Below are 56,643 nucleotides of genomic sequence, written 5' to 3'. Positions count from 1 at the left end.
CTCGACGCGCGCAGGCGGCGCAACGCCGGTGCGCGTTGATGCGCTGACCACGCCGCGCGAAACTTTAAAGGCTGCGACGGCCTGGCGCAGCTGCTCTGCCTGATCCTCAAGCGCCCCGGCGGCGGCGGCGGATTCCTGCACCAGCGCGGCGTTCTGCTGCGTGACGCTGTCCATCTGCGACACCGCAAGGCTCACCTGCTCAATGCCGCGGCTCTGCTCATCAGACGCCGAGGCGATTTCGCCCATGATATCGGTCACGCGGGTCACCGCCTGCACAATCTCTTTCATGGTGTCGCCCGCTTCCTGCACCTGGCCGGAGCCGGTATCGACGCGGTTCACCGAATTCTCGATAAGCGCTTTGATCTCTTTCGCCGCGTTGGCGCTGCGGCTGGCGAGGGTACGCACTTCCCCCGCGACCACCGCGAAGCCGCGGCCCTGTTCACCGGCACGCGCCGCTTCTACCGCGGCATTCAGCGCGAGGATGTTGGTCTGGAAGGCGATGCTGTCGATTACGCTTGTGATGTGCGCAATCTGCTGCGAGCTTTCGGCGATGGATTTCATGGTCTGCACCACGTTATCCACCACACGTCCGCCTTTGTCTGCGGTCTCCGAGGCGTTTTTCGCCAGCTGCGAGGCCTGACGCGCGTTATCGCTGTTCTGCTTCACGGTGGCGGTCAGTTGTTCCATGCTGGCGGCGGTCTCTTCCAGCGACGCGGCCTGCTGCTCGGTGCGCGAAGAGAGATCGTTGCTGCCTGCGGAAATTTCACCCGCCCCGGTGTAGATAGATTCCGAACTGTCGCGTACCGCCGTGACGGTGCCCGCCAGCGCCTGCTGCATTTCCTGAAGCGACGCGGCAAGCTGGCCCATTTCGTTACGTCCTTCCACCGCAATCTGGCGCGTTAAATCGCCGCCTGCGATAGCACGGATATGTTCCATCGCCTCACGCAGCGGCCGCAGCAGCAGATGGCGTAAGCCCTGCCAGATAGTGGCAATCGCCAGCACGACGATGATAGCGATAACGCCGAGCGTCCAGAGCATGCCGGTAAAGCTCTGCTGGTTCTCCTCCGCGGCGGCCTGCAACAGCGTGGTGTTCTGCGCGCGCCACGTGGTGTAGACCTCTTCCATGTCGTCCTGGGCTTTCTGGGCGTCGAGGTTGCCATAAGCCTCGTAGTTATTCGCGCCGAGATAGCCGATGGACGCCTGAAGAATGTCATGCAGCGCCTGGTACTTTTCGGCAATCTGGCTGGCTGTCGCTTCATCCTGTCCGTTCAGGCGCGGCGAGCCTTTGTAGAGCACAAAGTGTTTCTCCGCTTTGGCAAGCGAGGTGGAGGCGGTCGCCAGCAGTTTGTTGATAGCCGCCAGCGACGCCGGATCGCGCTGGTTTTTCAGGAAGCGGATCGCCACACGGTTTACCGTCACGCGGGTTTTCACCAGCGTCTGAAAACTGTCGCCAAGCTGCTCCTGCTGAAAATTAAGTAAATTCGCATTCTGGAAATTATTTCTGTCATTATTGACTGCCGAATAAAAAAGGCTGCCGGTGACCATTTGCAACACCGTAAAGGTCAGCAGAATAATAATAATCCCGCTAACCACTTTTATATTTTTAATCATCGTTCATCATCCCCTGAACCAGGCGCTATTGTGTAGCTGTTATCGGAACGACGTGCGCAAACTTTATCCACCCCCCAAAAATATGCGAGCGGCGCCATGATTTAAAACAAAAAGATAAACACCCTGATTTTTTAGCCGATAGTAAAAGTATCCCTTTCACCCCGCGATGCGTTCCAGAACGTCCCTTTCCGGGTTTTAAGGAGGCACTATGAAAGAGCTCAACAGCTTCGGTCAGTACGTCGGCCCGCCCGTGGCGGAGTGGAAACCACGCGAATTACCACAGAAGAAAATGTTCGCCGGGCATTTTTGCCATCTTGAGCCTGTCAGCGTGCGCCACGCGCTGGCGCTGCATCACGCCTGGCACAGCATTGACGACACGCGCGACTGGACTTACCTGACCGACGAACGCCCGCCGACGCTGACCGCCAGTGAATATTATCTGCGTCGCCTGGAAGCCGCGACGGACGTCTGGTATTTCACGGTACTGGAAAATATCAGCGGGCAGCCTACCGGCACGCTGTGCCTGATGAATGTCGATAAAACGCACGGCGTGATTGAAATCGGCAATGTGAACTGGTCGCCTTCCATGAAAAGAACCCATTATGGTACGGAGGCTATCTATTTATTACTGGCGTATGTGTTTGAAGAATTAAAATACCGGCGCTGCGAATGGAAAACCGATGAGCTGAATACGCCCGCCATTGAAGCCGCCCAGCGCCTCGGCTTTATTTATGAAGGGACATTTCGGGAATGCCAGGTCCGAAAAGGCCGCAACAGTAATGTGAACTGGTATTCCATTGTCGAAGCCGAATGGCCGCATCACGCTAAAGCGCTGCGCGCCTGGTTGCGCCCTGAGAACTTTAACGATCGTGGGCGCCAGATTAACCATCTGGAGGATTTTAAAGACAGGTAAGATACTACGTGAGACGCGATAAAACGGGCGGCGCTATTTTATTTAGCCATTGCGCCGCCATCAAATTATCACTTATTCGCAAGCCGCAATAAGCTTGCTGTTTTTATCATAGGTGACAGAGCATTTTTTAGCGGTTGCCGGAACAATCAAGTTCACCGTCTGCTTCGTATTCTTATACAGGCAGACAAAATAGAGCGAGGTTTTACTCTTTTTGGCCTCGTCCTGATAATCAGCCAGTGTCCAGACGGTATCGCGATCATTATCCGGCATCAGATCAACTAACGCTTCTGGTGGCCCGACAAACAAACTGGCATCGTCTAAAGCGTGGGTTTTATCCTGCGCCGTCGGGTATTGCGGGCATAGCGTCACGGTGGCCTGCGCGCCCGTCACGGATAAGAACAGTCCGGCGCTGAGTAAAAGGGCTTTACTCCACAACATAATAATTATCTCCATTGTTTTCCGCGCGGGGCGCTTTATGAAACCGGATGGTGCGTTTACTCACCGCGTGCGGCGTCGCTACGCGCTGGCCGTTGGGCAACGTTCGATGCGTCATCCATTGATCCAGAACCTGTATTCCCGACGCATCCTGCCCCAGGTAAATCGCGACATGAGAACTTCCGTCAGTATGATTGCCATATCGACCATTCGCATCGAATGTGGCTATCGCCGTACCGGGTGCAATCGTCATATTTCCCTTTACTAATTCACCCCGTTTCCACGCCACAGTACGCGGCATGTTCGCCGCTTTTTGCGTATATGCCACACACTGACCATTCCCCACAGACTGACCGACATACGCTGACGGCGTGCTTGCGATATAAGCCATTTTATTGATATCCCTATGGTTAAGTGGCGCCATTCTGCCTCTAATGTAAAGATATGCAAATAGAGGAGAGCGAGGCGATTTGCAATTAAGATAATTCCTAGCGAAGCGTGAATTTTTAACCTTTTATCAGCCGGTTATATTCATACAGGCGGGTCATAATGACAGCTTTTCTGAATGCTTATAGCACCCATTTTTGGTGGGGTGCTGGCGCAAGCGGCCCAGGCCTTATTCCGAAATGCAGCGTTATGGGCGATAACTCCCAGCCGCGTTTGTTTTTCACATTTGTCTTTCCCCCGGCCTCCTGATTTCTTTCGCTTTAAACCACACGGGCTTTGCCTTTTGTTTGCCTGCCAAAAAGACTCCGTTATCATGCACCCTGGGTATTCAGGAAAAGCGATGAGGCTGCGCGGTATGTAGCCCTGTTTTCCAGAAGACAGGCTGGCAACGTCCCCTTTAACCTGTATTCAGATACAGGATTTCATGAGCTGAAATGAGCCACAGTGAAATTCAATAATGAAAATTAACATCACTAACTCATTCATATTTAAGTAAATGGACATCAAAAACGATGAGCACAAGCGAAACCTTCGACGCCCACACGCCCATGATGCAGCAGTATCTGAAGCTCAAGGCGCAGCATCCTGACATTCTGCTGTTTTATCGCATGGGCGATTTTTACGAACTCTTTTATGACGATGCGAAACGCGCGTCGCAGTTGCTGGATATTTCGCTGACCAAACGCGGCGCCTCGGCGGGCGAGCCGATCCCGATGGCGGGCGTGCCGCACCACGCCGTGGAAAACTATCTGGCGAAGCTGGTTAACCTTGGCGAGTCGGTGGCTATCTGCGAGCAGATTGGCGATCCGGCCACCTCCAAAGGCCCGGTGGAGCGCAAAGTGGTGCGCATCGTCACGCCCGGCACTATCAGCGATGAAGCGCTGTTGCAGGAGCGTCAGGACAACCTGCTGGCCGCCATCTGGCAGGATGGCAAAGGCTTTGGCTACGCGACGCTGGATATCAGTTCCGGTCGTTTTCGCTTAACCGAGCCGCAGGACCGGGAAACCATGGCGGCGGAATTGCAGCGCACCAACCCGGCGGAGCTGCTGTATGCGGAAGATTTCGCCGAGATGGCGCTGATTGAAGGCCGTCGCGGCCTGCGCCGTCGCCCGCTCTGGGAGTTTGAGCTCGACACCGCGCGCCAGCAGCTTAACCTGCAATTCGGCACGCGCGATCTGGTGGGCTTTGGCGTTGAGAACGCGCCGCGCGGGCTGTGCGCCGCCGGTTGCCTGTTGCAGTATGTGAAAGATACGCAGCGCACCAGCCTGCCGCATATCCGCTCCATCACCATGGAGCGCCAGCAGGACGGCATCATTATGGATGCCGCCACGCGCCGCAATCTGGAGATCACCCAGAATCTGGCGGGCGGCGTCGAAAACACGCTGGCGTCAGTGCTGGACTGCACCGTTACGCCGATGGGCAGCCGCATGTTAAAACGCTGGCTGCATATGCCGGTGCGCGATGCCAGCGTGCTGCGCCACCGCCAGCAGGCCATCGCGGCGCTGATGGAATACAGCACCGACATCCAGCCCGTGCTGCGTCAGGTCGGCGATCTGGAACGTATTCTGGCGCGTCTGGCGCTGCGTACCGCCCGGCCGCGCGATCTGGCGCGGATGCGTCACGCCTTCCAGCAACTGCCGACGCTCAATACCTTACTTGCCGATATTGACGCCGGGTATGTGCAGACCCTGCGCGAACAGATGGGCGAATTTACTGAACTGAGAGATTTGCTGGAGCGCGCCATTATTGAAGCGCCGCCGGTGCTGGTGCGCGACGGCGGCGTGATTGCGCCAGGCTACCATGCAGAGCTCGACGAATGGCGGGCGCTGGCCGACGGCGCGACGGATTACCTAGACCGTCTGGAGATCCGTGAGCGCGAAAAGCTCGGCATCGACACGCTCAAAGTGGGCTTCAACGCGGTGCATGGCTACTTTATTCAGGTCAGCCGCGGGCAGAGCCATATGGTGCCGATTCACTACGTGCGCCGCCAGACGCTGAAAAACGCCGAGCGCTATATCATTCCTGAGCTCAAAGAATATGAAGACAAAGTGCTGACCTCCAAAGGCAAAGCGCTGGCGCTGGAAAAACAGCTCTATGACGAGCTGTTCGATCTGCTGCTGCCGCACCTGGCGGAACTGCAAAAAAGCGCCGCCGCGCTTGCCGAGCTGGACGTGCTGACGAACCTTGCCGAGCGCGCCGACACGCTGAACTACCACTGCCCGACGCTGACCGATAAACCGGGCGTTCGCCTGGTGGAAGGCCGTCACCCGGTGGTGGAGCGTGTGCTGAATGAGCCGTTTATCGCCAACCCGCTCTCACTCAGCCCGCAGCGCCGGATGTTGATCATTACCGGCCCGAACATGGGCGGTAAGAGTACTTATATGCGCCAGACGGCGCTGATTGTGCTGATGGCGTATATCGGCAGCTTCGTGCCCGCCGAACAGGCGGAAATCGGCCCGATCGATCGCATTTTTACCCGCGTGGGCGCCGCCGACGATCTGGCCTCCGGGCGTTCGACCTTTATGGTCGAGATGACCGAAACCGCCAATATTCTGCATAACGCCACCGAGCATAGCCTGGTGCTGATGGATGAGATCGGGCGCGGGACGTCAACCTATGACGGTCTGTCGCTCGCCTGGGCGTGCGCGGAGAGCCTCGCGAATCGTATTAAAGCGCTGACGCTGTTCGCCACGCACTACTTCGAGCTGACGCAGTTGCCGGAGAAGATGGAAGGCGTGGCTAACGTGCATCTGGATGCGATCGAACATGGCGATACGATCGCGTTTATGCACAGCGTTCAGGACGGTGCCGCCAGTAAGAGTTACGGCCTGGCTGTCGCGGCGCTGGCGGGCGTGCCGAAAGAGGTGATTAAGCGCGCGCGCCAGAAGCTGCGCGAGCTGGAGAGCCTTTCCGGTAACGCGGCGGCCACGCAGGTGGACGGCACGCAGATGTCGCTGCTGGTCGCCGCCGAAGAGACCAGTCCGGCGGTAGAGGCGCTGGAGAATCTCGACCCGGACTCGCTGTCGCCGCGTCAGGCGCTGGAGTGGATCTACCGGCTGAAGAGCCTGGTGTAAGCTACTGTGGTGGGTGCGCTTCGCTTACCCACCCTACGAAAATGTGGCGGGTGCGCTCCCCTTACTAACCCTACGAAAATGTGGCGGGTGCGCTCCGCTTACCCACCCTACGAAAATGTGGCGGGTGCGCTCCGCTTACCCGCCCTACGGAACAAAAGGCGATAAGATTATGTAGGGCGGGTAAGCGAAGCGCACCCGCCGTTCTACTTTTCGCACCCACCATTTAAACCTTCACCCGAAGGGTTAGCGTTTACCCTCCGCCAGCAGCGGCGGTACCGTCGGCACTTCCGGCGCGTTATCGATATCTGCCTGCGTCATCCGGAACGCCTCGGGGTAATGCTCGCGGCAGGTGCGGCGCAGCGGCTCGGTATCGCGCCAGGTGTACAGACAATGCTGGCACTGATATACCGTCCAGACGCCTTTCACCGGCGACGTCGCCATAATTTCGATGGTTTCATCGGCACAACGTGGACAAATCATCTCGTCTCCTTATTTATTACGGTTAGCCAGCATGGCGGTCAGCTTCTCAACCCACTGCGGGGTTTCCGGCAGGTCTTTCACCGGCTGGCTGTAATGGCCACGGTTATCCGGCGCGACCGGCGTCGTGGCGTCGATAATCAGTTTGTCGGTAATCCCCGCCGGGCTTGATCCAGGGTCGAGCTCCAGCACTGACATATTCGGCAACTGCACCAGATCGCCCGCCGGGTTCACTTTGGACGACAGCGCCCACATCACCTGCGGCAGATCGAACGGATCGACATCCTCATCCACCATAATCACCATCTTCACGTAGCCGAGCCCGTGCGGCGTCGTCATCGCGCGCAGGCCCACCGCGCGGGCGAAACCGCCGTAGCGTTTCTTGGTGGAGATAATCGCAAGCAGCCCGTGGGTGTACATCGCGTTTACCGCCTGCACTTCCGGGAACTCCGCTTTAAGCTGCTGGTAGAGCGGCACACAGGTCGCCGGCCCAATCAGGTAGTCGATTTCGGTCCACGGCATCCCGAGATAGAGCGATTCGAAAATCGGTTTGGTGCGATAAGAGACTTTATCGATACGCACGACGGTCATATTGCGCCCGCCCGAGTAGTGGCCGGTGAACTCGCCGAACGGCCCTTCTATCTCACGCTTGCGCCCTTCAATCACCCCTTCGAGGATCACCTCCGAGCCCCACGGCACGTCGAAACCGGTCAGCGGCGCGGTGGCTATCGGGTACGGGCTTTCGCGCAGCGCGCCCGCCATTTCATACTCTGACTGATCGTATTTCAGCGGCGTGGCGCCCATCAGCGTGATGATCGGATCGTTGCCAAGCGTAATCGCGACCGGCAAATCCTCGCCGCGCTCCTCGGCCTTATGCAGATGCAGCGCGATATCATGCATCGGCACCGGTTGCAGCCCGAGCTTACGCTTGCCTTTCACTTCCATCCGGTAGATGCCGACGTTCTGCTTGCCGAAATGATCGGGATCGAGCGGATCGCGCGAGACCACACACGCTTTATCGAGATAAAAACCGCCGTCGCCATCGTTTAAGCGAAACAGCGGCAGAATGTCGAACAGGTTGATCCCGTCGCCGTCGATGCTGTTTTCCGCCCACGGCGGATTATCGCGGCGCTCGGGCGCGACCGGGAAGGTATCCCAGCGGCGGATAAACTCCTCAATCTGCTGCTTTACCGGTGTGGCGGGCGGCAGACCAAGCGAAATCGCGTGGTTCGGCCAGGAGCCAATCGTGTTCATCGCCACCCGCGCGTCGGTGAAGCCGCGGATATTATCGAACCAGAGCGCGGGCGCGCCTTCGCCGATACGCCCGGTCGCGTTGGCGGCGGCCGCCAGATCCGGCTCCGCCTGCACTTCTTCGCTGATCTTCAGCAGTTGCCCCTGTTCTTCAAGCGCCTGCAAAAAGCTGCGCAGATCGTCAAACGCCATGCGTGTTTCCTCCTCGTGATGAATGGGTGTCGGCTTCTTTCGCAGGGTGCAGCCCCTGCCAGCGACGGGCGTTGCGGGCGTCGAGCCCGAACTGATCGAGCACGCGCGCGACGATATGGTTGATGATGTCGTCAAGCGACGCGGGATGGTTGTACCAGGCGGGCATGGGCGGCACGATGGCCACGCCCATCCTTGAGAGCGCCAGCAGGTTTTCCAGATGAATGGTGCTGAGCGGCGTTTCGCGCGGCACCAGCACCAGTTTGCGGTTTTCTTTCAAAACCACGTCAGCCGCGCGACCCACCAGCCCGTCGGCATAGCCCGCGCGAATACCCGCCAGGGTTTTCATGCTGCACGGAATAATCACCATGCCGTCGGTGCGAAACGATCCTGAGGAGATAGTCGCGGCCTGATCCGCCGGGCTATGCACGACATCGGCAAGCCCTGCGACATCCTGCCAGGAGAAAGGCGTTTCCAGTTCAATCGTGGTTTTCGCCCATTTCGACATCACCAGATGGGTTTCCACCCCGGGCATCGCTTTCAGCGCCTGTAACAACGCGACGCCAAGCGGCGCGCCGGTTGCGCCCGTCATTCCGACTATCAGTCTCATGCATTCCCTCATTATTGTTCGTGTACGAACATATGAAGTAAAAGTACGCCCGCCAGAGGGGATCTGGCAAGATCGTTCGTGTACAGTCACACTTTTTGTTAAAAAGCGCCGCGTTAGCTTTCAGCGCCGGAGCGGTTATTATGGTGAGGAGATCCTGATCCCGGAGAGCGTATGGCCGTTAACCAACAAGCCTTTCATCTGTTACGCCAGCTTTTTCAGCAGCATACGGCGCAATGGCAACTGGCGCTGCCTGAGCTGACCAAGCCGCAATACGCGGTGCTGCGATCGATAGCCGAAAACCCCGGCATTGAGCAGGTGGCGCTGACCGAAGCCGCCGTCAGCACTAAAGCGACGCTTGCCGAAATGCTGAGCCGGATGGAGAGCCGCGGCCTGGTGCGCCGTGAAAGCGCGCCGGAAGATAAGCGCCGCCGGTTTATTTACCTCACCCCGGAAGGCGAGGCGCTGCTGCGCGCCAGTATTCCGAAGGGCGACGCGGTGGATGAGGCGTTTTTAGGCAAGCTGAACGCCGAAGAGCGCGCGCTGTTCGCAACGCTTATCACGCGGATGATCGACAAACCGTAACGCTATTTCCCGGCGGCCGCCTGCGCTTCGCGGTCGCGCAGAAAATCAATAAACCCCCGCACCTTGCCGGAAACGTGGCGTGCGTCCGGATAGACCGCATAGACGCCCTGCGCGGGGAAACGATACGCCGGCAGCAAGCGCACCAGCTTGCCCTCTTCCAGCGCCGTGTTCACCAGCCACGCGGGCAGCAGCGCCACGCCGCAGCCCTCCAGCGCGAAGCTCATCAGCGCGCCGGCGCCGTCGGCTGCTATGGCGGGCGGGCGCGTTATCTCAAACCACAGCGTCTCATCGTTCGGGCCGGTAAGCGCCCAACGCAGCGGCGACGCCAGCCGGGTATGCACCAGCCACTCTGCCTGGCTGAGCGCCTCAGGCGTTGATATCGGGTGGCGTTCAAGCCACACGGGTGACGCGACAGGGAAAATATCGAAACGGGAAATCAGCGCCGCGCGGTAGGCGGAATCCTGCAACGTGCCGAGCCGGATAGCGACATCCACACGTTCAGAGATTAAATCGGCGTGCTGCGACGACGAGAAATGACGAATGCGCAGCGCCGGATGCGCCCGGCTGAAGGCGGCCAGCGCCGGGCCGACCACATGGCTTGCGTATTCCGGCGTGGTGGTTACACGCAGCTCGCCGCTAAACCCTTCATGGCTCGCCTGCACATCTTCCAGCAGTTCACCGGCGTTTCTCAGCAGTAGCAGACTGCGCTGGTACAAACGCTCGCCCGCGTCGGTCAGCGTCAGGCGGCGCGTCGAGCGCAGCAGCAGCGTCACGCCCAGTTCGCTTTCAAGCTGGCGGATATTAAAGCTGACTACGGCTTTCGTCTGCCCGAGGGCGGCAGCGGCGCCGGTAAAGCTTTTCGCGTCCACGACGGCGACAAACATGGCCAGCCGCGATAAATTCAGCATCTTCGTTGCGCCGATTGTCAAAAAAGGTTTGACAGTATATCAACCCAAACGCCGTTTTTCCTTTCATCGCGAGCGTTTACAGTGCCCCTCTTTCCCTGAGGGCGTGCCATGACCTACCGAAATAAAGTGACCCTGATTTACCTGCTGGGCTTTTTTCTCGATCTTATCAATATGTTTATCGCCGCGGTGGCCTTCCCGGCCATCGGCGAGGCGCTGCACGCGTCGGTATCGCAGCTTTCCTGGATTAGCAACGGCTACATTGCCGGGCTGACGGTGGTGATTCCGCTCAGCGCCTGGCTTACGCAGCGCCTCGGCGCGCGGCGTCTGTTTTTATTGTCGCTGGCGCTGTTCACGCTCGCGACTGCCGCCTGCGGCCAGGCGGCGTCACTGGAGTCGCTTATCTTCTGGCGCATCCTCCAGGGCGCGGGCGGTGGCGTGCTGATCCCCGTCGGGCAGGCGCTGGCCTGGCAGCTGTTTGCAAAACACGAGCGTGCCGGGCTCTCTTCCGCCGTGATGCTGACGGGCCTGCTGGCGCCCGCGCTTTCGCCGGTAGCAGGCGGGGTGATAGTACAGACGGCGGGCTGGCACTGGGTGTTCCTGGCGAGCCTGCCGCTCTCGCTGCTGGCGCTCGTCATGGCGTTCTGCTGGCTCAAACCCGATGCGCCAGCGCGCGATAAACGCCCGCTCGATATGCTGAGCGTTATCACTGGCGCAGGCGGCCTGCTGCTGGTGTTGTTCGGGCTGAACGGGCTTAGCGAAAACGCCGCGCCGTGGCTGGCGGCGGCAAGCCTGGCGTCAGGCATCGTCCTTATTGCCATTATGCTGCGACGCTGCCGTCTCCACCCTGCGCCGTTGCTGAAGGTGCATCTGCTGGGCGAGCCGCTGTTGCGCTTTTCCATGCTGGTTTATCAGTGCGTGCCCGGCATGTTTATTGGCGTTAACGTGGTCGGCATGTTCTGGCTACAGACCCTGGCGGGGCTTTCGCCCGCCGCCAGCGGCGCGCTGATGGTGCCGTGGTCGGTGGCGTCGTTTATGGCCATCTCTGCTACCGCCCGTCTGTTTAATCGCCTCGGCCCGCGGCCGTTAATTACCCTTGGCGGCCTGTTGCAGGCGAGCGGGATTATGCTGCTGACGCAGGCTGGCCCACAGAGCCCGTGGGCGCTGCTGGTCGGGGCATTTTTCCTGATGGGCGCAGGCGGCAGTTTATGCAGTAGTACGGCGCAGAGCAGCGCGTTCCTGCACACGGCCAACGCCGATATGCCTGATGCCAGCGCGCTGTGGAATATCAACCGCCAGCTCAGCTTCTGCTTTGGCGTCACGCTGGTGAGCCTCGCGCTGAATATGCTGCTGACGTGGCTTTCGCCCGTTGTTGCCTGGCAGATGACGTTTACCCTTGCGGCGGCGCTGACGCTGGTGCCGCTGATTTTCGCGTGGCGCTTGCCCCGTCAGGCTGCCACCCAGTCATTCGTAACAGAAAAGGAGAAGCGATGAACCGCTGGTTTACTGAAGTACTCGACGCCCATGTGGCGATTGAACGCTGGCTCGGCCAGCATGAGGGCGATGTTCAGGCATTGCTGGGCCGCTTTAGCCCGGACTATTCCATGATCCCGCTAAACGGCGCGCCGCTGGATATTCACGCCCTAAACGCATTCTTTACCGGCGCGGGCGGCAGCCGGCCGGGGCTGGTGATTGAAGTGGATGCGCTTTCGGTTATCGCCGAGTGGCCTGACGGCGCAGTGGTGGGGTATCGCGAAACGCAGCGAATAGCGCAGGAGAGCACGGTGCGCTGGTCGACTGTCGTGCTGGAACTTCATGAAGGAGAACCGCGCTGGCGTCACCTGCATGAAACGCGGCAGGCGTAAGGCGCAAAAGAAAAAGGCCAGTCAGATGACTGGCCCTTTTGACAGGAATGGTGATTATTCGCGGAACAGCGCTTCGATGTTCAGCCCCTGGCCCTGCAGAATTTCACGCAGACGGCGCAGGCCTTCAACCTGAATCTGGCGAACGCGTTCACGAGTCAGGCCGATTTCACGACCGACATCTTCAAGCGTTGCCGCTTCGTAACCGAGCAGACCGAAACGACGGGCCAGAACTTCACGCTGTTTGGCGTTCAGTTCGAACAGCCATTTGACGATGCTCTGTTTCATATCATCGTCTTGCGTGGTGTCTTCCGGACCGTTGTCTTTTTCATCGGCCAGGATGTCGAGCAGCGCTTTCTCTGAATCACCACCCAGCGGGGTGTCAACAGAGGTAATACGCTCGTTCAGGCGCAGCATACGGCTAACGTCATCAACTGGTTTATCCAGCTGTTCAGCAATCTCTTCCGCACTCGGTTCGTGGTCCAGTTTGTGGGACAGTTCACGAGCGGTACGCAGATAGACGTTAAGCTCTTTCACGATGTGAATCGGCAGGCGAATCGTACGGGTTTGGTTCATGATTGCCCGTTCGATGGTCTGACGAATCCACCAGGTTGCGTAAGTGGAGAAACGGAACCCGCGTTCCGGGTCAAATTTCTCAACAGCGCGGATAAGCCCCAGGTTGCCCTCTTCAATCAGATCCAGCAGCGCCAGACCACGATTGCTGTAACGACGGGCAATCTTTACCACCAGACGCAGGTTACTTTCGATCATGCGACGGCGGGAGGCAACATCACCACGCAGAGCGCGGCGTGCAAAATAAACTTCTTCTTCAGCAGTTAGCAGAGGTGAATAACCAATCTCGCCCAGATACAGCTGAGTTGCATCTAATACACGCTGTGTTGAACCCTGCGACAGCAGCTCTTCTTCAGCCAGGTCGTTATCACTGGGTTCCTCTTCTACCAAGGCTTTTTCGTCAAAAGCCTCTACTCCGTTCTCATCAAATTCCGCGTCTTCATTTAAGTCATGAACTTTCAGCGTATTCTGATTCATAAGGTGGCTCCTACCCGTGATCCCTGAGCAAAGCGCCTGAAGAAGCGCACTCTGCCAATTTATCGCTGCGGCAAATAGCGCAGCGGGTTTACGGATTTCCCCTTGTAACGAATTTCAAAATGCAAGCGTGTTGAACTGGTTCCGGAGCTACCCATGGTAGCGATTTTTTGCCCCGCCTTAACTTCTTGTTGTTCCCGGACCAGCATTGTGTCGTTATGGGCGTAGGCACTCAGGTAATCATCGTTGTGTTTGATGATAATAAGATTACCGTAACCGCGAAGCGCACTACCTGCATACACAACGCGTCCATCTGCGGTCGCGATGATTGACTGCCCTTTGCTGCCTGCGATATCGATCCCTTTGTTCCCCCCTTCAGCGGCGGAGAAGTTCTCGATAACGTTGCCTTCGGTCGGCCAGCGCCAGGTAGCGACAGGTGCGCTATTGGTCGTGCTGCTTACGGTCGGTTCTTGTGTGCTAACAACAGGTGCTGTGGAAGGAGCTACGACTGCCCCAGAGCTCACATTCCCAGGCAACATTTTGTTAGCACTCTGTTCACCTGAATCCTCAGAGTAAATAATTGTCGGTTTTGAAGCAACCACTGTGCTGGTATTTTGCGCAGGTTTTGAGACTATTCCTTGTGCGCTTGCATCAGCTTGCGTAATTGCATTGCCGCCTGTGATCGGCGTACCAGATGCGTTCCCGACCTGCAAGGTCTGGCCGACATTCAGGCCGTACGGGGCTTCGATATGGTTACGCTGGGCGAGATCGCGGAAATCGTTCCCGGTAATCCAGGCAATATAGAACAGCGTATCGCCGCGTTTCACGGTATAGGTGCTGCCGCCGGTATAGCTGCCTTTCGGAATATTCCCATACTTGCGATTGTAAACAATGCGGCCGTTTTGGGTCTGCACGGGCTGATCGGGGATGGCCTGCGCCTGACGCGGCTGGCTAATCTGCGGCTGAACTGGCGCGGGCTGGATCTGCGGCTGGCTGGCCTGCGTTGAGATATTCGATGGCGGCATGATCATCCCGCCGCCTGCGCCGGAACTGGCCCCTGTGCTGCTGGTGTTTGCGCTGCCGCCAACGGAACTGACGGGCGCCGGTGCGGAGGAGTTATTTGAATTACATGCCGCCAGACAAAGCGAAATCAGTGACAGCGCCGCGACACGGCGTGCTGTGAAGGTTGGGCTTCCCGCGCTCATTTATCCCCCTGGAATGGTTTACTTCTCTAATAAATACGATGACAACCGCTCTGGTCGGCGCCTGGCCGACGCGATTTTTGCTCACCATACGCCAAAAACGCGCTAAAAACTCAGGAAAAATTCCTGGTTTACGCCAGCTCCCCTTTCACCAGAGGAACAAAGCGCACGGCTTCTACGGTGTCGATAATAAACTCGCTCCCCCGCCGACGAACGCGCTTTAACACCTGCTGTTCGTCGCCCACGGGAAGAACCAGAATGCCGCCCTCGTCCAGCTGCGACAGTAAGGCTGTCGGGATTTCAGGCGGAGCGGCAGTCACAATAATAGCGTCAAATGGCGCGCGCGCTTGCCAGCCCTGCCAGCCATCACCGTGGCGGGTAGAAATATTGTGCAGATCGAGCTGCTTCAAACGCCGTCTGGCGTGCCATTGCAGGCTTTTAATGCGCTCGACGGAGCAGACGTGATGCACCAGATGGGCCAGAATCGCCGTCTGGTAGCCAGAGCCGGTGCCGATTTCCAGCACACGTGAGGCGGGCGTGAGCGTCAAAAGCTCCGTCATCCGCGCCACCATATAAGGCTGAGAAATAGTTTGCCCGGAACCGATAGGCAGCGCCACGTTCTCCCAGGCTTTGTGCTCAAACGCTTCATCGACAAACTTTTCACGCGGCACGCGCGAAAGAGCCTCAAGCACGCGTTCATCTTTGATGCCCTGAGCACGCAGTTGATTCAGAAGGGTCTGAACACGATTGTTTACCATTGCCCGTTCACTCCGGCGCTGGATAACCAGCGGGTCACCACATCCTGCGCGCTGTGCGCGGTTAAATCGACATGCAGCGGCGTGACGGAGACATAACCTTCGTCCACCGCAGCGAAATCGGTATCCGGACCGGCATCGAGCTTATCGCCCGGCGGGCCTATCCAGTAGAGCGTATTGCCGCGCGGATCGTCCTGCGGAATGACTTTATCCGCCGGATGACGGCTGCCGCAGCGGGTGACGCGAATGCCTTTGATTTCCTCAAGCGGCAGATCGGGCACGTTGATATTGAGAATGCGCCCGGTGCGCAGCGGCTCGCGGGCGAGCGCGCGTAACAGCGTGCAGGTCACGGCAGCGGCGGTCTCGTAATGCTGGTGGCCGTTGAGTGACACCGCCAGCGCCGGCAGCCCCAGATGACGGCCTTCCATCGCCGCCGCCACCGTGCCGGAATAGATCACGTCATCGCCAAGATTCGGCCCGGCGTTAATGCCGGAAACCACGACATCGGGGCGCGGGCGCATCAGCGCGTTAACGCCGAGGAATACGCAGTCGGTCGGCGTGCCCATCTGTACCGCGATGTCGCCGTTGGGGTAAGTGAACGTGCGAAGCGAAGATTCCAGCGTTAAGGAGTTAGACGCGCCGCTACGATTGCGGTCGGGAGCCACCACCTGAACCTCAGCGAATTCACGCAGCGCTTTCGCCAGCGCCTGAATACCCGGCGCGTGGATCCCATCATCATTACTCAGCAATATCCGCATAACGCGCGTGATCCTTTCCTGGTGTTAAACATGGAAGCGTAATTCCTTAAATCTCGTTCTGCTTTTTCTGTTTTATCTGCGCTGAAGCTGATTCAGGCAGAAGGCCGGATAGCCGCTCGCTGGCATTCTAACGCGCGATGCCGCTGTCCGGTAGGGTCGATTTTCGCAATATCATGTTGTTACATGAGCAGAAGCGATAATGTCCCGCGCTGCGCGTCATCAGTTATTAGTTCATTTTTGCCAGGAAAGCCAAACTGGCCATGCTCAGGGAAGAGAGAGTTTGAGCGTGTGTTTATCCGATCTTCCTGTTGCGGCGTTGTAAGCGCTATACCCGGGTCCCTATACTTTTTCGGGATAAGCCACAGGGAGGATGACATGATGAAGGGCAACCACGACGTGCTGGCTTTCTTTCGTAAGACATTGCCCACGCTTGCCGATCTCAGGCTTAACAGCATCCCTCTCGAACTCGATGATGCATTGCAGGAATATGCGGAGCCTGACGATCTGCTGGCAGCCATTAATCAGTACGATCAACATTTTCATGTCGATATGTCAGCAATGAACTGGGATCGCTACTTTCCGTGGGAAAAACCGTGGTTCTTTCGTCGATGGTTCACCCGTAAACCTGTCGTGCAGACGGCGAAACCGTTGACCGTACGCATGTTTGCGCAATCCGCTAAAGCCGGTCGATGGCTGTTTGACTGAGCATGGAGACAAAAAAACCGCCCTGGGGCGGTTTTTTTATGCGTCGCGAAAGCGTAAGCGCAATCGCCTGTTACTCGCTGATATCCGCGACATCGTCTGAGGTATTGAAAAGCTCTCTGATAACGCTGGTGGCGAAGCTGCCAGCGGGCAGCCAGAAGCTCACCTCAAGCGTCGCATTATCCTGCCACTGCCAGCGCATCTCACGCGGAAACAGTAATATGGCGCGTCTGGCGGCCTCGACCTTTTCACGGGTCAGCAGCGTCAGCAACTCGGTTTCGCTTTCAAGCGTCGCCTGCTCAAACGCCAGCGCCGCGCGCTGGGTGCCCCAGTCGCCGCTGCCGGGCAGCGCGGCGGTGATGAGCAGCTCGCCGTTATCCACACGGGCCTGTAAATCAGCAAGCTCCTCAGGAGTGGCGACAAACCAGCTGCCGCGCCCGGCGAGTTGCAGCGCGTCGCCGTCCATCACCTGACTGAAATCCGGCTGTTGCAGTCGTTCGCTGACCAGCGTGTTAAACATCAGGCTGCGCGCGGCGGAGAGCGCGAAGCTGCGTTTATTGCGCTCGCGCGGCGGCTGGCCGGTTTGCGCCCAGCGTTTCGCCTGGTAAATATTGCTGCCGCCAATCCCGAAACGCTGTGGGCCGAAATAGTTCGGCACGCCCTTCTCGCCAATCAGGCTCAGGCGCTGTTCGATGTCATCGCGGTGCGTGATATCGCGCAGCACCAGCGAGAAGCGGTTGCCTTTCAGCGCGCCCAGGCGCAGCTTGCGACGATGGCGGGCGAACTCCAGCACTTCGCAGCCCTCCAGCGTAAACGCGCGCATCGCGGGCATCTCTTTGCCCGGCAGGCGCGCGCACAGCCACTGCTCCGTTACCGCGTGTTTATCTTTCTGCCCCGCGAAGCTGACCTCACGCGCCGCGATGCCGAGAAACTTCGCCAGCGCATCCGCCACAAAGCGGGTGTTGCAGCCGGTTTTGCGAATGCGCACCAGCAGGTGTTCGCCGTCGCCGTCCGGCGCGAAGCCTAAATCCTCGACCACCTGAAAATCGCCCGGGCTGGCCTTCAGACGCCCCTGCCCTTGCGGCTGGCCGTGCAGCCAGCGCAGCGTGTTGAAATCACTCATGCGCCAGCCTTCATCAGCAGCGCCACCGCCTCGCAGGCGATGCCTTCGCCGCGCCCGGTAAAACCGAGTTTTTCCGTGGTGGTCGCTTTCACATTCACCTGCTCCATATGGCAGCCCAGATCTTCGGCGATAAACACGCGCATCTGGGGAATGTGCGGGGCCATTTTCGGCGCCTGGGCGATGATGGTGACATCGACGTTGCCAAGCGTGTAGCCCTTCGCCTGGATACGACGCCAGGCTTCGCGCAGCAGCTCGCGGCTGTCAGCGCCTTTAAAGGCCGGATCGGTATCCGGGAACAGTTTGCCGATATCGCCCAGCGCCGCGGCGCCAAGCAGCGCGTCGGTCAGCGCATGCAGCGCCACGTCGCCGTCGGAGTGCGCCAGCAGACCTTGCTCATAAGGAATACGGACGCCGCCAAGAATAATCGGGCCTGTGCCACCAAAAGCGTGTACATCAAAACCATGTCCGATACGCATTATGCCGTCTCCATAGGGGTTAACCGGGTAAGATAAAACGCCGCCAGAGCCAGATCCTCAGGGCGGGTGACTTTAATATTGTCCGCGCGACCGGCGACCAGCTCCGGGTGGAAACCGCAATGCTCCAGCGCCGAAGCTTCGTCGGTAATGGTCGCGCCTTCGGTGAGCGCGCGCGTCAGGCAGTCGCGCAGCAATTCCAGCGGGAACAGCTGCGGGGTGAGCGCGTGCCAGAGATTTTCGCGATCGACCGTATGCGCGATGGTATGTCTGCCCGGCTCCGCGCGCTTCATGGTGTCGCAGGCAGGCGACGCGAGAATGCCGCCCACCTGGCTGGTTTCCGTCAGGGCCAGCAGGCGTTCGAGATCCTGGGCGCCAAGACACGGACGCGCGGCGTCATGCACCAGCGCCCAGCGCGCGTCGCCCGCGGCCTGAAGCCCGGCCAGTACGGAGTCGGCCCGCTGCGCGCCTCCGCGCACCACCTGAATATCCGGATGGGCCGCGAGCGGCAGCCGGGCGAAGGTGGTGTCGGCGGGGCTTATTGCGATAATCACCCGGCTGATGCGCGGATGCTGCAACAGCGGGGCGACCGCGTGTTCGAGAATCGTCTGGTTCCCGATGGTGAGGTATTGTTTGGGACATTCCGTCTGCATACGGCTGCCGATTCCGGCCGCCGGCACCACGGCAATCACGTCCGCAAAGGAAGGCGCCATGTGTAAAACCCGCTTCTGGTTATCGATTATTTTGCGCAGGCCCACCGGCGCGCTTAGCGGCGTCCGGCACCAGACGATAGAAGGTTTCGCCCGGTTTGGTCATGCTTAATTCGTTGCGCGCGCGCTCTTCGATAGCTTCCTGACCGCCGTTGAGATCGTCAATTTCGGCGAAAAGCTGATCGTTACGCGCTTTGAGTTTGGCGTTCGTGGCCTGCTGTACCGCCACGTCGTCAGCTACGCGGGAATAGTCGTGGATGCCGTTTTTTCCAAACCACAGCGAATACTGTAGCCAGACCAGCAAAGCCAGCAATAGCAGCGTTAGTTTACCCATTCTGCCCCCTGAAAAACGGCTTCATCATCCCATAACTTCCCGCCGGACTCTACCCGGCTTGCTACGACGTGCAGGTTAAGAAATTAAACAGCGGCAGAATGTACCACAGAAAGCGCGCCGATGCGTATGCGCCTGTTGAGAGAGCGTGAAAATCGCGGAAGGTTAGCTCACCAGCCAGAGAAAGAGCAGCCCGAACATCAGCCCGACGCTTATCAGCGTGGCAAGCGTACTGTAGACCAGACGGCGCTCAAGCAGCGAAAAGACCGCCACGCCGACCAGCACGGCCACCGGCATCAGCGCCAGAAAAAACGGCCAGGTGTAGAGCATAAAAAAAAGCGTGTTAGAGCCGTAAAGCATAAACGGCGCGCCAAGCGCCAGCAGCCACGAAATAAAGCCCACCACGGCGCCAGGCCAGGCCCAGGTGGGTTCTTCGACGGCAGGCGCGTTATCCGCCTGGGTGACAATCATATTCGTGGTATTCCGCATCGCTTATCCTGTGACATGACGGGCCGGGAAAGGGTCTCCCGGCGCGGTCTCAGGATTTGATGATATCTTCGCGACGCAGCAGGTCTAATAATTGCGCCATCAAATTTGTTACCAATTGTTGGCCGTCGAGATGAATTTCCGGCGTCTTTGGTGCCTCATACACGGCATCAATACCGGTAAAGTTACGCAGTTCGCCCGCGCGGGCTTTTTTATACAGCCCTTTCGGATCGCGCGCTTCGCACACCGCCAGCGGCGTATCGACAAACACCTCGATAAAGCGCCCTTCACCCAGTTGATCGCGTACCATCTGACGCTCGGCGCGGTGCGGCGAGATAAACGCGGTCAGCACGACCAGGCCCGCGTCCACCATCAGTTTCGCCACCTCGCCGACGCGGCGGATGTTCTCTTTACGATCGTCATCGCTAAAGCCCAGATCGCTGCACAGGCCGTGGCGCACGTTGTCGCCATCAAGCAGGTAAGTGCTCACGCCAAGCTGATGCAGCGCCTCTTCCAGCGCCCCCGCGACGGTGGATTTTCCGGAGCCCGAAAGCCCCGTAAACCACAGCACCGCGCCGCGATGGCCGTGGAGCTGCTCGCGCTGCGCCGCGGTCACCGGGTGGGCGTGCCAGACGACGTTTTCGTCATGCTGCGCCATTATTTGCCTCCCAGCAGATCGCGCGCGCCCCAGTGCGGGAAGTGACGGCGAACCAGCTGATTCAGCTCCAGCTCAAACGCGCTGAACGCGGAAGGCTCCTGATACACATTCTGTTGCGGCTCGCGCACCATGCCCGCGCCGACCGTCACGTTAGAGAGACGATCGATAAAGATAAGCCCTCCGGTCACCGGGTTCTCCTGGTATTTATCCAGGTTCAGCGGCTCGTCGAAGGTCAGATCCACAAGGCCGATGCCGTTGAGCGGTAGGTTTTCCACCACGCGCTGGGTCAGGTTGTTGATATCGACCTGATACTGGATGTTGTCCACGCGCGCGCGGGTTTTCTTCCCGGCGATTTTAATGTCGTAGCTTTGGCCCGGCACCAGCGGCTGTTCAGCCATCCAGACCACGTCCACCGCGGCGCTTTGTACCGCCGCCAGCGTCTGGGTGGCGTCCACCAGCAGGTCGCCGCGGCTGATGTCGATTTCATCTTTCAGCACCAGCGTGACAGCTTCGCCCGCGCCCGCTTCCTCTAAATCGCCATCGAAGGTGACGATGCGCGCCACGCTCGATTCCACGCCGGATGGCAGCGCCTTCACGCGCTGGCCCACTTTCACCACGCCGCCCGCGACGGTGCCCGCGTAACCGCGGAAATCGAGATTCGGGCGGTTAACATACTGCACCGGGAAACGCAGCGGCTGTTCATCGACCACGCGCTGGATCTCAATATTCTCCAGCACTTCCAGCAGCGTCGGGCCGGTATACCACGGCATATTCTGGCTCTGCACCGCCACGTTATCGCCTTCCAGCGCCGACAGCGGCACAAAGCGGATATCCAGATTGCCCGGCAGCTGGCCCGCGAACGTCAGGTAATCCTGGCGAATGCGCTCAAACGTCTCTTCGCTGAAATCCACCAGATCCATTTTGTTGACGGCTACTACCAGATGCTTGATGCCCAGCAGCGTCGAGATAAAGCTGTGGCGGCGGGTCTGATCCAGCACGCCTTTACGGGCGTCCATCAGCAGGATCGCCAGATCGCAGGTCGAAGCGCCAGTCGCCATGTTACGGGTGTACTGCTCATGCCCTGGCGTGTCGGCGATAATAAATTTACGTTTTTCCGTGGAGAAATAACGGTACGCCACGTCGATGGTAATGCCCTGCTCGCGCTCGGCCTGTAAGCCGTCCACCAGCAGCGCGAGATCCAGCTTCTCGCCCTGGGTGCCATGACGTTTGCTGTCATTGTGCAGGGAAGAGAGCTGATCTTCATAAATCTGGCGGGTATCGTGGAGCAGGCGGCCAATCAGGGTGCTTTTCCCGTCATCCACGCTGCCGCAGGTCAGAAAGCGCAGCAGGCTCTTGTGCTGCTGGGCGTGCAGATAGGCTTCCACGCCGCCTTCGTTGGCGATCTGTTGTGCGATAGTGGTGTTCATGGCGGCTCCTTAGAAATAACCCTGACGTTTTTTAAGCTCCATTGAGCCTGCCTGGTCGCGGTCGATAACGCGCCCCTGGCGCTCGCTGGTGGTCGAAACCAGCATCTCTTCGATAATCTCCGGCAGCGTCTGCGCGTTCGATTCCACCGCACCGGTCAGCGGCCAGCAGCCCAGGGTACGGAAGCGCACCATGCGCGGTGTGATCTCTTCGCCCGGCTGTAAATCGATGCGATCGTCATCGATCATCATCAGCATGCCGTCGCGCTCCAGCACCGGACGCTCGGCGGCCAGATACAGCGGAACGATCTCGATATTTTCCAGGTAGATGTACTGCCAGATATCCAGCTCCGTCCAGTTGGAGAGCGGGAAGACGCGAATGCTTTCGCCTTTGTTGATCTGGCCGTTGTAGTTGTGCCACAGCTCCGGGCGCTGGTTTTTCGGGTCCCAGCGGTGGAAGCGGTCGCGGAAGGAGTAGATACGCTCTTTCGCGCGCGATTTCTCTTCATCGCGACGCGCGCCGCCGAAGGCCGCGTCAAAACCGTATTTGTTCAGCGCCTGCTTCAGCCCTTCGGTTTTCATAATGTCGGTGTGCTTGGCGCTCCCGTGGACGAACGGGTTAATGCCCATCGCCACGCCTTCCGGGTTTTTGTGCACCAGCAGTTCGCAGCCGTAGGCTTTGGCGGTACGGTCACGGAATTCGTACATTTCACGAAATTTCCAGCCGGTATCCACATGCAGCAGCGGGAACGGCAGCGTGCCGGGGTAAAACGCCTTGCGCGCCAGATGCAGCATGACGCTGGAGTCTTTGCCGATGGAGTACATCATCACCGGGTTGGCGAATTCCGCAGCCACTTCACGAATGATATGGATGCTTTCCGCCTCCAGTTGCCGCAGGTGAGTGAGTCGTTTTTGATCCATAACCTTTCCTTAAGCCAGATTCACCACGGAAGAACGAATCGCTTCCGCGTCGGTTGAATGTTGAAACCAGGCGAGCTGCTGGTGGAGCTGCACCACTTCGCCCACAACGAGCAGCGCGGGCATGGGCGCGTCTTTCGCAAGCGTACTAAGGGCGTCGAGCGTGCCGGTCAGCACGCGCTGGTCCTCGCGCGTGCCGCGGCTTATCACCGCGACCGGCGTCGTAGCGTCACGGCCGTGCGCGATAAGCTGCTGGCTTATCTCCGCCGCTTTCATGGTGCCCATATAGATGGCGAGCGTCTGACGGCTTTTCGCGAGCAGCGCCCAGTCGAACGGCTCGCTGTCCGGTTTATAGTGGCCGGTGACGAACACCGCGCTCTGGGCGTAATCACGGTGGGTCAGCGGAATGCCTGCGTAGGCCGTGGCGCCGCTGGCCGCCGTGACGCCGGGCACCACCTGAAACGGCACGCCCGCGGCTTTGGCCGCTTCCAGTTCTTCGCCGCCGCGCCCGAAAATAAACGGATCGCCGCCTTTCAGGCGCACCACGGTTTTGCCCTCGCGGGCGAAATCAATCAGCATCTGGTTGGTCTCATGCTGCGCCACCGCGTGCGCGCCCGCGCGTTTCCCCACACAGATGCGGTCGGCGTCGCGACGCACCAGATCCAGCACGCCGTCGCTCACCAGATGGTCGTAAAGCACGACATCCGCCTGCTGCATCACCTGCAAACCGCGCAGCGTCAATAGCCCGGCGTCGCCGGGGCCCGCGCCCACCAGAATGATTTCACCCTGCGGGCCTTGCGGCGCGTCCAGTTCGGCCTCCAGCACCGCTTCGGCGGCGCGGGTGTCGCCTGCGGCCATCAGACTCGCAAAGCGGCCGCGAAAGGCTTTTTCCCAGAAGCGACGGCGTCCGTCGGTCGTGGGAATACGCGCTTTAATACGATCGCGAAAACCGCCCGCGACCTCGGCCATCCGTCCGAGGCTTGCAGGAAGCAGAGATTCGATTTTCTCGCGCAGCAATCGCGCCAGCACCGGCGCGTTGCCGCTGGAGGAGATAGCGACGATAAGCGGCGAGCGGTCGACTATCGACGGGAAAATAAACGAGCACAGCGGCTGATCGTCCACCACGTTGACCAGGCGCTGACGGGCGTTAGCCTCATCAAAGACCCGGCGGTTGAGCGCCGCGTCGTTGGTCGCCGCGATAACCAGAAACACCGCGTCGAGCTGCGCAGGCTCAAACGACGGGGCCAGCCAGCGCAGCGCGCCTTCCTGCTCCAGCGCCGCCAGCTCCGGATGCAGTTTTTTCGCCACGACAGAGACGCAGGCGCCCGCGCGACGCAGCAGCGCGATTTTACGCAGCGCCACTTCGCCGCCGCCGACGACCAGCACCGGGCGTTGTTTCAGTTGAGCAAATAACGGGAGATATTCCACGGCGATACAACTCGCTAACAACAGGGGACCAGAGGGGACTATAGGGGGAGGCCGATCGCAGATGAAATTACGAATTGGCATTTATAGTTCCACAAAGGAATAAGGGCGCAGAAATGCAAATACCAAAAAGTGCTTAAGCCGTGAAATTTCGGGCGTTTAACGGTAAATCAAATTGTGTAACCGTCGTCACAGTTTCATACTAAGCACCACGATTTGATCGCGCTTTTTTGAGTAAGGACGTTCTATGTTTTCCGCATTGCGCCGCGGCACCCTGAGCCTGGCGCTGAGCGTATGCTTCACCCTGCCCGCTTTCTCGCAAACGCTTCACCCCGGCGCTATCGCCAGCGAGCAAACCCGTCACATCGCGACGTTATTTCCTGGCCGCATGACCGGCACGCCTTCAGAGATGCTCGCCGCAGACTATCTGCGCCAGCAGTTCGTGCGCCTCGGGTACCAGAGCGATATCCGCGCGTTTCACAGCCGCTATATCTATACCGCAGGGAATCATCGCACTAACTGGCAGAACGTGACCGGCAGCACCGTGATTGCGGCCCACGAGGGCGCATCGCCGCAGCAGATCGTCATCATGGCGCATCTGGACACGTATGCGCCCCAGAGCGACGCGGATGTCGATAACAATCTCGGCGGGCTGACGCTACAGGGCGTGGATGATAACGCGGCGGGCGTCGGCGTGATGCTGGAGCTGGCGGAGCGCCTGAAAGATGTGCCGACGCGCTACGGCGTGCGCTTTATCGCCACCAGCGGCGAGGAAGAAGGCGGCATGGGGGCGGAGAATCTGCTTAAACGCATGAGCGCGATAGAGAAAAAACAGACGCTGCTGGTGATTAATCTCAGCCATCTGGTGGCGGGCGACAAACTCGCGTTTACCAGCGGTAAAAGCACGCCTGCCGCGGTGCGCCAGCTCACACGCGACAGCGCGCTGAAGCTCGCGCGGCGCTTTGGCATTCCGGTGGCGGCCAGCAGCGAGTTGCCTGCGGATAATGACGCCGCCGCGTTTGATAAAGCAGGCATTCCGGTACTGTCGGTTTCCGCCGTCAATGACGCTGCCCGCCATCGCGGCCGCCACGCGCTCGCGCCCGTGGCGCACAATGCCCGCGAGGATAATCTGCAATATCTGGATCAGACGCTGCCAGGGCGCATCGATAAGCGCTGTCGCGACGTAATGCGCGTACTGCTGCCGCTGGTGAAAACGCTGGCGAAAGCGGAGAAGTAAAAAAGCGCGCCTCCGGGCGCGCTTTTTATTAGCCTTCGTGCAGGCCGCACTCGCGTTTAAGACCGAAGAATCGGGTCTCTTCTTCCGCCATGCCGGGCTCCCATTTGCGGGTGGTATGGGTATCACCCACCGAGAGATAGCCTTCGTCCCACAGCGGATGGTATTTCAGCCCATGCTTCTGGAGGTACTGATAGACCGTGCGGTTGTCCCAGTCGATAATCGGCAGGATTTTAAAGACGCCGCGCTGCACGCCCAGTACCGGCAGATTCGCGCGGCTGCCGGACTGATCGCGGCGCAGCCCCGCAAACCAGGTTTGCGCGTTAAGTTCTTTCAGCGCGCGGTTCATCGGCTCGACTTTATTGATGTCGTTGTATTTCTCAATCCCCTCAACGCCCTGCTCCCACAGCTTGCCGTAGCGCGCTTCCTGCCAGGCCGGGCTTTGTTCGGCGCGGTAGATTTTCAGGTTCAGGTTGAGCTTTTCGGTGAGCTCGTCGATAAAGCGGTAGGTTTCCGGGAAGAGATAGCCGGTATCGGTGAGGATCACCGGAATATCCGGGCGCTGCTGCGTGACCAGATGCAGGCAGACCGCCGCCTGAATGCCGAAACTTGAGGAGAGCACAAACTCGCCCGGCAGGTTTTCCAGCGCCCAGCTGACGCGGGCTTCGGCGCTTAACGCCTCAAGCTGCGCGTTGGTGTCGGCGAGCGCGTCGGCGCGGGCCTCTTTTTCCAGTGCGTTCAGCGCATGTAGATCGAGTACGGACATGTGAACCTCGCTTGCATGAATGTGATACCGGTGCGGCGGTGACGCGCCAGGCAATGGCGAACCCTTCGCGCGTCGGCGGGTGCGCTGCGCTTACCCGCCCTACGAAATGTTAACCGTTGGGCGTTAGCGGGTGCGCTGCGCTTACCCGCCCTACGGAAAGGCAGCTCGTTGTAGGGTGGATAAGCGCAGCGCATCCACCGTTACCGCCCACCACCCTAACCGCTTATTCCCAGAAATCCCGCGCCGGATCGAGCACCGGACGGATAATCCCGGCGCGCACCGTGAAATCGCCAAACCCTTCGCCCGGCTCGCGCTCCTGCGCCCAGCGGCCGACCAGCTCGTCGATATTATCGAGGATCTCCGATTCGGTAATGTTCTCACGATACATCCGCGGAATACGCGTACCGATGCGGTTGCCGCCCAGATGCAGGTTGTAACGCCCCGGCGCTTTGCCCACAAGGCCCAGCTCCGCCAGCATCGCGCGGCCGCAGCCGTTCGGGCAGCCGGTCACGCGCAGCACAATGTGCTCTTCCGCCAGGCCATGCTTCGCCATGATCCCGTCGACTTTATCGATAAACTGCGGCAGGAAGCGCTCCGCCTCGGCCATCGCCAGCGGGCAGGTCGGGAAGGAGACGCATGCCATCGAGTTTTCGCGTTGCGGCGTCACGCCCGCCATCAGGCCGTGGGCGCGGGCAATCTGTTCAATCTTCGCTTTGTCGCCTTCCGGCACGCCCGCCACGATCAGGTTCTGGTTGGCGGTCAGGCGGAAATCGCCTTTATGGATCCTGGCTATCTCTTTCAGCCCGGTTTTCAGCGGCTTGTCCGGGAAATCGAGAATACGGCCGTTTTCGATAAACAGCGTCAGATGCCATTTATCATCGATGCCTTTCACCCAGCCGATGCGATCGCCGCGACCGGTAAATTCATACGGACGAACCGGCTCAAAGGTGACGCCTGCGCGGCGCTCCACTTCCGCTTTAAAGACGTCAGGCCCGACGCGCTCCAGCGTATATTTGGTTTTGGCATTTTTACGATCGGTACGGTTGCCCCAGTCGCGCTGGGTCGTTACCACCGCTTCGGCCACCGCCAGCGTATGCTCCAGCGGAATGTATCCAAACTCGGTCGCCGTGCGCGCGTAGGTTTTCTTGTTACCGTGCTCAATAGAGAGCCCGCCGCCCACCAGCAGGTTAAAGCCCACCAGCTTGCCGTTTTCCGCAATGGCGATGAAGTTCATGTCGTTCGCGTGCAGGTCGACATCGTTTTGCGGCGGCACCACGACGGTGGTTTTGAACTTACGCGGCAGATAAGTCGCGCCGAGAATCGGTTCTTCGTCGGTGGTCGCCACTTTTTCCTGATCGAGCCAGATCTCCGCGTAGGCACGGGTGCGCGGCAGCAGATGCTCAGAGAGCTTCTTCGCCCACTCGTAGGCTTCGGCATGCAATTGCGACTCGACCGGGTTTGACGTGCAGAGCACGTTACGGTTCATGTCGTTGGCGGTCGCCAGCGCGTCAAGGCCAACCGAGTGCAGCATCTGGTGCGCCGGCTTGACGTTTTTCTTCAGCAGACCGTGATACTGGAACGTCTGGCGGTTGGTCAGACGAATGCTGCCGTAAATCGTGTTTTCTTCGGCGAACTTATCGATGGCGAGCCACTGCTGCGGCGTCATGATGCCGCCTGGCAGACGGCAGCGCAGCATCATCGCGTGACGCGGCTCCAGTTTCTGGGCCGCGCGCTCGGCGCGGATATCGCGGTCATCCTGCTGATACATGCCGTGAAAGCGGATCAGCAGAAAGTTGTCGCCATTAAACCCGCCGGTCAGCCCGTCATGTAAATCTTCGGCAATGGTGCCGCGCAGGAAGTTACTTTCACGCTTCATGCGTTCCGCATCGGAAAGTTTTCCTTCGACCACCAAAGGTCCTGGGTATTTTTCGCTCATCAGTAGACGTCTCGCTGGTAACGGCGCTCAACGCGCAGCTCACTTAAATATTCATCCGCCGCTTCGGCATCCATCCCGCCGTAAGCCGCAATCACTTCCAGTAACGCCTGCTCGACATCTTTCGCCATGCGATTGGCGTCGCCGCAGACATAAAGGTGCGCGCCTTCCTGGATCCAGCGCCACAGCTCCGCGCCCTGCTCGCGGATTTTGTCTTGTACGTAAATTTTATGGTCCTGATCGCGAGACCAGGCAAGGTCGATGCGGGTTAACAGCCCTTCTTTGACATAGCGCTGCCATTCGACCTGGTAGAGGAAATCTTCCGTAAAGTGCGGGTTGCCAAAGAAAAGCCAGTTTTTACCGGTGGCGCCGTCGGCTTCGCGCTGCTGCATAAAGGCGCGGAACGGCGCGATGCCGGTGCCCGGGCCAATCATAATGACCGGCGTTTCTGGCGTTGCCGGCAGGCGGAAGTTGTCGTTGTGCTCAATGAATACGCGCACTTCGCCATCTTCTTCCAGACGATCGGCAAGGTAGCTTGACGCCCCGCCCGCCCGCGGACGGCCTTCGATATCAAAACGCACCACGCCGACGGTGATATGCACTTCGTTTTCGGCTTCCGCCTGCGATGAGGCGATAGAGTAAAGACGCGGCGTAAGGGGGCGCAGCAGGCCAATCAGCTGTTCAGCGTCAAGCTGGGCTGGCGCGAAGCGCGCCATATCGACGATGGGCGTCGTGGCGGCATAGTGTTGCAGCTTCGCTTTATCGCCCACCAGCGGCAGTAGGGTTTCGCTGCGGGTTAGCGTCGCGTAGTTCTCAACGATAGCGGCGGTGTTCACCGTCAGCTCAAAGTGCCATTGCAGCGCTTCACTGAGCGGCAGCGTTTTCTCGCCCACGGTGACCGGCTCGTCGCCTTTCAGCCACAGCAGCTCAAGAAGTTCCTGCACCAGCGCCGGATCGTTCTGATACCAGACGCCGAGCGCGTCGCCCGGCTGATAGCGCAGGCCCGCATCGCCAAGATCGATTTCAATATGGCGCACATCTTTTTGTGAATGACGCCCGGTGATTTTCTGGTTTACCGAGAGCGTGGCGGTGAGCGGCGCTTCTTTGGTGTAAGGCGTGGAATCGACCAGATTAACCGCACCGCTGGCGGTGATCGCCGCCTGGGACGGCGCCTCTTTCGGCACGCGCGCTTTCAGTACGTCAACCACGCGCTGGCGCCACGCCTGCGCGGCCGCCTGATATTCGACATCCGCATCCACGCGATCCAGCAGGCGCTCGGCGCCCAGCTCCGCAAGGCGGGTATCGAAATCTTTACCGGCCTGGCAGAAGCGCTCATATGAGGTATCGCCAAGACCAAAGACCGCGAACGCCGTGCCGTCAAGCTTCGGCGCTTTTTTCGACAGCAGGAATTTGTGCAGCGCGACGGCTTCTTCCGGCGGATCGCCTTCGCCCTGGGTAGAGGCCACGACGACCAGCAGTTTTTCCTGGGCAATTTGTTTGAATTTATAGTCGCCCGCGTTAACCAGATTCACATTGAGCTGCGCCGCCAGCAGATCGTCGCGCAGCGCTTCCGCCACGCGGCGCGCGTTGCCGGTCTGGGAAGCGGAAATCAGCGTAATGACCGACGCAGGCGCCGCAGGCGTTTGCACCACCGCCGCACCTGGCTGTTGGTTTACCATTCCCCAGAAGTAGCCCGAAAGCCAGGCGAGCTGCGTGGGGGTGAAATCATGAGTCGCCGTCTGAAGGCGAGCCAGCTGCTCCGGGCTGAGCGGGAGCAAAGCGTTCGGTGGGGCCTGAGTCGTCATGCGTCGTTATGTTCCAGTAGAAAAGCTGTTTTTTATTGCAAAAACAGAAGAGAAAGTAAGGGTAACGGCGGCAAGAATAACAATTAAAGAAGGGATGGAAATAATAAATAACCAAATGGACTAACCAGTTTTACCAATAAGCCTAAGCGCTAAAACGGGTTAAATATCTCTTTGAAAATAATGGTTATTTTTTAAATTAACGGTGCATTTTGCACGCTTATCGTTTATGAGGGTTTTAGTTAATGCTAAAAACGGTCAATTCCGGTACTATGCGGCGGTTTTTTTAGCAAGACTGAGACTGCGTTATGCCTACCACCCTGTTTAAAGATTTTATCTTCGAAGCCGCTCACCGACTCCCCCATGTCCCCGAAGGCCACAAGTGCGGTCGTCTGCACGGACACTCTTTTATGGTGCGCCTGGAGGTAACGGGCGAGGTAGACCCTCATACCGGCTGGATTATCGATTTCGCCGAGCTGAAAGCGGCGTTTAAACCGATTTACGATAGCCTGGATCACTATTATCTGAACGATATTCCGGGGCTTGAAAACCCGACCAGCGAAGTGCTGGCGCGCTGGATTTGGGATCAGATGAAACCGCGTTTGCCGCTGCTGAGCGCGGTGATGATTAAAGAGACCTGCACCGCCGGTTGCGTGTATCGCGGCGAATAAAGTGCTGGCGGGTGCGCGTTCTGATGGCGGGTGCGCGTTCTGATGGCGGGTGCGCGTTCTGATGGCGGATGCGCGTTCTGATGGCGGGTGCGCTTCGCTTACCCGCCCTACAATACTCGTTAGACATCGTCAAAGACTATGTAGGGTGGGTAAGCGAAGCGCACCCACCGTTCCCACCAGCGTTGCATTCTCGCAGGGTGGGTAAGCGCAGCGCACCCACCGTTTCACCAGCGTTGCATTCTCGTAGGGTGGGTAAGCGAAGCGCACCCACCGTTTCACCAGCGTTGCATTCTCGTAGGGTGGGTAAGCGAAGCGCACCCACCGTTCACCTGCCATACATAAAAAAAGAGGGGCTCATGCCCCTCTTTTTTATGCGATATTCAGATACTTGTGCGTCTGCATCGACAGCCTCCAGTTGCGGGCGATACAGGTTTCAATGCACAAGCGGGTCGCATCTTCTTTCTGGCTAATCGGCTGAAGCGCAATTACCCGCTGTCTTTCGTCATGCAGGCGCGCCAGCAGTTCATCCAGCGCCTCGATATCACGCATACGCCCCACCGGGTGCTTGATTTCATCGGCACGCATCAGCGCCTGATCCAGCACCTCGTACCCGCCGCGCATATTCACCTTCGGCGATACGGTCACCCAGGTCCCCGTGGTGCAGCGCACCTCATGGGTGCCGCTGGTTTCAATCTGGCAGCTATAACCGTGCGCTTCCAGAAGCTCCGTTAAGGGCAGCAGATCGTGGATACACGGCTCACCGCCGGTGATCACCACATGGCGCGCGGTATAGGCCTGACGCTCAATCGCCGCCAGCAGCTCTTCCGGACTCGCCGACCCCCATTTATCGCTCTCTTTGGTTTTCGCGATAATGCTGAAAAGCGACACTTCCCGATCGGCGAGCGTCTCCCAGGTGTGTTTGGTGTCGCACCAGGCACAACCTACGGGGCATCCCTGCAGACGAATAAAAATGGCGGGCACGCCGGTAAAATAACCCTCGCCCTGCAGGGTCTGAAACATCTCATTAATCGGGTACTGCATGATTCACTCGGTTGATGACTAAAACGGTAATTATTACAGATAACCGCCAGACTAGCATGTGCCATTTGCGCCTTACCGGCAGCCGTCGCCAGACCCGATGCGCATTGGCCCCTTAATTCCAGGGCATTGGCAGGGCCACAAGGCGGCGGTTACTATGGCGCGGCTCGGCCAGCCGGATAACAAGGAAAAGGCGAAAGTTATGGTACGCACATTAACATCATTCATTCTGACGGTAGCGCTGATGTTAGTGAGCGTCAGCGTGCTGGCGCAGCCCCTCGACGTGCCGCCGATGCGTGGCGTTATCAACGATCCCGCCGATATGCTGAGCGGCCAGGAATACGTGGCCTTGCTTGACGATGTGTCGGCTATCAATACCCGCACCCACGCGCAAACGGCGATTCTGGTGCTGCCAGATCTAAAAGGCAATAACCTTGAGAGTTTTGCGACGCGCACCTTCAACACCTGGCGGCTCGGCAATGCGCAGCGCAACGATGGCGTGCTGATCCTGGTCGCCTGGCACGATCGTCAGGTACGCATCGAAACGGGACGCGGGCTGCAGAAGACGATTCCGGATGAACTGGCGAGCAGGGTAATTAAAGAGTATATGCTGCCCTGGTTTAGGGCGGGCGATCTCACCGAAGGCCTGCGTCAGGGGCTTACCGGTATCGACGCGCTGCTCAGCCATCAGCCGCTGCCGCCCGCGGCATCGCCTTCGTGGGTACAGTCGTGGCTGAAACCATTGCTGCTGAATTTCTCTTACTGGCTGGCGCTGCCCGTTCTCGCCATTGTGCTGTTCGCCTTAATCATGCTGCGCAAAAAGAAAACGCTGGTGACGCTCTTTTTCGGCACCTCCTGTCTGCTGACGCCCGCGCTTGCCATCACCAGCAATTTCTTCCCCTGGGTGGAGCCGTTTCTCTGGCTTAGCTTTTCCGTGCCTTTCCTGCTGATGATACTGGCGCTGGTCGTGCTGTTTGCCTTCCCGAATTATCGGCTCAGCGCGACAGGCGGCGGGGAGTCGTCAGGCGACACCTCCTCCGCCTGGCTTGCGACCAGCCACCTTCATTCTTCCTCAGGCGGCGACAGCGCCAGCCATCACAGCAGCCACGACAGCGTCAGCTCGGGCGATGGCGGATCCAGCGATGGCGGCGGTTCGTCAGATAACTGGTGAGCGCAGCGCGTCGGCAAAGCGGCGGGTAATCTGCTGCGGGCGCGTAATAGCGCCGCCTACCACCACCGCGTGCGCCCCCAGCGCCAGGCAGCGCGCCGCGCCTTCGGGCGTATCTACATTGCCTTCGGCGATAACCGGGACCGTCACCGCCGCCAGCACGGCTTTTAGCAGCGCAAAATCATTCTCCGGGAGGCGATGCCCTTGCGTGTTCGCCGTATAGCCGTAAAGCGTGGTGCCCACGCAGTCGAAACCGAGCGCCTCGGCCGTTACGGCCTCTTCAACGCTTGAGACATCCGCCATCAGCAGTACCTCAGGCCAGGTGCTGCGGATTTGCCCGACAAACTGTTCGAGCGTTTCGCCATCGGGGCGCGGGCGCGCGGTGGCGTCGAGCGCTATCATCTCTGGCGCGGCGTCCATTAATTCAGTGATTTCGCGCATCGTCGCGGTGATAAACACGTCGCTTGCGGGATAGTCCCGTTTGATGATGCCGATGACCGGCAGCGCCACCTGTTCTTTAATCGCCCGAATATCCGCCACGCTATTGGCGCGGATCCCCGCCGCCCCGCCCTGCGCGGCGGCCAGCGCCATTCGCCCCATAATAAACGGGCTGTGCAGCGGTTCGTTTTCCAGCGCCTGGCAGGAGACCACCAGCTTTCCTTTGATGTGCTCTAACATCGTTGACCTCAGCTTAATAACTCTTCGATTTCGTTTTTAATAATTGTGACGTGCGGACCGTAGATAACCTGTACGCCGTTGCCGCGCAGGATCACGCCGCGGGCGCCGGTCGCTTTCAGCGCGGCCTCATCCACTTTGGTTCCGTCGTTCACGGTGACGCGCAGTCGCGTGGCGCAGCAGTCAACCTCCTGAAGATTCTCCCGCCCGCCAAGCCCGGCCACCACGGCCTGCGCCCGCTCGCTGTCTTTCATCGCCACGCTTTCCTGGGTCTCTTTTTCCCGGCCTGGTGTGGCGAAATCAAAACGCGTGATCAGGAAGCGGAACGTGAAGTAATAAAGGAAAAACCACGGCACGCCGACCAGCGGCACCATCAGCCAGTGTGTCTTCGCCTCGCCCTGCAACACGCCAAAGAGAATGAAATCGATAAAACCGCCCGAGAACGTCTGGCCGATAGTGATGTGCAGGATATGCGCCAGCATAAAAGCCAGCCCGTCGAAGAAGGCGTGGATGACATACAGCACGGGCGCGACAAACAAGAAGGAGAACTCAATTGGCTCGGTGATGCCGGTCAGAAATGAGGTCAGCGCCGCAGAGAGCAGCAGCCCGGCGACGCGCTTTTTATTCTCCGGCTTCGCCGTGTGGTACATCGCAAGGCATGCGCCGATCAGGCCAAACATCATGGTGATGAAGCGCCCGGACATAAACCGCGAGGTGCCAATATAAAACTGCGTCGTCGTCGGGTCAGCAAGCTGTGCGAAGAAGATGCGCTGCGTGCCTTCCACCAGCTGGCCGTTGACGATTTCGCTGCCGCCCAGCGCCGTCGTCCAGAAAGGCAGATAGAAGATGTGATGCAAGCCGAACGGGCCAAGCATACGCAGGATAAAACCATACAGCAGCGTGCCGACATAACCGGTTGCCTCAACCAGCCCGCCAAGCCCGAAAATCATTTTCTGAAAATGCGGCCAGACGACGGTCATCGCCGCGCCGACCACAATCGCCGCCAGCGCGCTGATAATGGGCACAAACCGCGATCCGCCAAAAAAGCCCAGGAACTGCGGCAGCGCGATTTTATTAAACCGCTGATGCAGCGCGCACGTGACCAGACCGATAACGACGCCGCCGAAAACGCCGGTCTCCAGCGTCTGGATACCGAGCACCATTCCCTGCCCGACCGCGCCGGGATTGCTCTGCGCGAGCTGGCCGGTCAGGGTCAGCAGCGCATTGATGGTGGCGTTCATCACCAGAAAGGCCAGTAACGCGGCGAGGCCCGCGGTGCCTTTATCGGTACGCGCCAGGCCCACCGCCACGCCAACGGCAAAAAGCACCGACAGGTTCGCGAAGACGATAGCCCCGGCGCTACTCATGATCGTGAAAATCGCCTGCAGCCAGCCGACATCGAGAAACGGATAAGCCGTCAGCGTGTTGGGATTGGAGAGCGCGCCGCCCACGCCGAGCAAGAGACCTGCCGCCGGCAACACGGCAATCGGCAACATAAACGACTTGCCAAACCGCTGCGCCTTTTCAAACCAGCGCCCTGAAGATGTTCCGCTAAAAAATGCCATGATGAAATCCCCGCCGTTGTTATGATGAAAATATTTATCACATTAAAAATTTATAGTGAAAATTATCATCAACAATAGCGAAGCCGATCATACTTTTTTAAAATGGCTGGCATTGATAGCGGGCTTTCCCGCACACTCATCGGCAGTCGTCGGTGCTTCAGGATCCTGTTATGTCTGACCATGAAAATTTACTGCTTAAGCTGCGCCAGGAGCTGTCAGGGTTTAGCCCCACGCAGCGCAAACTCGGGGAATATGTACTGGGCGATCCGGCGCGTGTGCTCTACCTGACCATTACCGAGCTTGCCCGTGAGAGCGACACCAGCGAGGCCAGCGTGACGCGGTTGTGCCGCACGCTCGGGTGCAAAGGCTACACCGAATTTAAAATGGCGCTGGCGCTGGATGTGCAGCGCGGGCAGGCGCCTCGCGCGCAAAACGGCGATGCGCTGGACGCGCTGGTGGACGAGTCGGTGCAGGCGCTGCGCGATACCGCGCAATTGCTGGATCGCGCCATGCTGGAGCGGGCCGCGCAGGCGCTGCATCAGGCGGGTTCGGTGCAGATTTACGGCGTCGCGGCGAGCGCGATTATCGGCGAGTATTTGCATTACAAGCTGTTGCGGCTCGGTAAACCGGCGCACCTGTTCAGCGACATGCACCGGGCGTCGATGAACGCCACGACGCTTGGTGAAACGGATCTGGTGGTCGCTATTTCCAGCTCCGGCTCTACCCGCGATCTGCTGCATGCCGTGAAGCTCGCGCGAAAAGCCGGGGCGCCTGTCCTCACGCTGAGCAACACGCCGCGCAGCCCGCTGGCATCAATAAGCGATATGCTGCTTGTGGCCGCCAAGCCGGAAGGCCCCCTTAACGCCGGCGCGCTGAACGCCAAAGTGGGCGCGATGTTGCTGGTAGAGTTATTAACGGCGTCGCTGATAGCGTCTGACAGCCGTTACAATGAAATCAGCCAGCAGACCGCCAGCGCCACGCTGCCTTTATTACTGTAATAAATCGGCGTTGCAGGATGCGAATAATCTGCAACGCCTTTTTAAAACCATCAATAATGTAACCAGACGTAATTTTTCCGGCTTCTCTGATTCTTTTTACGCGCAGCTAATCGCTTGTCATTAACAATTAAAAGCAATAAATTTCAGTAACATAACCACTTAGTTTAATACGCATGGATTTTTTGTCTGGTTTCGCTGTCCTATATCAATCCCCTTTACGACTTTCCTTAAAATAACCTTAATCCCCCCTTTTTACGCCGCCCCCTTATTTACGCGCCGTTTACTTTTCTGCTCCTACAATCCGCCCAATTAACCCAGGTGGAATAACATCAATGACAACTTTATTAATAACAGGCGTAACGGGTTTTCTGGGCGGAGCAGTATTAGAGAAAATTCTTCAGCGCAATGAGAAGGTCGATTTATTACTGCTGGTACGTGCCGAAGACAGCGAAGCCGGGCTGACGCGCGTGCTCAGCAATATGCGTAAATTTAATCTCAGTGAAGCACAGCTTTCGATGCTGAACGCCTCGCACATACTGTGCGGCGATTTAGGCGAGCCGGAGAGTTTTCTGCACGACTCGCGTCTTGAGTGCGTGACGCACGTTATTAACTGCGCGGCCGTGGCGTCGTTTGGCAATAATCCGCTTATCTGGAAAGTGAATGTCGAAGGAACGCTGGCGTTCGCGCGCCGTATGGCTGGCGTCGCAGGTTTGCAGCGCTTTCTGCACGTCGGCACGGCGATGTCGTGCACGCCCGAGCCGCATTCTCTGGTGCCTGAAAGCGCTGAGTTTCGCGAAAACGCCGAGCATCTTGTCGCCTATACGCATTCGAAATCGACCATTGAACAGCTGATGCGCCAGCACTGTCCGCAACTGCCGCTGGTGATCGCCCGCCCTTCTATCGTCGTCGGGCATACCCATCACGGCTGCCAGCCCTCCACCAGCATTTTCTGGGTCTTCAGCATGGGGCTGATGCTTCAGAAATTTATATGTTCGCTGGAAGATCGCGTGGATGTGATCCCGGTGGATTATTGCGCCGAAGCGCTACTGTTGCTTCTGCACAAAGAGATGGCACGAGGCGAAGTTGTCCATATTTCCGCCGGTGAAGAGAACAGCGTGCGTTTTGCGGATATTGATATCGCGATGGCGAAAGCCCAGGAAAAAGCGCCGATTGCGGATCATTACGCGCAGGTGAGCTATGAAACGTTAGTGAAAATGCGGCGTGAACTGAAAGATATTTTCGGGCCGTGTAATGAGCGCCTGATGCTGAAAGCGATGCGTTTATATGGCGCGTTCGCCACGCTGAATGTGCGTTTCAGTAACGATAAGCTGCTGAAGCTCGGGATGCCAAAACCGCCGCGCTTTACCGACTATATCGCGCGCTGCGTGCAAACCACGCATGGGTTGACTATTCCGCAGCAGATGGAAGTCGATTTTAAGTAAAAAAAATGCCAGTCAATAGACTGGCATTTTTCAGAGCAAGGTCGGGCGATTATGCCTGGCCTTTGATCTCTTTACGACCGTTGTACGGTGCTTTTTCGCCCAGCGCTTCTTCGATACGAATCAGCTGGTTGTATTTAGCAACGCGGTCAGAGCGGCTCATGGAACCGGTTTTGATCTGGCCAGCCGCAGTACCTACCGCCAGGTCAGCGATGGTCGCGTCTTCAGTTTCGCCAGAACGGTGAGAGATGACAGCGGTGTAGCCAGCGTCTTTCGCCATTTTGATCGCAGCCAGAGTTTCGGTCAGAGAACCGATCTGGTTGAATTTGATCAGGATGGAGTTAGCGATGCCTTTCTCGATGCCTTCTTTCAGGATTTTGGTGTTGGTTACGAACAGGTCGTCGCCCACCAGCTGGATTTTGTCGCCCAGTACTTTGGTCTGGTATGCAAAACCGTCCCAGTCAGACTCGTCCAGACCATCTTCGATAGAAACGATCGGGTACTGTTTGGTCAGGTCTTCCAGGAAGTGAGTGAACTCTTCAGAGGTGAACGCTTTGTTGCCTTCGCCGGCCAGAACGTATTTACCGTCTTTGTAGAATTCAGACGCTGCGCAGTCCATCGCCAGGGTGATGTCTTTACCCAGTTCGTAACCCGCTGCTTTTACCGCTTCAGCGATAACAGCCAGCGCTTCGGCGTTAGAACCCAGGTTCGGCGCGTAGCCGCCTTCGTCACCTACCGCGGTGTTCATGCCTTTGCTTTTCAGCACTTTCGCCAGGTGATGGAAAACTTCAGAACCCATGCGGATAGCTTCTTTAACGCTGGTAGCGCCAACCGGCTGGATCATGAATTCCTGGATATCAACGTTGTTGTCAGCGTGCTCGCCGCCGTTGATGATGTTCATCATCGGAACCGGCATAGAGAATTTGCCCGGGGTGCCGTTCAGTTCAGCGATGTGCTCGTACAGCGGCATGCCTTTGGAAGCAGCAGCGGCTTTAGCAGCAGCCAGAGAAACGGCCAGAATGGCGTTTGCACCGAAGTTAGATTTGTTTTCAGTACCGTCCAGATCGATCATGATCTTGTCGATACCAGCCTGATCTTTAGCATCTTTGCCAACGATAGCCTGAGCGATCGGGCCGTTAACCGCGCCAACCGCTTTGGTTACGCCTTTGCCCAGGAAACGGGATTTGTCGCCATCGCGCAGTTCCAGCGCTTCGCGGGAACCAGTGGAAGCACCTGACGGGGCGGCAGCCATACCTACGAAACCGCCTTCCAGGTGAACTTCGGCTTCAACAGTCGGGTTACCACGGGAGTCGATGATTTCACGACCGATGACTTTAACGATTTTGGACATTAGATTTTCCTCAGTACAAGTTAAACTAAAACTCCAGACAAACAACGCGCGAAATAGTCGCGCGTTGCCGTTCTAACTCTGCTTACTTCGCCTGGCGTTTCTGGTACTCGCTGGCGGCTTTTACGAAGCCTGCAAACAGCGGATGCCCGTCGCGCGGTGTGGAAGTAAATTCCGGGTGGAACTGACAAGCGACAAACCACGGATGATTTGGCACTTCGATGATCTCGACCAACTGATCATCACCGGAACGGCCCGCAACGCGCAGGCCAGCTGCTTCAATCTGCTTCAACAACATGTTGTTGACTTCATAACGGTGGCGATGACGTTCCGTAATCACTGGCTCGCCGTACAGCTTGCGCACCAAGCTGTCGTCTGACAGCTGGCACTGCTGCGCGCCCAGACGCATCGTCCCGCCGAGATCGCTCTTCTCAGTACGCGTCTCAACATTACCGTTTTCATCACGCCATTCGGTGATGAGCGCCACGACCGGGTACTTACAGTCTGGCACAAATTCTGTGGAGTTGGCGTTCTCCATGCCCGCCACGTGGCGTGCATATTCAATCATCGCAACCTGCATACCGAGGCAGATGCCGAGGTAAGGAATGTTGTTTTCACGGGCGTAGCGCGCGGTGGCGATTTTGCCTTCCACGCCGCGATAGCCAAAGCCGCCAGGGATCAGGATCGCATCCAGACCTTTGAGCAGCTCTTCGCCGCGGGTTTCTACGTCCTGCGAATCGATAAGCTTGATATTGACAGTCACGCGGTTCTTCAGGCCGCCGTGTTTCAGCGCCTCGATAACCGATTTATAGGCGTCCGGCAGTTCAATGTACTTGCCGACCATGCCGATAGTAACTTCGCCCGCCGGATTCGCTTCTTCATAAATAACCTGTTCCCATTCAGACAGGTTAGCTTCCGGACAGTTCAGGCTGAATCGTTTACAAATATAATCGTCCAGCCCCTGCGATTTCAACAGGCCCGGAATTTTATAGATGGAATCGACATCTTTCAGAGAAATAACCGCTTTTTCAGGAACGTTACAGAATAAAGCGATTTTGGCGCGTTCGTTGGCCGGAACGGCGCGATCGGAACGGCAAATCAACACATCCGGCTGAATACCGATAGAAAGCAATTCTTTAACGGAGTGCTGGGTCGGTTTGGTTTTCACTTCACCGGCCGCCGCCATATACGGCACCAGCGTCAGGTGCATGAACATCGTGTGTTCGCGACCCACTTCAACCGCCATCTGACGAATGGCTTCAAGGAACGGCAGGGATTCGATATCGCCCACGGTGCCGCCGATTTCGACCAGCACGACGTCATGGCCTTCGCCGCCCGCCAGAATGCGTTCTTTGATAGCGTTGGTGATGTGCGGAATAACCTGAACGGTCGCGCCCAGGTAGTCGCCACGGCGCTCTTTGCGCAGAACTTCAGAGTAGATACGGCCTGTCGTGAAGTTGTTGCGGCGCGTCATGCGGGTGCGGATAAAACGCTCGTAGTGCCCCAGGTCCAGATCGGTTTCAGCGCCGTCTTCAGTAACGAACACTTCCCCGTGTTGGATTGGGCTCATGGTGCCCGGATCGACGTTGATATACGGATCCAGCTTCATGATAGTCACGTTGAGGCCACGGGCTTCAAGAATGGCTGCGAGGGAGGCTGCGGCAATGCCTTTACCCAGAGAGGAAACGACCCCGCCGGTCACAAAAATATAGTTCGTTGTCATGCTGAACCTGAGAAGTTAGGTTTAAAGACGATGGAATAACCAGGACGGGAAAGTAGTATACCCGAACAGGACGGGGGTCACAAACTTTCATTCTTCACGAACACCCCCTGGCCTCGCCAGACCCAAGCCGGTAGAAAATAGCCCTTTTCGCAGAAATGTTTTTGACGCAAATCAAGCGCTTGTTGGAAATAAATGTCCACAACACGCGCTTGATGCGGAAAACCGTTAACTTTCAACTTCCTGGCGTTTAACGGTTTGCCATGCCGCTTCCATTTGATCGAGGCTCGCCTGCTCCATTTCCAGGCCCTGCGCGCGAATAATCGCCTCGACCTGGCGGAACCGACGCTCAAACTTGCGGTTGGCTTTTTGCAGCGCGGTCTCGGCTTTCGCTCCCAGATGGCGGGAAAGATTGACGGTCGCGAACAGTAAATCGCCGATCTCTTCTTCCAGTTTCGCCTCGTCAATAACCGCCTGTTGCGCCTCGTGCATCACTTCGTCTATCTCTTCATGCACTTTATCGACCACCGGGCCAAGCGATGTCCAGTCAAAGCCAACCGCCGAACAGCGTTTCTGGATTTTCTGCGCGCGCATCAGCGCCGGCAGGCTTTCCGGAATATCGTCCAGCGCCGAATGCTGCGCTTTTTCCGCGCGCTCGGCGCTTTTGGTTTTCTCCCAGTTGGCCAGCACCTCGGCGCTGTTGCCGAAATCCGCGTCGCCAAAAATATGCGGGTGACGGCGCTCAAGCTTATCGCTGATGGCCGCGCAGATATCGTCGAAATTAAAACGCCCCTCTTCCTGCGCCATCTGAGCGTAAAACACCACCTGAAACAGCAGGTCGCCCAGCTCGCCGCGCAGATCGTCGAAATCTTCACGCGCAATCGCGTCGAGCACTTCATAGGTTTCTTCAAGCGTATACGGGGCGATGGTCGCGAAGGTTTGTTCTTTATCCCACGGGCAGCCGGTTTGCGGGTCACGCAGACGTTTCATAATGCCGAGCAGGCGGTCGATTTGAGTCATGGAAAATCCTTATAAAAACAGACGTGGCGAGAACCGCCACGCGCCTCACGCTGGAGGAGAAAATAAAGGCGGCGCGGCGTTACCGCACGGCGCCGCCGCGCGCGTCAGCCGCCGTGCAGGCGGCGCGCATCAATGACATCAGGCACCTGATTGAGTTTGCCGAGCACGCGGCCAAGCACCTGAAGGTTATAGATTTCGATTTCCATATCGATGGTCGCCAGTTGCTGGCGGGTCTCGCTGCGGCTGGTCACGCCAAGCACATTGACCTTTTCGTTAGCGAGGATCGTGGTGATATCGCGCAGCAAACCGCTGCGGTCATTGGCCGTCACGCGCACGACAAGCGAATAGCCCGCCGAGTAGCTTTCGCCCCATACCGCATCGACAATGCGTTCCGGCGCATGCGACTGCAGCTCCGCCAGTTGATCGCAGTCGGCGCGGTGGATAGAGATGCCGCGGCCCTGGGTAATAAAGCCGACGATGTCGTCGCCCGGGATTGGCTGGCAGCAGCGGGCGATATGGTGCATCAGATTACCGACGCCCTCGACCACCACGCGGCCATTATCACGCGTGCTGCGCCCCTGCGGCGTATAGGTTTTTTGCTGCAACTGGCGCAACGCCGCGGCGTCCTGCTCCTCTGCGCTGGGCTTGTTGAACTGCGCCTGAAGAAAATTCACCATCTGGTTAAGGCGAATATCGCCGCCGCCAATCGCCGCCAGCAGCTCGTCGACTTCATTGAAGTTGTAGCGCGGCAGCAGGTGTTTTTCGGCCTCTTTCAGGCTGATGCCAAGATGCGCCAGCTCGTCGTCGAGGATCTGGCGACCGGCGATAATGTTTTTATCGCGATCCTGCTTGCGGAACCAGGCGTGAATTTTGGCGCGCGCGCGGCTGGTGCCGACGTAGCCGAGGTTCGGGTTCAGCCAGTCGCGGCTCGGGTTCGGCTGTTTCTGAGTGATGATTTCAATCTGATCGCCCATTTGCAGTTGGTAGGTAAACGGCACGATCCTGCCGCCGATTTTCGCGCCGATGCAGCGATGCCCGACATCGCTGTGGATGTGGTAGGCGAAATCGAGCGGCGTGGAGCCTGCGGGCAGGTCGACGACATCGCCTTTCGGGGTAAACACATAGACGCGGTCGTCAAAGACCTGACTGCGCAGCTCGTCGAGCATCTCGCCGGAATCCGCCATCTCTTCCTGCCAGGCGATGAGTTTACGCAGCCAGGCGATACGGTCTTCATGGCCGTTGCGCACGCCGCTTGCCGCGCCCTCTTTGTACTTCCAGTGCGCCGCCACGCCGAGCTCAGACTCTTCATGCATCTGTTTGGTGCGGATCTGGATTTCAACGGTTTTACCACCGGGGCCAAGCACCACGGTATGAATAGACTGGTAACCGTTGGGTTTCGGGTTGGCAACGTAATCATCAAATTCATCGGGCAGATGGCGATAGTGCGTATGCACGATCCCGAGCGCGGCGTAGCAGTCCTGGAGGCGTTCCGCGACAATGCGCACGGCACGCACATCAAAAAGCTCGTCAAACGCCAGATGCTTTTTCTGCATCTTGCGCCAGATGCTGTAGATATGTTTCGGACGCCCGTAGACCTCCGCCTTCACGCCCTCTTCCTTCATGGCGGTGCGCAGGTGCGTTACAAATTCGTCGATATAATGCTCGCGATCGATGCGCCGCTCATGCAGCAGCTTCGCGATGCGTTTGTATTCGTCCGGATGCAGATAACGGAAGCAGAAATCCTCCAGCTCCCATTTGAGCTGGCCGATGCCAAGACGGTTTGCCAGCGGCGCATAGATATTGGTGCACTCTTTCGCCGCCAGGACGCGTTCATCCTCCGGCGCGTCTTTTACTTCACGCAGATGCGCGATGCGCTCCGCGAGTTTAATCACCACGCAGCGGAAATCATCGACCATCGCCAGCAGCATACGACGTACGTTATCGACCTGTTCGGAAGAGACAGAATCGTGATGCGTGGCCTTGAGCTGGCGAATAGCGGCCATATCGCGCACGCCGTGGATTAACCCGACGACGGATTTGCCGACGCTCTCTTTCAACACCTCTTCGCTCACCACGCCGCTGTCCACCAGCGGGAAGAGCAGCGCGGCGCGCAGCGTGTCGATGTCCATACTCAGCATGGTGAGGATTTCAACCATCTCCACGCCGCGCCAGAGCAGGAGTTCCGCCTGCGGGTGTCCCTGAGTCTGCTGCTCGCAATAGCGCCAGGTTTCGGTTAAGCGTTCACACGACGGCTGACTGGCGATGCCGAGGCTCGCCACCCATTTTTCATGGTCAAATTCGCCAGCTTTATTAAGATGTGCACTTCTTACCGCAACCATCGTCCTCTCCTTTCGGGACAGCCTGCCCGCACCGCGCGGCGGCCTGACTACTTAATCTCTTTCAAACAACGCCATCGATTCCAGATGGCTGGTGTGCGGGAACATATCCAGCATCGCCAGCCGTCCGGTGCGATAGCCCGCCGCGAGCAGCGCCTCACTGTCACGCATCAGCGTGGAAGGGTTACAGGAGACATAGACCACCCGACGCGGTTTTAATTTCACAATATGCTGCATCACGCCCGCCGCGCCAGCGCGCGCCGGATCGAGCAGCACTTTATCAAACCCCTGCTGCGCCCACGGCTGTCGGGTAACGTCTTCTTCCAGGTTATGCTGAAAGAAGGTGACATTTTTCAAGGCGTTAAGACTGGCATTATAGCCGCCTTTCTCAACCAGCGCCGCAACCCCTTCGACGCCCACCACGCTTTCCGCGCGCCGGGCCAGCGGCAACGTAAAGTTGCCCATGCCGCAGAACAGATCCAGCACGCGCTCGCCAGGCTGAATATCCAGCCATTCCAGCGCGCGGGCCACCATCTGCTGGTTTACGGCATCGTTGACCTGAATAAAATCGCGCGGGCTGAAGGTGAGCCTTAAGCCGTCGGACTCATACCAGGGCATCTCGCCGTTAAGGTCCTCAAGGGTATCGCTCTCTGGCGCAAGGTACAGCGCCACGCCTTCGGAATGCGAAAAGCATTCCAGTTTTTCGCGATCGGCGGGACTGAGCGGCTTGAGATGGCGCAACACCATCAGCGGACCGCTGGTGACGTCCACCAGTTCAACATGACCAAGATGACGCACGCCATCGAGGCTACTTAAGCACTCGCGAAGTTTCGGCAGTAACGCCTCAAGACGGGGCACAAGCACAGGGCAGCGATGCACATCCACCAGATCGTTTGAGCCCGCCTTGCGAAACCCCATCTGTAAGCCTGGTTTGCGCGGCGTGAAATTCAGGCTCAGACGCGCCCGGCGGCGGTAGCCCCACGCCGGGCCGCTGATGACCTCATCCACCTCGCGCTTCATCATCCGCCCCAGCGCCTGCGCTTTACTGCGCTGCTGTAACTCCACGCTGGCATGCTGTTGCTGGCAGCCGCCGCATACGCCAAAATGCGGGCACGGCGGCGTCACGCGCTCGGGGCTTTGTGAAAGCCGTTTTTTGACTTCACCGCGCGCGAACTGTTTTTTCTCTTCGCTGAGCACCACTTCCGCGTGCTCGCCTGGCAGTAAACCGGGAATAAACAGCGCTTTGCCGTGATGGCGCGCCACGCCCTGCCCAAAGGCATCGAGGCCGTCGGCCGCCACGGTTATGATTTCACGCGTCGTCACGCGTCGCTTTGCAGAGTAGAATTGCGCCATCGCCAGGAAATTTCTCACATAAACTGAATGTCGCTGATTGTCCCATAACGGAACCCCATGACCAACTACAGCCTGCGGGCGCGGATGATGATTCTTATCCTGGCGCCCACGTTTATTATCGGCCTGCTGCTCAGCGTTTTCTTCGTTGTGCACCGCTATCACGATTTGCAGCGCCAGCTGGAAGACGCCGGAGCCAGCATTATCGAGCCGCTGGCGGTTGCCAGCGAATATGGCATGAGCCTGCAAAATAAGGAGTCGGTGCGCCAGTTGGTCAGCGTACTGCATCGTCGGCATTCAGAAATTGTACGCGCCATTTCCGTTTACGATCGCGACAATAAACTGTTTGTCACCTCTAATTATCAGCTTGACCCGTCCGAACTTCAGCTCCCGAACGGCGCAGCGCTGCCGACCGGCCTTAGCGTCACGCGCCGCGACGATATGCTGATATTGCGAACGCCGGTGGTGTCAGAGCGCTATTCTCCTGATGAATCTGAAGTCTCTGACGCCAAGCTCAGCGCTAACCCGCTGGGCTATGTGGCGCTGGAGCTTGATCTGAAATCGGTACGGCTTCAGCAATATCAGGAGATCGCGATTTCACTGCTGATGATGCTGATTTGTATGGCCTGCGCGGTACTGTTCGCCTGGCGCCTGATGCGCGACGTCACCGCGCCTATCCGCAATATGGTTAATACCGTCGACCGCATCCGCCGCGGCCAGCTCGACAGCCGCGTGGAAGGCTTTATGCTGGGCGAGCTGGATATGCTGAAGAACGGCATCAACTCGATGGCGATGTCGCTTGCCGCCTACCACGAAGAGATGCAGCACAACATTGACCAGGCGACATCCGATCTGCGCGAAACGCTGGAACAGATGGAGATCCAGAATGTCGAACTGGATCTGGCGAAAAAACGCGCCCAGGAAGCGGCGCGCATTAAATCTGAGTTCCTCGCCAATATGTCTCACGAGCTGCGCACGCCGCTGAACGGCGTGATTGGCTTTACCCGCCTGACGCTGAAAACCGATCTGACCCCTACCCAGCGCGACCATCTCAATACGATCGAGCGCTCGGCGAATAATCTGCTTAGCATCATTAACGACGTACTCGATTTCTCGAAGCTTGAAGCCGGGAAACTGCTGCTGGAGAGCATTCCATTCCCGCTGCGCAGCACGCTGGATGAAGTGGTCACGCTGCTCGCGCACTCCGCGCATGACAAAGGGCTGGAGCTGACCATCAGCGTACGGCACGACGTGCCGGATAATGTCATTGGCGACCCGCTGCGCCTTCAGCAGGTGATCACCAATCTGGTCGGCAACGCCATTAAATTCACCGACCACGGCAATATCGACATCGTGGTTGAGAAGCGCGCCATCAGTAACAACAAGGTGCAGATTGAAGTGCAAATCCGCGATACCGGCATCGGCATCCCGGAGCGCGATCAGTCGCGTCTGTTCCAGGCGTTCCGCCAGGCCGACGCCAGTATTTCACGCCGTCACGGCGGCACCGGGCTTGGGCTGGTCATCACCCAGAAACTGGTGAACGAAATGGGCGGCGATATTTCGTTCCACAGTCAGCCGCATCGCGGCTCGACGTTCTGGTTCCATATCAGCCTCGACCTGAACCCTAACGCGCTGGTGGATCGCCACGCCACCGACATGCTCGCGGGGATGCGCCTGGCGTATGTCGAGAAAAACGAAGCGGCGGCGAAAAGCACGCGGGATCTGCTCGCCAATACGCCGCTCACGGTTGTCTATAGCCCGGATCTGGCAACGCTTCCGCAGGCGCATTACGATATCCTGCTCTTTGCCGCCCCGGTCACGGACCGCGAACCGCTGTCGATGCGCCACGATCAGCTGGCCCGCGCGGCGACGCTCACGGATTGTCTGATCCTCGCCCTGCCGTGCCACGCGCAGATCAACGCCGAGATGCTGAAAAAAGAGGGAGCCAGCGCCTGCCTCCTGAAACCGGTGACGGCCACGCGTTTAATGCCGCTGCTGCTGGAGCATTGTCGCCTTATTCATGCCCGCGAACTGCCAGACGGCGATCAGAGCAGGATGCCGATGACGGTGATGGCCGTGGATGATAATCCGGCCAACCTGAAGCTTATCGGCGCGCTGCTGGAGGATATGGTACAGCATGTGGTGTTGTGCGAGAGCGGGCACCAGGCGGTGGAGCGCGCCATGCTTCAGCCGTTCGATATTATTTTGATGGATATCCAGATGCCGGATATGGATGGCATTCACGCCTGCGAACTTATCCGCAAACTGCCGCAACAGCAGCATACGCCGATTATCGCGGTGACGGCCCACGCGATGTCAGGACAGAAAGAAAAACTGCTCAGCGCCGGGATGAACGATTATCTGGCCAAACCCATTGAAGAAGAGAAACTGCGCGCGCTGCTGCTGCGCTATCAGCCAGGCTACGCCGTGCCGGTTGTCGCAAGCGTTCCCGCTATCGCGGCGCCCGCCGTCAATCCGGACGCTACGCTCGACTGGAGCCTGGCGCTGCGCCAGGCCGCCAATAAGCCCGATCTGGCGCGCGACATGCTGCAAATGCTGCTGGCGTTTTTACCGGAAGTCCGCAACCGTGTGGAAGAACAGCTGGTCGGGGAAGAACCCGAAGGGCTGACCGATCTCATCCATAAACTGCACGGCAGCTGCGGCTACAGCGGCGTACCGCGCCTGAAAAATCTCTGCCAGTTGATTGAACATCAACTGCGCAGCGGCGTTCCCGCGAGTGAACTGGAGCCGGAACTGCTGGAATTACTCGATGAGATGGATAACGTCGCGCGCGAGGCGCATCGTATTTCCGGAATATAAATCACGTCGGCGCGCGTAACGCCGACGGCGTGGTTTACTTCAGTAGCGCGCTCCACGCCTCAACCCAGGGGCTGGAGAGCGTTTCCGGCTCCGGATATTCCGCAGCGTCAATGTATAACACCTCGCCGACGCGCTGTGCCGCATGTTCCTGCAATAGCGCGTCGAATTTCTTGCCGCCGCCGCAAAAATGGCTGTAGCTGCTGTCGCCCAGCGCAATCAGGCCGTAACGTCGCGTCGGCTGATGGCCATGCTGGTCTTTGATAGCCTGATAGAGCGGCATGATGCTGTCCGGCAAATCGCCCTGGCCGGTCGTGGAGGTGACGATAAGCGCGTACCCGTCGGCATAACGCTCCCAGTCGCTAAGATCGGCATCTTCATACACCGTCGCGTCATGCCCCTGTTTTTTCAGGATCGCCTGCGCTTCTTCCGCCACCAGCAGCGAATTCCCGTACATGGTGCCGACAAAAATCCCTACGCTCGCCATCGTTTACTCTCCTTATGGATTCAGACTGCCTTCATCCTGAGGGTTCGCTACGGGAAACTCAACCCCATCGGCTGCGGGGAGATATGACTGCCAGCCAAAATGCGCCAGCGCCTGGCGCCAGACGTCATCAAGACCCGCCCGAATGGTCAGCGGCGCGCCGGTGAACGGGTGAGTCAGCGTCAACTCGCTGGCGTGCAGCATTAACCGGTGACAGCCGAAATGCTCCGCCGCCGCGCGATTCTGGCGCAGATCGCCATGTTTTGAATCACCGATAATCGGGTGGCGCAAATGCGCCATGTGGCGACGCAACTGATGCTTGCGCCCGGTCTGCGGCAGCATCTCCACCAGGCTGTAGCGCACCGACTCGTAACGCCCGACCGCCACGGGCTGGGTGGTGGTCGCAAGGCCGCGATAGTGCGTTACCGCGGGCTGCGGTTCTTTATCCTGGCGGGAAAATTTATCGGCGATTTTATCAAGCTCTTCCACCAGTGGATAATCCAGCACAGCGCTGTCGGTGAGCCAGCCGCGCACTATCGCGTGGTAGCGCTTTTGGATTTGATGCTGTTCAAACTGCTGCGCTAAAAGCCTTCCCGCCTCGCTGGAAAGGCCCATCAGCAGCACGCCGGAGGTCGGTCTGTCGAGACGGTGAGCGGTAAAAACGTGCTGGCCTATCTGATCTCGAACCGTTTGCATGACGACGACTTTTTCGTCGCGATCGAGCCAGCTGCGGTGTACCAGCCAGCCGGACGGCTTATTGACCGCTACCAGCCATTCATCCTGATAGAGGATTTCGAGGCTCACGCGTCATCCCCTGCGAACAAGGCATCCAGCTCAACCAGCGTCACCAGCACGGCGTCGCGCGCCGGATGACTCGCCTCAAGCACAACTTCATAATACGGCGCGACGGCAAACGCCTGCGGCAGCGGCGCACCGGCGTCCAGCAGCGCGTGCAGACGCGGGATCAGCACCCATTGCAGCCACTCGTAAGGCTCAAGCGTGTCCATGCAAAAAGGCTGCGTGCTTTCAAACGCGGAGGAATCGGGAGCGGCGATTTGCCACTGTTGATGATGGCGCAACACCTGCTCGACGCGCTGCAGCTGCTGGCGAACCCGTTGATGGCGTTCCATAACAACCTCTGTGAATCAAAAAACCGGGCGCGCAGCATAGCATTTCCCGGCGACAGAAAAAAAAGCATAAAAAAAGGGAGCACTGTGATAACACAGTGCTCCCGGTTCGTTTCGCAGCAGTCCGGCTACTTTTCGGTGCTCCCTGCTCGTCCGTGACAACTTTTCCTGCGACCTTGCGGCCTTAAATCCGTTTACGCGTCCTGCCCACATCATCCTGATGTTATTGTTGCATCGTCCCGATGCATGTCCCTGGTCTTCCTGACCCACCGGTAATCCTGACCGGCTCACATTCTCCTTCCTGGAGGTGTCCCTCAGCGCTCCTGCGCCGTCCTTTCGCTTCATCCTGAAGCCTTCCCTGAATCGCCCTCCGGCGTGTCCTTTTTGAAGCGCCATCATCCTGATGTTCGCTTCAGCGCCACTCCGTGTCGGCAGAGATAGAATCTCGCATTACGCCGACACTTACAAGGCAGCTTACAGGTTCAGTTTAAGATAAGTTTCATTCGTAAGCGCAGCGCAATCGCAAAGGCCTTTGAAATATAAGCGTATTCATTTTTGACTAAGGTAAGAAAACCCTTACTTTGACGGCGATCTCTCACAGGGTTTGTGAGAGATCTCTTACACGGAGGCAAGCAAAAAAGGATTACACAAGGGGGGAGAGTTGGTTCAGAAACGCGCTGAGCGACGGCGCCAGCACGCGTCGATGGCGAGTACCGAGCGTCTCGCGTATGACCTCGCCGGTCAGGTTACACAGCGAGATAACATCCAGCTCACTATCAAGCGTAGCAATAAAAATCGTCGGCGACAGCTTGAGACGTTTTTGCGTTACCAGGTGGCCTATCAGGTTTTCCTGCACGCGGCGGAAATCGTCCTGGCTCCAGGCCTGTAGCAGCGTTAACGCCACATCCTCATGCTGCGCCGCCATATCACCAGCGTACTGGCTCGCGTAAAAAGCATGGGCGTCAGGCTGAATCACAATATCGAGCGCCTTCTCAACCGCGCCGAGAGAATCTTCGGGCATAAACGGCTGAGGCTGCCACTCTACCGCGTCAGGGTGGGTAGATACAATGCACGGGGAGGAAATACCGATATATTCTTCACTGACGGGCAGGCAGCCCCGCTGTTGCCGCCACGCTTCGCAATAGCGATCGCTGAATGCCGCCAGCGCCTGTTGTACTTCGTTTTGCACCAGATTCTCTCTTCAGGTCAGGTAAGATACACTGAACCCTGTATTGTACCTGCATTATCACGGTGACACATGACTTCTTATGAAAATCATCAGGCGCTTCACGGCCTGACGCTCGGCAAATCCACCGATTACCGCGACGTTTACGACGCTTCGCTGCTCCAGCCAGTTCCACGCAGCTTAAACCGCGATCCGCTGGGCCTGCGCGCCGATGCCCTGCCCTTTCACGGTGCGGATATCTGGACGATGTACGAGCTCTCCTGGCTTAACCGCAACGGCCTGCCGCAGGTGGCGATAGGTCAGGTGGAGATTAACGCCACCAGCGTCAACCTGGTGGAATCGAAAAGCTTCAAGCTCTATCTCAACAGCTTTAACCAGACGCGGTTTGACAGCCTTGACGCGGTGCGCGAGACGCTGGAGCGCGATTTACGCGCCTGCGCGCAGGGCGACGTTTCCGTGACGCTCCGCCGTCTTGAGGATGTCGAAGGCGAGCCGGTTGCGCGTTTGAATGGCGACTGCATTGATAATCAGGATATCGTTATCACCGATTATGAATTCGATGCCGCGCTGCTTTCCGGTGCCGCAGGCGAGGAGACGGTGGAAGAGACGCTGGTAAGCCACCTGCTGAAATCCAACTGCCTTATCACGCACCAGCCTGACTGGGGCTCAGTACAGATACGCTATCGCGGGCCGAAAATTTGCCGCGAAAAGCTGCTGCGCTATCTGGTCTCTTTCCGCCATCACAACGAATTTCACGAGCAGTGCGTGGAGCGCATCTTTAACGACATCACCCGTTTCTGCCAGCCGGAACAGCTCAGCGTTTACGCGCGCTACACCCGTCGCGGCGGGCTGGATATCAACCCGTGGCGCAGCAATGGCGACTTTATGCCAGCCACCGGACGTCTTGCGCGTCAGTAATTGCTAAACATCCCGCAAATCCGTCACAAGGGCGGTGCGGGATGGGTTGTTAAATGTCACATGGCGGGGCTATTGTAATCAGAGGGAGCGGCGTTTATCGCCCCGTAAGGAGCTTACTTGATTACACATATTAGCCCGCTGGGCTCGATGGATCTGCTGTCGCAGCTGGAAGTGGACATGCTTAAGCGCACCGCCAGCAGCGACCTGTATCAACTCTTTCGCAATTGTTCGCTTGCAGTTCTCAATTCCGGCAGTCAGACCGATAACAGCAAAACGCTGCTGTCGCGCTTTGAAAATTTCGATATTAACGTGCTGCGTCGCGAGCGCGGCGTAAAGCTTGAGCTGATTAATCCGCCGGAAGAGGCGTTTGTTGACGGGCAGATCATTCGCTCATTGCAGGCCAACCTGTTCGCCGTGTTGCGCGACATTCTGTTCGTGAACGGGCAAATCGACCACGCGGGGCGTTTTCAGCACCTCAATCTCACCGACTCCATTCATATCACCAACCTGGTGTTTTCCATCCTGCGCAACGCAAAAGCGCTGCACGTGGGCGAAGCGCCGAATATGGTGGTCTGCTGGGGCGGGCACTCGATTAACGAAACCGAATATCTCTATGCAAGACGCGTCGGCAACCAGCTGGGGCTGCGAGAGTTAAATATCTGCACCGGCTGCGGGCCTGGCGCGATGGAGGCGCCGATGAAAGGCGCGGCGGTCGGCCATGCCCAGCAGCGCTATAAAGAAGGGCGTTTTATCGGCATGACGGAGCCGTCCATCATCGCCGCTGAGCCGCCAAATCCGCTGGTGAATGAGCTGGTCATCATGCCGGATATCGAAAAACGCCTCGAGGCGTTTGTGCGTATCGCCCACGGGATCATTATCTTCCCGGGCGGCGTGGGTACGGCGGAAGAGCTGCTGTATCTGCTCGGTATCCTGATGAACCCGCACAATGCAGATCAGGTGTTGCCGCTTATCCTGACCGGCCCGAAAGAGAGCGCCGATTACTTCCGCGTGCTGGACGACTTTATCGTTAACACGCTCGGCGAGAAGGCCCGCCGCCATTATCGCGTCATCATCGACGATCCGGCGGAAGTGGCGCGCGAAATGAAAAAAGCGATGCCGCTGGTGAAAGAGTGCCGCCGCGAAACGGGCGATGCATACAGCTTTAACTGGGCTATTCGCATTTCGCCGGATCTGCAGGTGCCGTTCGAGCCGACCCACGAAAACATGGCTAACCTGAAGCTCTACCCCGATCAGCCGACGGAAATTCTGGCCGCCGACCTGCGCCGCGCCTTCTCCGGCATCGTTGCGGGTAACGTTAAAGAAGTGGGCATCCGCGCGATTGAGCAGTACGGACGCTATAAAATTCATGGCGATACGCAAATAATGAAGCGCATGGACGATCTCCTGCAAGGGTTCGTCGCCCAGCACCGTATGAAACTTCCGGGCTCCGCCTACATCCCCTGTTACGAAATCTGCACCTGAAATCAGGCGGCCAGCAGGCCGCCTTTTTTATTATCTGCTGCCTGTCCAAAACGTTTGCGCGCTAAAAAACACCGCGCATAATCCCGGAAATTTCTGCGAAAGAATCCGGGTGTGCTGTTTTACGCGTTTTTTACAGAAAAATAATAACCATTTTATTCCGCTCTATTTACCTCATCTGCCGTCAGTGTCAGGCTTTGCGCCCATTAATAGCGGGGTCACGCCCAAAGCCAGTGTTATGATCTAAAAAAAGCATAATAAAAAAGTGGATTATTGCATTTGGGATCGCGATCACTGATAGATTCAGTACGTGAATGTATCTTTCGCACCGCCAGAGATTTGGGGAAAAATTATAAAAAAATCCCGCTCTACAGGATTTCGTTTTACCGTTCGTCATAAATTTATTGAATGTCACTTTAAAGTTCGTTTTTGCTTCCTCCAGGAGATACACAGATGGAAACGACTCAAACCGTCAATATTGCTACCGCCGCGAAAAGCAGTGCGTGGCGAAAAACTGATACCATGTGGATGCTTGGCCTGTACGGCACCGCGATTGGCGCAGGGGTACTTTTCCTGCCGATCAACGCCGGTGTGGGCGGCCTGATCCCCCTGATTATCATGGCAATCCTTGCATTCCCGATGACCTTCTTCGCCCACCGCGCGCTGACTCGCTTCGTGCTGTCCGGTAAAAACCCGGGCGAAGACATCACCGAAGTCGTTGAAGAACATTTTGGTGTTGGCGCAGGTAAAGTGATTACCCTGCTCTACTTCTTCGCGATTTACCCTATTCTGCTGATGTACAGCGTAGCGATCACTAACACGGTCGACAGCTTTATTACGCACCAGCTGGGGCTGGCGTCTCCGCCGCGCGCGATTCTGTCGCTGATTCTTATCATCGGTATGATGACCATCGTGCGCTTCGGCGAGCAGATGATCGTTAAAGCGATGAGCGTACTGGTTTTCCCGTTCGTTGCCGTACTGATGCTGATGGCCTGCTTCCTGATCCCGAACTGGAGCGGCGCCGCGCTGGAAACCCTGTCTTTCAGCCATGCCTCAACCGGTAATGGCCTGCTGATGACCCTGTGGCTGGCGATCCCGGTGATGGTGTTCTCCTTTAACCACTCGCCGATCATCTCCGCCTTCGCCGTGGCGAAACGTGAAGAGTACGGCGCTGAAGCGGAGAAAAAATGCTCCCGCATTCTGGCGTATGCGCACATCATGATGGTTGTTACCGTGATGTTCTTCGTATTCAGCTGTGTACTGAGCCTCTCCCCAGAAAACCTGGCGGAAGCGAAAGCACAGAACATCACTATCCTTTCTTACCTGGCTAACCACTTCAACGTGCCGGTTATCGCCTGGGTAGGTCCGGTTATCGCTATCATCGCCATCACCAAATCGTTCCTGGGCCACTACCTGGGCGCGCGTGAAGGCTTCAACGGCATGGTGATTAAATCGCTGCGCAGCCGTGGCAAAACCATCGAAGTGAACAAACTGAACCGCATCACCGCGCTGTTCATGCTGATCACTACCTGGATTGTAGCGACGCTGAACCCGAGCATCCTCGGCATGATCGAAACGCTGGGTGGCCCGATTATCGCGATGATCCTGTTCCTGATGCCGATGTATGCGATTGCGCGAGTCCCGGCAATGCGTAAATACAGCGGTCACATCAGCAACGTTTTTGTGACCATCATGGGTCTTATCGCTATCTCCGCGATTTTCTACTCACTCTTCAGCTAATCCTTTGTCCGCGCCGCCGCCCGGCGGCGTGAGCCCTTCCCAGTTATTTATTCGATGGAATGCATCATGATCAGCGTTTTTGATATTTTCAAAATCGGTATTGGTCCTTCCAGTTCCCATACCGTAGGGCCGATGAAAGCGGGCAAACAGTTTACCGACGACCTTATCGCGCAGAACCTGCTGCATAAGACGACGAAAGTCGTGGTGGACGTGTACGGCTCCCTGTCGCTGACCGGCAAAGGCCACCATACCGATATCGCCATTATTATGGGTCTCGCGGGCAACCTGCCTGACACCGTAGATATCGACGCCATTCCCGGTTTTATTCAGGACGTGAATACCCACAGCCGCCTGATGCTGGCCAGTGGCGCGCACGAAGTGGCGTTCCCGGTGGATCAATGCATGAATTTCCATGCCGATAACCTGGCGCTGCACGAAAACGGTATGCGTATCACCGCGCTTGCGGGCGATGACGTCATCTACAGCCAGACGTATTACTCTATCGGCGGCGGTTTTATCGTCGACGAAGCGCACTTCGGCCAGACACAATCGTCCGCGATTGAAGTGCCATACCCGTATAAAACCGCAGCGGATCTTCAGCGCCACTGCCGGGAAACCGGCCTGTCGCTGTCCGGCCTGATGATGAAAAACGAGCTGGCGCTGCACAGCAAAGAAGAGCTCGAAGCGCATTTTTCGCAGGTGTGGGGCGTTATGCGCGCTGGCATTGAGCGCGGCACCACTACCGAGGGTGTTCTGCCCGGCAAGCTGCGCGTTCCGCGTCGCGCCGCCGCGCTGCGTCGAATGCTTGTCAGCCACGACAAGAACGACGCCGATCCGATGAACGTTGTGGACTGGATCAACATGTTCGCGCTGGCGGTTAACGAAGAGAACGCCGCGGGCGGCCGCGTTGTCACCGCGCCGACCAACGGCGCCTGCGGCATCGTTCCGGCTGTGCTGGCGTACTACGACAAATTCATTCGCGAAGTAAACGCTAACTCACTGGCGCGCTACCTGCTGGTGGCAAGCGCGGTCGGTTCGCTCTATAAGATGAACGCCTCTATCTCCGGCGCCGAAGTCGGCTGCCAGGGCGAGGTGGGCGTCGCCTGTTCCATGGCGGCGGCAGGCCTTGCGGAACTGCTCGGCGGCAGCCCGGCGCAAGTCTGTATCGCGGCGGAAATCGGCATGGAGCACAACCTTGGGCTGACCTGCGATCCGGTGGCAGGCCAGGTGCAGGTGCCGTGTATCGAGCGTAACGCTATCGCCTCGGTAAAAGCCGTCAACGCCGCGCGTATGGCGCTGCGTCGCACCAGCGAGCCGCGCGTCTGCCTCGATAAAGTCATCGAAACCATGTTTGAAACCGGCAAAGACATGAACGCCCGCTACCGTGAAACGTCACGCGGCGGACTGGCGGTCAAAGTCGTCGCCTGCGATTAATCCCGTCCCGCACCGCCCTGTCCGCAG

General features: G+C 58.1%; 53 protein-coding genes (1 of these 53 only partly in view). 18 read left to right on the top strand and 35 right to left on the bottom strand.

Annotated features, from left to right (window positions below):
• Window positions 1-1,611 carry the 5' portion of a methyl-accepting chemotaxis citrate transducer gene (gene tcp / locus AACV31_RS17070; protein WP_165156721.1) on the bottom strand. 57 nt of this gene lie to the left of the window's left edge, so 1,611 of the gene's 1,668 nt are visible here — the first part of the coding sequence; the start codon lies at window positions 1,609-1,611; the stop codon falls past the left edge of the window.
• A gap of 208 nt (window positions 1,612-1,819) precedes the next feature.
• On the opposite strand from tcp, the gene AACV31_RS17065 reads away from it, so the two are divergent.
• Complete coding sequence (locus AACV31_RS17065; protein WP_007763579.1) at window positions 1,820-2,524, top strand: GNAT family N-acetyltransferase; 705 nt, start codon at window positions 1,820-1,822, stop codon at window positions 2,522-2,524.
• Between the two features lie 72 nt (window positions 2,525-2,596).
• On the opposite strand, the gene AACV31_RS17060 is transcribed toward AACV31_RS17065, so the two are convergent.
• Both AACV31_RS17060 and AACV31_RS17055 read right to left on the bottom strand, forming a co-directional pair.
• A complete protein-coding gene (locus AACV31_RS17060) occupies window positions 2,597-2,962 on the bottom strand; it encodes an STY0301 family protein (protein ID WP_075199485.1) in 366 nt (121 codons plus the stop codon).
• Window positions 2,949-3,350 carry a BPSL0067 family protein gene (locus AACV31_RS17055; RefSeq protein WP_075199487.1) on the bottom strand — a complete coding sequence of 134 codons (402 nt, stop codon included), beginning with the start codon at window positions 3,348-3,350 and terminating at the stop codon, window positions 2,949-2,951. Before AACV31_RS17055 ends, AACV31_RS17060 begins: the two co-directional genes overlap by 14 nt.
• 568 nt (window positions 3,351-3,918) lie before the next feature.
• Here AACV31_RS17055 and mutS point away from each other — a divergent pair.
• Complete coding sequence (gene mutS / locus AACV31_RS17050; protein WP_075199486.1) at window positions 3,919-6,480, top strand: DNA mismatch repair protein MutS; 2,562 nt, start codon at window positions 3,919-3,921, stop codon at window positions 6,478-6,480.
• A 243-nt stretch (window positions 6,481-6,723) separates the two neighbouring features.
• On the opposite strand, the gene AACV31_RS17045 is transcribed toward mutS, so the two are convergent.
• The 3 genes from AACV31_RS17045 to AACV31_RS17035 are packed head-to-tail and all read right to left on the bottom strand — an operon-like array spanning window position 6,724 to window position 9,007.
• Window positions 6,724-6,960 carry a non-oxidative hydroxyarylic acid decarboxylases subunit D gene (locus AACV31_RS17045; RefSeq protein WP_015742271.1) on the bottom strand — a complete coding sequence of 79 codons (237 nt, stop codon included), beginning with the start codon at window positions 6,958-6,960 and terminating at the stop codon, window positions 6,724-6,726.
• Window positions 6,961-6,969: 9 nt separating this feature from the next.
• Window positions 6,970-8,400, bottom strand: coding sequence for a non-oxidative hydroxyarylic acid decarboxylases subunit C (locus tag AACV31_RS17040; protein WP_165156723.1), 1,431 nt, complete (start codon window positions 8,398-8,400; stop codon window positions 6,970-6,972).
• Window positions 8,390-9,007 carry a non-oxidative hydroxyarylic acid decarboxylases subunit B gene (locus tag AACV31_RS17035; RefSeq protein WP_075197900.1) on the bottom strand — a complete coding sequence of 206 codons (618 nt, stop codon included), beginning with the start codon at window positions 9,005-9,007 and terminating at the stop codon, window positions 8,390-8,392. Before AACV31_RS17035 ends, AACV31_RS17040 begins: the two co-directional genes overlap by 11 nt.
• A gap of 171 nt (window positions 9,008-9,178) precedes the next feature.
• Here AACV31_RS17035 and AACV31_RS17030 point away from each other — a divergent pair, with 171 nt between their 5' ends.
• Window positions 9,179-9,589, top strand: coding sequence for a MarR family winged helix-turn-helix transcriptional regulator (locus tag AACV31_RS17030; RefSeq protein WP_007763589.1), 411 nt, complete (start codon window positions 9,179-9,181; stop codon window positions 9,587-9,589).
• A 2-nt stretch (window positions 9,590-9,591) separates the two neighbouring features.
• On the opposite strand, the gene AACV31_RS17025 is transcribed toward AACV31_RS17030, so the two are convergent.
• Window positions 9,592-10,497, bottom strand: coding sequence for a LysR family transcriptional regulator (locus tag AACV31_RS17025; protein WP_165156725.1), 906 nt, complete (start codon window positions 10,495-10,497; stop codon window positions 9,592-9,594).
• A 108-nt stretch (window positions 10,498-10,605) separates the two neighbouring features.
• On the opposite strand from AACV31_RS17025, the gene AACV31_RS17020 reads away from it, so the two are divergent.
• Together AACV31_RS17020 and AACV31_RS17015 are read left to right on the top strand one after the other, a co-directional pair.
• Window positions 10,606-11,988 carry an MFS transporter gene (locus tag AACV31_RS17020; RefSeq protein WP_165156727.1) on the top strand — a complete coding sequence of 461 codons (1,383 nt, stop codon included), beginning with the start codon at window positions 10,606-10,608 and terminating at the stop codon, window positions 11,986-11,988.
• Window positions 11,985-12,359: a DUF4440 domain-containing protein gene (locus tag AACV31_RS17015; RefSeq protein ID WP_075197903.1), complete on the top strand. Its 375-nt coding sequence runs from the start codon at window positions 11,985-11,987 to the stop codon at window positions 12,357-12,359. The genes AACV31_RS17020 and AACV31_RS17015 overlap by 4 nt, the downstream gene beginning before the upstream one ends.
• Before the next feature lie 54 nt (window positions 12,360-12,413).
• On the opposite strand, the gene rpoS is transcribed toward AACV31_RS17015, so the two are convergent.
• Window positions 12,414-13,406 carry an RNA polymerase sigma factor RpoS gene (gene rpoS / locus AACV31_RS17010; RefSeq protein WP_007663544.1) on the bottom strand — a complete coding sequence of 331 codons (993 nt, stop codon included), beginning with the start codon at window positions 13,404-13,406 and terminating at the stop codon, window positions 12,414-12,416.
• Between the two features lie 59 nt (window positions 13,407-13,465).
• The gene (gene nlpD / locus AACV31_RS17005; RefSeq protein WP_255492130.1) at window positions 13,466-14,554 is read right to left on the bottom strand and encodes a murein hydrolase activator NlpD; all 1,089 of its coding nucleotides are present in this window, start codon (window positions 14,552-14,554) and stop codon (window positions 13,466-13,468) included.
• Between nlpD and AACV31_RS17000 the strand changes: the two genes are divergently transcribed.
• On the top strand, window positions 14,463-14,714 hold the full coding sequence (locus tag AACV31_RS17000) for a hypothetical protein (RefSeq protein ID WP_255491378.1): 252 nt from the start codon (window positions 14,463-14,465) through the stop codon (window positions 14,712-14,714). The two genes, nlpD and AACV31_RS17000, sit on opposite strands and share 92 nt — an antisense overlap.
• A 22-nt stretch (window positions 14,715-14,736) precedes the next feature.
• On the opposite strand, the gene AACV31_RS16995 is transcribed toward AACV31_RS17000, so the two are convergent.
• Together AACV31_RS16995 and surE are read right to left on the bottom strand one after the other, a co-directional pair.
• A complete protein-coding gene (locus tag AACV31_RS16995) occupies window positions 14,737-15,363 on the bottom strand; it encodes a protein-L-isoaspartate(D-aspartate) O-methyltransferase (protein ID WP_007763606.1) in 627 nt (208 codons plus the stop codon).
• Window positions 15,357-16,118 (bottom strand): 5'/3'-nucleotidase SurE, encoded by a 762-nt coding sequence (gene surE / locus AACV31_RS16990; protein ID WP_007763608.1) that lies wholly within the window; start codon window positions 16,116-16,118, stop codon window positions 15,357-15,359. The genes AACV31_RS16995 and surE overlap by 7 nt, the downstream gene beginning before the upstream one ends.
• 378 nt (window positions 16,119-16,496) lie before the next feature.
• On the opposite strand from surE, the gene AACV31_RS16985 reads away from it, so the two are divergent.
• Entirely contained in the window at window positions 16,497-16,823 is a 327-nt protein-coding gene (locus tag AACV31_RS16985; RefSeq protein ID WP_165156771.1) for a DUF1493 family protein, read from the top strand.
• A gap of 70 nt (window positions 16,824-16,893) precedes the next feature.
• Here AACV31_RS16985 and truD read toward each other — a convergent pair whose 3' ends face one another.
• The 9 genes from truD to cysG all read right to left on the bottom strand — a co-directional run bounded on the left by truD (window position 16,894) and on the right by cysG (window position 24,371).
• Window positions 16,894-17,943 carry a tRNA pseudouridine(13) synthase TruD gene (gene truD, locus AACV31_RS16980; protein WP_165156731.1) on the bottom strand — a complete coding sequence of 350 codons (1,050 nt, stop codon included), beginning with the start codon at window positions 17,941-17,943 and terminating at the stop codon, window positions 16,894-16,896.
• Window positions 17,940-18,419 (bottom strand): 2-C-methyl-D-erythritol 2,4-cyclodiphosphate synthase, encoded by a 480-nt coding sequence (ispF, locus tag AACV31_RS16975; RefSeq protein WP_007701242.1) that lies wholly within the window; start codon window positions 18,417-18,419, stop codon window positions 17,940-17,942. Before ispF ends, truD begins: the two co-directional genes overlap by 4 nt.
• Window positions 18,419-19,129 carry a 2-C-methyl-D-erythritol 4-phosphate cytidylyltransferase gene (ispD, locus tag AACV31_RS16970; RefSeq protein WP_165156733.1) on the bottom strand — a complete coding sequence of 237 codons (711 nt, stop codon included), beginning with the start codon at window positions 19,127-19,129 and terminating at the stop codon, window positions 18,419-18,421. The genes ispF and ispD overlap by 1 nt, the downstream gene beginning before the upstream one ends.
• 19 nt (window positions 19,130-19,148) lie before the next feature.
• Complete coding sequence (ftsB, locus tag AACV31_RS16965) at window positions 19,149-19,460, bottom strand: cell division protein FtsB (RefSeq protein ID WP_007663569.1); 312 nt, start codon at window positions 19,458-19,460, stop codon at window positions 19,149-19,151.
• Between the two features lie 162 nt (window positions 19,461-19,622).
• Complete coding sequence (locus AACV31_RS16960; RefSeq protein ID WP_007763632.1) at window positions 19,623-19,946, bottom strand: DUF3561 family protein; 324 nt, start codon at window positions 19,944-19,946, stop codon at window positions 19,623-19,625.
• A gap of 49 nt (window positions 19,947-19,995) precedes the next feature.
• Window positions 19,996-20,601, bottom strand: a complete 606-nt coding sequence (gene cysC, locus AACV31_RS16955) for an adenylyl-sulfate kinase (RefSeq protein ID WP_007763635.1) — start codon at window positions 20,599-20,601, stop codon at window positions 19,996-19,998.
• The gene (cysN, locus tag AACV31_RS16950) at window positions 20,601-22,028 is read right to left on the bottom strand and encodes a sulfate adenylyltransferase subunit CysN (RefSeq protein WP_015742287.1); all 1,428 of its coding nucleotides are present in this window, start codon (window positions 22,026-22,028) and stop codon (window positions 20,601-20,603) included. The genes cysC and cysN overlap by 1 nt, the downstream gene beginning before the upstream one ends.
• Window positions 22,029-22,037: 9 nt before the next feature.
• Complete coding sequence (gene cysD, locus AACV31_RS16945) at window positions 22,038-22,946, bottom strand: sulfate adenylyltransferase subunit CysD (protein WP_007763637.1); 909 nt, start codon at window positions 22,944-22,946, stop codon at window positions 22,038-22,040.
• Window positions 22,947-22,955: 9 nt separating this feature from the next.
• Window positions 22,956-24,371 (bottom strand): siroheme synthase CysG, encoded by a 1,416-nt coding sequence (gene cysG / locus AACV31_RS16940; RefSeq protein WP_161589564.1) that lies wholly within the window; start codon window positions 24,369-24,371, stop codon window positions 22,956-22,958.
• A 244-nt stretch (window positions 24,372-24,615) separates the two neighbouring features.
• On the opposite strand from cysG, the gene AACV31_RS16935 reads away from it, so the two are divergent.
• Window positions 24,616-25,605 carry an aminopeptidase gene (locus AACV31_RS16935; protein WP_165156735.1) on the top strand — a complete coding sequence of 330 codons (990 nt, stop codon included), beginning with the start codon at window positions 24,616-24,618 and terminating at the stop codon, window positions 25,603-25,605.
• A 28-nt stretch (window positions 25,606-25,633) separates the two neighbouring features.
• Here AACV31_RS16935 and cysH read toward each other — a convergent pair whose 3' ends face one another.
• From cysH to cysJ, 3 genes are all read right to left on the bottom strand, one after another.
• Window positions 25,634-26,368, bottom strand: coding sequence for a phosphoadenosine phosphosulfate reductase (gene cysH / locus AACV31_RS16930; RefSeq protein ID WP_075197911.1), 735 nt, complete (start codon window positions 26,366-26,368; stop codon window positions 25,634-25,636).
• Window positions 26,369-26,591: 223 nt separating this feature from the next.
• Window positions 26,592-28,304 (bottom strand): assimilatory sulfite reductase (NADPH) hemoprotein subunit, encoded by a 1,713-nt coding sequence (gene cysI / locus AACV31_RS16925; protein WP_041923873.1) that lies wholly within the window; start codon window positions 28,302-28,304, stop codon window positions 26,592-26,594.
• Entirely contained in the window at window positions 28,304-30,106 is a 1,803-nt protein-coding gene (gene cysJ / locus AACV31_RS16920) for an NADPH-dependent assimilatory sulfite reductase flavoprotein subunit (RefSeq protein WP_165156737.1), read from the bottom strand. Before cysJ ends, cysI begins: the two co-directional genes overlap by 1 nt.
• Between cysJ and AACV31_RS16915 the strand changes: the two genes are divergently transcribed.
• Both AACV31_RS16915 and queD read left to right on the top strand, forming a co-directional pair.
• Window positions 30,105-30,230, top strand: coding sequence for a hypothetical protein (locus AACV31_RS16915; protein ID WP_255491380.1), 126 nt, complete (start codon window positions 30,105-30,107; stop codon window positions 30,228-30,230). The two genes, cysJ and AACV31_RS16915, sit on opposite strands and share 2 nt — an antisense overlap.
• 181 nt (window positions 30,231-30,411) lie before the next feature.
• A complete protein-coding gene (gene queD, locus AACV31_RS16910) occupies window positions 30,412-30,774 on the top strand; it encodes a 6-carboxytetrahydropterin synthase QueD (RefSeq protein WP_032804901.1) in 363 nt (120 codons plus the stop codon).
• 369 nt (window positions 30,775-31,143) lie between these two features.
• Here queD and queE read toward each other — a convergent pair whose 3' ends face one another.
• Window positions 31,144-31,815, bottom strand: a complete 672-nt coding sequence (gene queE, locus AACV31_RS16905; RefSeq protein ID WP_075197914.1) for a 7-carboxy-7-deazaguanine synthase QueE — start codon at window positions 31,813-31,815, stop codon at window positions 31,144-31,146.
• 199 nt (window positions 31,816-32,014) lie between these two features.
• Between queE and AACV31_RS16900 the strand changes: the two genes are divergently transcribed.
• Window positions 32,015-32,983, top strand: coding sequence for a TPM domain-containing protein (locus AACV31_RS16900; RefSeq protein ID WP_161589391.1), 969 nt, complete (start codon window positions 32,015-32,017; stop codon window positions 32,981-32,983).
• Here AACV31_RS16900 and AACV31_RS16895 read toward each other — a convergent pair.
• Both AACV31_RS16895 and AACV31_RS16890 read right to left on the bottom strand, forming a co-directional pair.
• Window positions 32,969-33,658, bottom strand: coding sequence for an N-acetylmannosamine-6-phosphate 2-epimerase (locus tag AACV31_RS16895; protein ID WP_161589392.1), 690 nt, complete (start codon window positions 33,656-33,658; stop codon window positions 32,969-32,971). The two genes, AACV31_RS16900 and AACV31_RS16895, sit on opposite strands and share 15 nt — an antisense overlap.
• Window positions 33,659-33,666: 8 nt before the next feature.
• A complete protein-coding gene (locus AACV31_RS16890; protein ID WP_185155289.1) occupies window positions 33,667-35,223 on the bottom strand; it encodes a PTS transporter subunit EIIC in 1,557 nt (518 codons plus the stop codon).
• Window positions 35,224-35,390: 167 nt separating this feature from the next.
• Between AACV31_RS16890 and AACV31_RS16885 the strand changes: the two genes are divergently transcribed.
• Window positions 35,391-36,218 (top strand): MurR/RpiR family transcriptional regulator, encoded by an 828-nt coding sequence (locus AACV31_RS16885; protein ID WP_075197916.1) that lies wholly within the window; start codon window positions 35,391-35,393, stop codon window positions 36,216-36,218.
• Between the two features lie 332 nt (window positions 36,219-36,550).
• Window positions 36,551-37,660: an SDR family oxidoreductase gene (locus tag AACV31_RS16880; protein WP_165156739.1), complete on the top strand. Its 1,110-nt coding sequence runs from the start codon at window positions 36,551-36,553 to the stop codon at window positions 37,658-37,660.
• A 49-nt stretch (window positions 37,661-37,709) separates the two neighbouring features.
• Here AACV31_RS16880 and eno read toward each other — a convergent pair whose 3' ends face one another.
• The 5 genes from eno to rlmD all read right to left on the bottom strand — a co-directional run bounded on the left by eno (window position 37,710) and on the right by rlmD (window position 45,434).
• A complete protein-coding gene (gene eno / locus AACV31_RS16875; protein ID WP_007763684.1) occupies window positions 37,710-39,008 on the bottom strand; it encodes a phosphopyruvate hydratase in 1,299 nt (432 codons plus the stop codon).
• A gap of 82 nt (window positions 39,009-39,090) precedes the next feature.
• On the bottom strand, window positions 39,091-40,728 hold the full coding sequence (pyrG, locus tag AACV31_RS16870) for a glutamine hydrolyzing CTP synthase (RefSeq protein ID WP_015742303.1): 1,638 nt from the start codon (window positions 40,726-40,728) through the stop codon (window positions 39,091-39,093).
• A gap of 225 nt (window positions 40,729-40,953) precedes the next feature.
• On the bottom strand, window positions 40,954-41,745 hold the full coding sequence (gene mazG, locus AACV31_RS16865) for a nucleoside triphosphate pyrophosphohydrolase (protein ID WP_165156741.1): 792 nt from the start codon (window positions 41,743-41,745) through the stop codon (window positions 40,954-40,956).
• Between the two features lie 104 nt (window positions 41,746-41,849).
• On the bottom strand, window positions 41,850-44,084 hold the full coding sequence (gene relA, locus AACV31_RS16860) for a GTP diphosphokinase (protein WP_075197919.1): 2,235 nt from the start codon (window positions 44,082-44,084) through the stop codon (window positions 41,850-41,852).
• A 51-nt stretch (window positions 44,085-44,135) separates the two neighbouring features.
• A complete protein-coding gene (gene rlmD, locus AACV31_RS16855) occupies window positions 44,136-45,434 on the bottom strand; it encodes a 23S rRNA (uracil(1939)-C(5))-methyltransferase RlmD (RefSeq protein ID WP_165156753.1) in 1,299 nt (432 codons plus the stop codon).
• 57 nt (window positions 45,435-45,491) lie between these two features.
• On the opposite strand from rlmD, the gene barA reads away from it, so the two are divergent.
• Window positions 45,492-48,251 carry a two-component sensor histidine kinase BarA gene (barA, locus tag AACV31_RS16850; RefSeq protein WP_075197921.1) on the top strand — a complete coding sequence of 920 codons (2,760 nt, stop codon included), beginning with the start codon at window positions 45,492-45,494 and terminating at the stop codon, window positions 48,249-48,251.
• A gap of 34 nt (window positions 48,252-48,285) precedes the next feature.
• Here the strand turns inward: barA and AACV31_RS16845 are convergent, their stop codons facing one another.
• From AACV31_RS16845 to syd, 4 genes are all read right to left on the bottom strand, one after another.
• Window positions 48,286-48,735, bottom strand: a complete 450-nt coding sequence (locus tag AACV31_RS16845) for a flavodoxin (RefSeq protein ID WP_075197922.1) — start codon at window positions 48,733-48,735, stop codon at window positions 48,286-48,288.
• A 12-nt stretch (window positions 48,736-48,747) separates the two neighbouring features.
• Entirely contained in the window at window positions 48,748-49,536 is a 789-nt protein-coding gene (gene truC / locus AACV31_RS16840; protein WP_007763710.1) for a tRNA pseudouridine(65) synthase TruC, read from the bottom strand.
• The gene (locus AACV31_RS16835; RefSeq protein WP_165156755.1) at window positions 49,533-49,862 is read right to left on the bottom strand and encodes a YqcC family protein; all 330 of its coding nucleotides are present in this window, start codon (window positions 49,860-49,862) and stop codon (window positions 49,533-49,535) included. Before AACV31_RS16835 ends, truC begins: the two co-directional genes overlap by 4 nt.
• 640 nt (window positions 49,863-50,502) lie before the next feature.
• On the bottom strand, window positions 50,503-51,048 hold the full coding sequence (gene syd / locus AACV31_RS16830; protein WP_165156757.1) for a SecY-interacting protein: 546 nt from the start codon (window positions 51,046-51,048) through the stop codon (window positions 50,503-50,505).
• A gap of 69 nt (window positions 51,049-51,117) precedes the next feature.
• Between syd and queF the strand changes: the two genes are divergently transcribed.
• From queF to AACV31_RS16810, 4 genes are all read left to right on the top strand, one after another.
• Entirely contained in the window at window positions 51,118-51,963 is an 846-nt protein-coding gene (gene queF, locus AACV31_RS16825; RefSeq protein ID WP_075197925.1) for an NADPH-dependent 7-cyano-7-deazaguanine reductase QueF, read from the top strand.
• Between the two features lie 117 nt (window positions 51,964-52,080).
• A complete protein-coding gene (gene ppnN, locus AACV31_RS16820) occupies window positions 52,081-53,445 on the top strand; it encodes a nucleotide 5'-monophosphate nucleosidase PpnN (protein WP_007763719.1) in 1,365 nt (454 codons plus the stop codon).
• A gap of 450 nt (window positions 53,446-53,895) precedes the next feature.
• Window positions 53,896-55,182 (top strand): HAAAP family serine/threonine permease, encoded by a 1,287-nt coding sequence (locus tag AACV31_RS16815; protein WP_075197926.1) that lies wholly within the window; start codon window positions 53,896-53,898, stop codon window positions 55,180-55,182.
• Between the two features lie 66 nt (window positions 55,183-55,248).
• A complete protein-coding gene (locus tag AACV31_RS16810; protein WP_165156759.1) occupies window positions 55,249-56,616 on the top strand; it encodes an L-serine ammonia-lyase in 1,368 nt (455 codons plus the stop codon).
• Window positions 56,617-56,643: the final 27 nt, after the last annotated feature.

Source organism: Cronobacter sp. EKM101R, from assembly GCF_963888145.1.
Taxonomy (GTDB): domain Bacteria; phylum Pseudomonadota; class Gammaproteobacteria; order Enterobacterales; family Enterobacteriaceae; genus Cronobacter; species Cronobacter turicensis.
The sequence above is the reverse complement of the archived record's forward strand: the minus strand, read 5'-3'. Positions and strand labels throughout refer to the sequence as shown.

Bases quoted from the DNA above. Each gene is read 5' to 3' on its own strand.
- AACV31_RS17065 (WP_007763579.1), top strand. From the start codon at position 1,820: ATGAAAGAGCTCAACAGCTTCGGTCAGTACGTCGGCCCGCCCGTGGCG.
- AACV31_RS17060 (WP_075199485.1), bottom strand. From the start codon at position 2,962: ATGTTGTGGAGTAAAGCCCTTTTACTCAGCGCCGGACTGTTCTTATCC.
- AACV31_RS17055 (WP_075199487.1), bottom strand. From the start codon at position 3,350: ATGGCTTATATCGCAAGCACGCCGTCAGCGTATGTCGGTCAGTCTGTG.
- mutS (WP_075199486.1), top strand. From the start codon at position 3,919: ATGAGCACAAGCGAAACCTTCGACGCCCACACGCCCATGATGCAGCAG.
- AACV31_RS17045 (WP_015742271.1), bottom strand. From the start codon at position 6,960: ATGATTTGTCCACGTTGTGCCGATGAAACCATCGAAATTATGGCGACG.
- AACV31_RS17040 (WP_165156723.1), bottom strand. From the start codon at position 8,400: ATGGCGTTTGACGATCTGCGCAGCTTTTTGCAGGCGCTTGAAGAACAG.
- AACV31_RS17035 (WP_075197900.1), bottom strand. From the start codon at position 9,007: ATGAGACTGATAGTCGGAATGACGGGCGCAACCGGCGCGCCGCTTGGC.
- AACV31_RS17030 (WP_007763589.1), top strand. From the start codon at position 9,179: ATGGCCGTTAACCAACAAGCCTTTCATCTGTTACGCCAGCTTTTTCAG.
- AACV31_RS17025 (WP_165156725.1), bottom strand. From the start codon at position 10,497: ATGCTGAATTTATCGCGGCTGGCCATGTTTGTCGCCGTCGTGGACGCG.
- AACV31_RS17020 (WP_165156727.1), top strand. From the start codon at position 10,606: ATGACCTACCGAAATAAAGTGACCCTGATTTACCTGCTGGGCTTTTTT.
- AACV31_RS17015 (WP_075197903.1), top strand. From the start codon at position 11,985: ATGAACCGCTGGTTTACTGAAGTACTCGACGCCCATGTGGCGATTGAA.
- rpoS (WP_007663544.1), bottom strand. From the start codon at position 13,406: ATGAATCAGAATACGCTGAAAGTTCATGACTTAAATGAAGACGCGGAA.
- AACV31_RS16995 (WP_007763606.1), bottom strand. From the start codon at position 15,363: ATGGTAAACAATCGTGTTCAGACCCTTCTGAATCAACTGCGTGCTCAG.
- surE (WP_007763608.1), bottom strand. From the start codon at position 16,118: ATGCGGATATTGCTGAGTAATGATGATGGGATCCACGCGCCGGGTATT.
- AACV31_RS16985 (WP_165156771.1), top strand. From the start codon at position 16,497: ATGAAGGGCAACCACGACGTGCTGGCTTTCTTTCGTAAGACATTGCCC.
- truD (WP_165156731.1), bottom strand. From the start codon at position 17,943: ATGAGTGATTTCAACACGCTGCGCTGGCTGCACGGCCAGCCGCAAGGG.
- ispF (WP_007701242.1), bottom strand. From the start codon at position 18,419: ATGCGTATCGGACATGGTTTTGATGTACACGCTTTTGGTGGCACAGGC.
- ispD (WP_165156733.1), bottom strand. From the start codon at position 19,129: ATGGCGCCTTCCTTTGCGGACGTGATTGCCGTGGTGCCGGCGGCCGGA.
- ftsB (WP_007663569.1), bottom strand. From the start codon at position 19,460: ATGGGTAAACTAACGCTGCTATTGCTGGCTTTGCTGGTCTGGCTACAG.
- AACV31_RS16960 (WP_007763632.1), bottom strand. From the start codon at position 19,946: ATGCGGAATACCACGAATATGATTGTCACCCAGGCGGATAACGCGCCT.
- cysC (WP_007763635.1), bottom strand. From the start codon at position 20,601: ATGGCGCAGCATGACGAAAACGTCGTCTGGCACGCCCACCCGGTGACC.
- cysN (WP_015742287.1), bottom strand. From the start codon at position 22,028: ATGAACACCACTATCGCACAACAGATCGCCAACGAAGGCGGCGTGGAA.
- cysD (WP_007763637.1), bottom strand. From the start codon at position 22,946: ATGGATCAAAAACGACTCACTCACCTGCGGCAACTGGAGGCGGAAAGC.
- AACV31_RS16935 (WP_165156735.1), top strand. From the start codon at position 24,616: ATGTTTTCCGCATTGCGCCGCGGCACCCTGAGCCTGGCGCTGAGCGTA.
- cysH (WP_075197911.1), bottom strand. From the start codon at position 26,368: ATGTCCGTACTCGATCTACATGCGCTGAACGCACTGGAAAAAGAGGCC.
- cysI (WP_041923873.1), bottom strand. From the start codon at position 28,304: ATGAGCGAAAAATACCCAGGACCTTTGGTGGTCGAAGGAAAACTTTCC.
- AACV31_RS16915 (WP_255491380.1), top strand. From the start codon at position 30,105: ATGCGTCGTTATGTTCCAGTAGAAAAGCTGTTTTTTATTGCAAAAACA.
- cysJ (WP_165156737.1), bottom strand. From the start codon at position 30,106: ATGACGACTCAGGCCCCACCGAACGCTTTGCTCCCGCTCAGCCCGGAG.
- queD (WP_032804901.1), top strand. From the start codon at position 30,412: ATGCCTACCACCCTGTTTAAAGATTTTATCTTCGAAGCCGCTCACCGA.
- queE (WP_075197914.1), bottom strand. From the start codon at position 31,815: ATGCAGTACCCGATTAATGAGATGTTTCAGACCCTGCAGGGCGAGGGT.
- AACV31_RS16900 (WP_161589391.1), top strand. From the start codon at position 32,015: ATGGTACGCACATTAACATCATTCATTCTGACGGTAGCGCTGATGTTA.
- AACV31_RS16895 (WP_161589392.1), bottom strand. From the start codon at position 33,658: ATGTTAGAGCACATCAAAGGAAAGCTGGTGGTCTCCTGCCAGGCGCTG.
- AACV31_RS16885 (WP_075197916.1), top strand. From the start codon at position 35,391: ATGTCTGACCATGAAAATTTACTGCTTAAGCTGCGCCAGGAGCTGTCA.
- AACV31_RS16880 (WP_165156739.1), top strand. From the start codon at position 36,551: ATGACAACTTTATTAATAACAGGCGTAACGGGTTTTCTGGGCGGAGCA.
- eno (WP_007763684.1), bottom strand. From the start codon at position 39,008: ATGTCCAAAATCGTTAAAGTCATCGGTCGTGAAATCATCGACTCCCGT.
- pyrG (WP_015742303.1), bottom strand. From the start codon at position 40,728: ATGACAACGAACTATATTTTTGTGACCGGCGGGGTCGTTTCCTCTCTG.
- mazG (WP_165156741.1), bottom strand. From the start codon at position 41,745: ATGACTCAAATCGACCGCCTGCTCGGCATTATGAAACGTCTGCGTGAC.
- relA (WP_075197919.1), bottom strand. From the start codon at position 44,084: ATGGTTGCGGTAAGAAGTGCACATCTTAATAAAGCTGGCGAATTTGAC.
- rlmD (WP_165156753.1), bottom strand. From the start codon at position 45,434: ATGGCGCAATTCTACTCTGCAAAGCGACGCGTGACGACGCGTGAAATC.
- barA (WP_075197921.1), top strand. From the start codon at position 45,492: ATGACCAACTACAGCCTGCGGGCGCGGATGATGATTCTTATCCTGGCG.
- AACV31_RS16845 (WP_075197922.1), bottom strand. From the start codon at position 48,735: ATGGCGAGCGTAGGGATTTTTGTCGGCACCATGTACGGGAATTCGCTG.
- AACV31_RS16835 (WP_165156755.1), bottom strand. From the start codon at position 49,862: ATGGAACGCCATCAACGGGTTCGCCAGCAGCTGCAGCGCGTCGAGCAG.
- queF (WP_075197925.1), top strand. From the start codon at position 51,118: ATGACTTCTTATGAAAATCATCAGGCGCTTCACGGCCTGACGCTCGGC.
- AACV31_RS16815 (WP_075197926.1), top strand. From the start codon at position 53,896: ATGGAAACGACTCAAACCGTCAATATTGCTACCGCCGCGAAAAGCAGT.
- AACV31_RS16810 (WP_165156759.1), top strand. From the start codon at position 55,249: ATGATCAGCGTTTTTGATATTTTCAAAATCGGTATTGGTCCTTCCAGT.